A 53,576-nucleotide genomic window follows, 5' to 3' on the forward strand; every position below is an offset into this window, starting at 1 on the left:
TTCAAATTCTCCTTACTGGGGTTGTCCCAATAATTAAATACCTTCATGAGATCTACGTTCCCAGGGACCCTAGCAAACTCAACCGCGTAGGGGGTCAGCGGTATTACGTACCTTGAGTACTCCCTCGCCAACTCACCAATGGCTTTATTACAAATAGAGAGCAAACTTATACCTGAGTTAGTAATTAATTCCAGTAAACTTCTATGACCTATATCATCCTTTAAATGCTTATAACTATAGTAAATGTTAAGGTCTATATCGAGGCCCCTGCCCCTCAGTTCTTTAATAACATCCTCAAGAAGTAACGAGTAGCCTACCCTACCAAGTATTAACGTGGCCCTCATATGATCACCCTGGGCCCCTCATTAAACCACACCATACTCGCATTAACATCATAAACCTCCCTAATCACGAATGGACTCAATACCTCCGGTGATAATCCGTAAGCCACGGCACGCCCTCCTTTAAGCATCAGCAACTTATGTGAGTACTTAAGGGCGAGATTTACGTCATGCATCGCCATAACGACGGACACCCCATCCTCCTTAGCAACCCTCTTTATGGTCTCCATCACCACAACCTGGTGCTTTAGGTCGAGAGTGCTCACTGGTTCGTCGAGGAGCAAAACCCTTGGCCTTTGAAGTAGGGCCCTCGCAATGTGGACCAATTGGTACTGGCCACCACTTAGTTCATGGGCAAACCTATTGGCTAAGTAAGAAATCCCAAGCCTGTCCAATACCTCATATGCCGCCTCATAATCCTCCCTCCTCGGTCTAAAGCCCATGTACGGTAATCTACCGAGCACCACCATGTCAATGACCTTAACCATATACGGCCTCTCGAGCAATTGCGGTACATAGGCCACTAATTTAGCCCACTCCCCATGTGGTAGGGTCGTTGATGCCTTACCATCAATACATACACAACCGCGCATCCTCCTGGCAGTGCCCAATATGCACTTAATGAGTGTGGACTTGCCGGAACCTATCGGCCGAGTAACGATAGTATTTCACCATTATCCAGCGCGAAGTTAATCCCGGTGATTATGGGCCTACTCTCATAACCACACTCGAGGGACTTAACCTCAAGAACCATAACCACCACCCCTAAGTATTACCATGAGTAGTAGGTAAGGCGCGCCTATCAGGGATAGTATTATCCCAATGGGTATTATGTATGGTGGTACTAATGATCTCGAGATTATGTCAGAGACCAGCGTTAGGTCAGCGCCCATTAGTGCTGAGGTTATTGCGAGCTTTGCGGAGTCGTTCCCCACAATGAGCCTCGCTATGTTTGGGGTCACGAGATCCACAAAGCCGACGACCCCCACGAAGCTGACCACGGCAGCCGCCTGAAACGCCGTAAGAAGCGTTAGGGTTAGTCTTAACCTGCCCACATCAACGCCGAGGCTATGGGCAACCTCATCGCCCAAGCTCATAGCGTCCACACGCTTTGACACCAGGACGTAGTATATTATTGGTATAATCGATAAAGCCATATACGGTATATACCCTAGCCTCACGTTTGTGAGGTTGCCAAGCATCCACATGGCTATTGCATATGTGGCGTCTGGATTATTCGCGAAGTACTGGAGCATTGATGTGCCCATGGAGAATAGAAACATTATGGCCACGCCGGCCAGTATTATCACGTTGGGTGAGGCACCCCTTACGTAGGCCAACGCGTATACCAGGGATGCGGCAATTGATGAAAATATGAATGAACTGACTATGACTAGGTAAGGCGCAGTAACGACGGGTAGGTAGTACTTAATGACGTAGCCTCCAAAGCCCAGGACTATGGCTAAGGCCGCCCCAAAGCCCGCGGCCGCCGACACACCGAGGGTATATGTTGAGGCTAGGTAATTCCTCAGCACTAACTGCAGCATGGCACCCGCGCTGGCAAGCGATGCGCCCAGTATCGCCGCGGCCAGGGTCTCCGGAAGCCTTAGATGGAGTACCACTAGGGTGATATCACGGGGTAATGAAAAGATTGGGTAGACCCCGTCAATCAGGGCTTCATAGACCTGCAGTGGGGTTATCCTGTACGTACCGACGACTACGTCAACCCCAATCAATGATATTAACAGGGCTGAGAGGGCAAGGTTAATGAGTATTGCCTTAAGTGAACGGCCCATCCCCTCGGCAACCCTTGGTCTTTTAATCACTATCGTTATTGTCATTCAATCACCCACTACACCACCAAACTCCCCCTGGCTCTGCCGTAGTTAGGAATTCGCTGAAGTATTGATTTAAGACATTCGTAGCATTTACGTGTACTATGTTCGGCCATAAAACGCTATCTATGTACAGAATCACGGCATACCTTGGGGGACCCTCGGTTAGGTAACCTGGAATTACTATTACGTGGTCCTCCTTGACGGCCGCCGTTTGATTAAGCACTGGGTTACTCCTTATCGAATTAATTATTCCTTCACAGTACTGAGTAGCATTTGGTGCGTGCGGGTCTAGGTTCCAGGTCACGGCAATAATCACATTAGGATTGCACTTTAAGACCGCCTCGGGTTGAACCATCATTGACTCATTGAAGCATGGCTGTAGGCCCGCCATAAGGCTGTCGTGTAGGGATCACTGCCGTTGCCGGCGACGAACCATGGTGAGTATTCCCAGGCAAATATTATGTATGCCCTGGGATGCTCAACCACCTGCGCTTGGTAGCTACTAATTTCCTGCTTGAGCTCGTCCATCCAGTTAATTAGGCTAGGGCCTTACCTGTGTGGTTTGTTGCGACGCCTAATGCGATTATTAGTGATGTTAGGTTATCGTTTGAGCCCCAGGCAATTACTGGTATGTTGAATACGCCCAGCTTCTGCCTAACCTGGGGCAGTATGTAGGACCAGGTTATCACGAGGTCTGGGCTTAAACTTACAATCTCCTCGTAATTAACTGACCACATGCCCGAACTCACAGCAGGCAGTGCAGTGTAGTTTCCGAATAGCCACGGCAATTGTGAGGCGTAGCCCTCAATACCAACAACATCACCCCCAGCACCGATGTCTATCAGTATTTGTAAGGCCACGGTATTCATAGCCACCACCCTGGATACCGGTATCTTAAGCGTGACATTCTCGTCATAATTGCTAATAACTATGGCGTTACCATTTATGGCATGCATCACGAAGTTCGGCGATGAGTACCTGGTCAATAGGGCATTAAGCGATGTGGAAGTCGTTGTGGTGGAGAGCGAAGGCTTAGTGATTGATTCATGAGTATGGCTCATTAAGTACGCGAGCGCTGCCGCCACGATTATTATCACTACTATTGCCGTGGCTAACAACATGGCCTTTGCTAACCCACGATATATTCTCCTGGCCATCGTGGTAGGATGCAAATCCTATTTATAAACATTTCCCCTAGCACGAAGATACAAAGACGCCATGCCCTCAGTAAATTTTAAGTGTTATTTATTTAAGACATAATATGAGGTGGTGCCTTAAAAGCTTATTAATAGGATTTACATCCAGCTATGTGATGAGAACCGTGTGGTCCAGGGATGGCGCTTATGCGGTGATTTATGACCAGTCGTTTAGGGGCTACGGCGTAAAGACCCTGGTGATAAGGTTTCCCAGTGTTAGGAGGGCTTTAAGCACCATGGAGGGCTTTAAGGAGGTGTTGTATGTTTGTAATAATTATGCTCCTAGGGAGTTATGGGGCTATCTCCATGAATCCTCCAGTAATAGATTGGAGTACTTCAGCGAGTTAATGGGGCAGTTGGGGTTAAATATTAATGATGGGGCGTGCCTAGGGATCGGCGTGGATATGGATTACCTCGCCGTATCTAGCGCTGAGCATGGTCGTATCTGGGTCACGGTCTTTGCCACCGCTGGTGTTAGGAGTAATGCCATGAGGGTTGGGTTTGATGAGGCTCAGTGTGAGGAGGATGGGGGTAAATTCACGTGCCGATCCAATGGAGAGGGGACGATAAACATCATAGTCATTACCAATGCTAAGTTGACAGATGGGGCTATGGCTGGAGCTTGGTGACGATTACCGAGGCAAAGGTAGCGGCGCTGCAGGACTTAAACGTCAGGAGTAGTTACAATAGGGATTATCAAGCCACCGGAACAGGTACGGACAATGTAATAGTTGTGTCTGGGACCGAAAACCCAGTGATCACCTACTCAGGCGGTCATGCAAAGTTTGGAGAGGTCATGGCGAGGGCTACGTATTGGGCTGTGAGGAGTGCGTTGGTTAGGTATGGTTTTTAAGGTTTTTAAATAGGATATGAATCCTACTACGTGTATGAAGACCGCGGTTATAGTCCTGACGCACGGCTCACGCAGGCACTCCTTCGTGGATGACATGGAGGAGGTTAAGGACTACGTTCAGTCACGCATGGATGTCCCGGTTTACTTAGCTCATAATGAGTACGTGGAGCCAAATTGGAGATCACTCCTTAAGGAGTTGATAAGCAAGGGTTTTAGTAGGTTCATAATTGCGCTCGCCTTTTTAGGTAGGGGTAATCACGTGGTTAGGGATATAATGAGTTCGTTGGGCGTCTCCGAGTTTAATAAGTGGGTTCGCGCAACATTTGGTGACGGTGAGGTCGAGGTTTACGTAACGGAACCCCTATCAGGCTCGGTTCTCGTTAGAGCCGCCCTACTTTATAGAATAACTCGCGCACTAAATCCCGGGACAGGCCCCACCAACAACATAATGAGTCCCGAGGAAATATATGAGGAGAGTTTCAACAAGGCCCTGGAAGTAGTATCCAGTAGGTATGCGGGGTGGCCTGGGTGGATGAGGCTCATCGCCGCATCAATAATATATGCGTCGGGCAATCCAGGGCTCCTCAACCTAATATACATAAGTAATGACTTCCTCGACGCGTTCAGGGAGCGTTACATGGAGGTTTGCCAATAATCACGGATGTCAACATGGTGAGGGTGGGGATTAGGTGGGTTAGGGTTGAGAATTATCTTGATAGCGAGGATGCGCTGGTGCTGAGCCGTAGGCTAGGTATTACCAGGGCGGCGGCTGCCATGAGGGTCGGCCTAGATAAGCCTAAAATTGTCGTTATTGGGAATTCACCGACGGCATTGATAGAGGTGTTGAGGCTTGTTGAGGAGGGTGTTGAGGTCCCAGCCATAATAGCGACACCACCTGGCTTTACAAATGCTGTGGAGGCTAAGGAGGGATGCATTAGATTTAAAGTTCCCTGCATAACCGTGAGGGGTACGTATGGTGGTAGTAACATGGCGGTGGCCGCCGCGAATAAGGCTATCGAGATATCGGTGATGGGTAATGGGTAGGTTATTCATTGTGGGTTTCGGCCCTGGCGACCCATTGCTGAGGACCTACATGTCCGTGGACGCCATTAGGAGATCAAACGTGGTCATAGGCTATAATACATACGTTGATTTAATAAGCGATTTACTGAATGGTAAGGAGGTAATGAGGTTTAACATGCGTGAGGAGCTGAAGAGGGCCGAGGCAGCGCTTACTCACGCCTTCGATCTTGGTGAAAACGTCGCGTTGGTATCCGACGGTGATCCGCAGGTCTACGGTATGGCGAGCCCGACGCTTGAACTCGCGTGCATGAGGAACTATGATATGGATCAAATAGAGGTGGTGCCCGGCGTCACTGCTGCGTTAGCCGCAGCCTCAAGGCTCGGCGCACCCCTTAGTATGGACTTCGCAGTTATTAGCCTAAGTGATTTATTAATACCACGCAGTGAAATACTCTCGAGGGTTCGCCATGCGGCTGAGGGCGACTTCGTAATTGTATTTTATAATTTAATAAATAAGGAATTGTTGATTAACTCCATGGATATAATAACTAGGTATAGAAGTCCAAGTACTCCCGTCGGTATTGCTAAGTCGGTCTATAGGCAAGGAGAGAACGTTGTAATAACGAGCCTAGCCCAATGGAGAGATTACCTAGGGATTATTAACATGCAGAGCACGATTATTGTGGGGAACTCAAAGACCTACGTTTGTAGGGGAAGGATGATAACGCCGAGGGGGTATACCAATAAGTACGTGGTGGTTTGATGGCTGTAATTACGTTCTTTAGGAGGTTTGGAATAACCACAGGCGCCGCCGCAGCCGCTGCGGCGAAGGCGGCGGCGCTAGCCCTCGTCAATGGAACGGTGGTTAAGGCAGTGGTTATCCCAACGCCGGTGGGGCTTAGGATAGAGGTTCCCGTGGAATACGTGGAGCTCGGGCCTGACCATGCATGCGCCTCGGTTAAGAAATTCGCAGGAGATAACCCGGACGTCTTAAATGGCGTTGAGATCATGGCATGTGTATACCGCTGCCCCAGTTGTGATATCGACATTATTGGCGGTGAGGGAATCGGTATCGTTACGAGGCCTGGGCTAAAGGTTCCTCCAGGTGAGAAGTACATAAGCCCCACTGCCCGTCAAATGATCTTAGCGGCGGTATCCGAGGTGATCAAGGGCGGCGTTAGGGTGGTGGTGCACGTTCCTGAGGGCCGTAAGTTGGCGGAGCTCACCATGAATCGCGATGTCGGTATTGAGGGTGGCGTCTCGATATTAGGGACTACGGGTATTGAGATGCCGATGAGTGATGAGGAGTTTATAGAACACATACGCGCGGAGTTGATGGCCGTTAGGGAAAGCCGTGGTACTGAGAGGGTTGTCCTGGCCACGGGCAATACAGCCTTTAAGCACTCACAGGCCTTATATGGCGATGTGGTGGTTAAGATTGGTGATTGGGTTTCTAAAGCTATTGAGGAGGCGTTGGCGTTAGGCTTCAGGAATATAATAATCGCTGGTTTACCCGGCAAGATAACTAAGGTAGCTGCTGGACTTCTCAATACGCATAGTAGGTATGGGGATGCTAGGGTTGAGACCATAACGCACGCCTCAGTCCTTGCTGGCGTTGACATAGCCACCCTTAGGAAGGTGGCCGAGGCTAGATCTGTGGCTGAGGCCCTTACGTACCTAGGGCCTTACTCTAAACCCGTTCTTGAGATAATAGCCAAGAGGGCCTTGATAGGGTGTCTAGGTTAGGTAACGCGTTGTTCGGCATAGTCATCTTTAACGATGAAGGTGAGGTCTTGGCGAGGGTTGGTGAGGCATGATCAGGGTGCCCGGCATCCCCGATCACGAATTCGTAAGGAATGACGAGGTGCCAATGACTAAGGAGGAGGTTAGGGTGTTGGCATTATCCAAGGCAGGTCTATTTAGGGGTGCCAAGTTCCTAGACATTGGTTGCGGGACCGGGAGTGTTACGGTAGAGGCGGCGTTGTTTGTCGGTGATAATGGCATGGTTTACGCGGTAGATAGGGATGAAAAGGCCATAGAGCTTACGAGGAGGAATGTGGAGAGGTTTGGTTTGAAGAACGTGGTTATTATACACGGTGAAGCGCCCGGTGTCATTCACGAAATTAACGAGGTCTTTGACTCAGTATTTATCGGCGGTGGGTCGGAGAACATAGAAGGTATTATTGAAGCCGTTCATGATAGGTTGAGGAGTGGTGGTAGGATCGTTATTGACGCCATATTGATAGACACGGTTTATAAGGCCGTAAAGGCCCTTGAGAGGTTTGGCTTCAGCGATATAGACGTGACGGAGGTCATAATCGCTAAGGGGTTAAGGACTAGGGTGGGACTTGCGATGATTAGTCGTAATCCCATATTCATAGTGAGCGGTGTTAAGTATGCCTAGGCTCTACGTCATTGGCTTGGGGCCTGGAGATCCGGAGTTAATAACCGTTAAGGCCGCCAAGATCCTGCGCACGGCGCCCATAGTGTTTGTGCCGTACTCAACAGGCACGAACAGAAGTCTCGCGTACTCAGTAATTGCTAGGTATGTCAGCGGATCTGCGCGAATAGTGTTCCTGGGATTCCCCATGGTCACCGATCCCGGCGTGGACGTACTCCTCAGGAACTCGGAAGTCCTGTGCAATGAACTCAGTAACTATGAGTATGGGGTATATGCGGTATTAGGCGACCCAGCCTCTACAGCACATTCTATAAACTTCATAATTTACTATTGACCATATGCCGGGATATCAATATAGAGGTTATTCCTGGCGTTACCGCAATGACCGCCTGCGCCGCCAGGGCGTTGAAGCCCTTGACCCTGGGCGATGATGCTTTAGCATTGATCCCATCAACACGGGTGGACATTCTTAAGAGTGTTATTGGCCTATTTGAGACCGTAGTGTTGTATAAAGGTAATAAAATTACAAAGTCAGTGCTTGATTTACTGAGGAATAACGATTATGAACTCACATATGCAAGGAGGTGCTTTATGAATAATGAGATAATTAGTAATGATGTTGATGATGTTGGGAATGATTATTTCTCGACTATTATAGCAACGAGGAGGAAATATTTTTAAATAGGATATGAATCCTATAATGGTAATGGGATTAGGGAAGGTCGTGTTTATAGGGGCCGGCCTGGGGATCCCGAACTAATTACTGTTAAGGCAATGAATTATATTAAGGCCGCCGATACAATACTTTATGCCGGCTCGTTAGTTAACACGGAAGTAATAAGTAGATGGCTAGGCCCGATGCTGAGGTTATAAATACGGCTAACCTGGTTCTTGAGGATATTGCTAAGATAATGATTGATAGGGCTAGGTCTGGCAAGCTCGTCGTGAGGTTGAAGTCCGGCGATCCCTCAATATATGGGGCTCTACTTGAGGAAATGTGGGCGCTTGAGGATGCCGGCATTCCATTCGAAGTCGTTCCCGGCATTACCGCAGCCTCGCGGCAGCTGCCGTACTTAATATAGAGTTGACATTGCCCAAGCTCGTCCAGACCGTAATAATAACGAGGGAGTCGGCGAGGGTGCCCATGGAGGGCTCCATCAGGGATTACGCACCCTTCGTCATGAGGGGCGCGGTGTTGGTTATATACACGGCCGTGCATTTAATAGATAAGGTTGTTAAGGAGTTCCGTGAGGCTGGCGTACCCAGCGATACGCCGGTGGTCGTCGTTTATAGAACCACGTGGCCTGACCAAAAGGTGGTCAGGGGAACCCTGGCCGATATTGCCGAGAAGGTGAAACGTGAGAGGATTTTGAAGGACTCGGTGATAATCATCGGTAAGTCTGTGGAGCCATATAGGTATAAGGACTTAATTAGGTCGAGCGTGTATGACCCATCCCACACCCACTCCTTTAGGCCATATAAGGTGAGTTATGTTGAGTCTTGAGAGTCTTTGGCGAGGTGTCGCCGTTATTTATATCCTCAACGACGAATTAGCAAATAATATCGTAAATGCGCTTAAGAACCTTGGAATTACCGCCACAGCCCTAAAGTTCTCACCGGAGCACCTAAGGACTGCTTGGAAGTGCTATGATGCATTGATCATGGTGATGCCCGTGAGCGCGGCCGTTAGGTTATTATGCCCATTTATTAAGGATAAACTCAGCGATAAGCCCGTCGTGGTTATTCCTGAGGATGGTAAGTACGTAGTGCCCATACTTGGCGCCCACTGGGGCGCCAATGACTTGGCAAGGGCCTTAAGTGGTATTTGCGTGCTGAGGCCGTGATAACGACCACCAGCGATTCATTGGGTGTGACGAGCATTGAAGAGCTGGCGAGGAGATTGATAACCAAGATCATGAACCCGGGGTTATTGGCTAAGGCGAACGCCGAATTATTAAGGGGAGGCTGCATATCTATAATCGGTATTGACTCATTACCAAATTGGTTAAGAGGAAACTACAAGCTAGGCGATGGATGCAGATTTAGGGTTATCATAATTGATAAGGAGCCTCAGCGGGAGCTCGATGGTAATAACGACATTTATTTAAAGAGGTTGAGGCTATCAATTGGGGTTGGTTTGAGGCATGGTGTTGACCTGTCCCTAGTTAAGGATGCAATACTTGAGTCAATACGTAGGTTAGGCGTTGGTATTGATAGGGTGGATGTCATTGCGTCGGTTGAGGAATATGTTCGCAAGGTTGCGGAGGACTTAGGCGTAAAATTCCTATTAATACCACGTGAAGCGGTTAGGGAACTTAGGGTTGTTGATGATTGCCTAACGCCACCAAGCAACACCCTACTTAGGCTGGGCCTTACCGGCGTTGCCGAACCGCTGGCATTAATTGCCGGCGGCCCTACGGCTAAATTGATAATGCGGAAGATGGCGTATGCCAATTCCGTAACCATCGCCATAGCGGCCCATGAGTGATTGCAATGGCATTATACATAATCGGCACCGGCCCGGGAGATCCCGAATTAATAACCATTAAGGGCTTAAATACGTTAATGAGGTGTAACGTAGTGGCTGGTTGGAAGAGCGTGATCAGTAGGTTCGCCGAGTACGTAATTAATAAACTAGTTATTGAACTTAATTATAAGGATGAGGAGAGGTTATTGCGGAGGGTCGTGGAGATTGCCGTGAATAAGGAGGTCTGCTTCTTAATGCATGGCGACCCATCGGTATCTGAGCGTCAACTAATGAATAAGTTGAGGAGCTTAGCCGAGGAGTACGGCGTTGAGCTAGTGATAATACCCGGCGTGTCGTCAATACTCCACGCACTCTCACTGCTGGGTAGGGACCTGGCCGATGTCGTGTTCATCACACTTCATGAGCGAAATCCCAGGTTTGAGGAGATCGCGCTCTTTGCAGGTTTAGGAAGGGACTTACTCATATTACCACCGCCGTACAGTGACGGTATAGGCGAGTTGGCGAGGGAGTTGATCAAGCATTATGGGGATAATCACGAAGTATTCATCCTTGAGAACCTGACATTGAACAACGAGAGGGTTATTAAAGTAAGGTTACGTGAATTACTAATGTATAAGATAGAGACAAATTTAGTAATAATTTATGTACCAGGTAGGAAATAAATTTAATAATATTTTTTTATTTTAATTCTACTTATTTTTGGCGTTACTAACCCCAACCTGCACCCATCATCAAGTTTGTCATGGCATTCACGGATATGTTTAGGGATAATACCTCACCATTACTTAGGTATAACTCACCGCTCAGGCTCGTTGTTGCGTACGGTATTGTAAGATAGCCGGTGCAGGTTATCGAGGTTCCCTGACTAACCTCGGCGCCGCCGAATACGTTCAATCCCACAGCCCCATCACCTCGTTATTCGTCATCGTTAAACCCACATTAATGCCTCCCTGGGCGTTAGCTTTTAGTGCCACCGCGTTTGAGAAACTGCACATAAGTCCTCCAATGCTAAACCCAGTTATGTATATCGTCTCCTTGGTCGGGTTAATTATATAGATAGTGAGGCTTGCCGTGCCGTTGGCATATATCGTTAGTTCCCCCTGGGCCTTAGGCGTCATAACGGGCTTAATGTTGGGTGGTGTTACGTAGATCCCAAGACACCCAGTAATTATGGGCATGGATGTACTTAACATCGTATTGAGGTAATTATTTACCTCAATTTGGGCCTCGGCAGGCGTTATGGTGCCGTTAAACATGGCCTCCAGTATCGATGTTATATTACCCATCACATAACCACTCAGCCTGGCATAGCATAGGGATGGCTTTAAGCCAGTTATTCCGTATTGCTCCGCCGTACTGTATATCGTGGAGTTCTCGTAAGATAGGTAATTCTTTACCATGCCCATTATCTGCCTCGTGTACGATACCGCCTCAACGTAACTACTGAGCCTTGACCTGCACTGGGCCAGTATTTGGCTGGCCAGTGTTATGTTTCCGGTGTTTAGGGCGTTAATGAGGTTGAGCCTGCATTGTGAATAAGCGCCCATGACGTAGGGCGTCATGTTAATTAAGCCTCGCTAGCTAGTTCATTGTTTATGTTGACGAATCCACTTAGCACTGCGTGGGTTTTCTCGGTTATGTTAGCTAAGGCATTGGTCTGGGCTAGGCAGTACCCATAGATACTCATTAACTCATTGACCCTAACCTCGGCCTCGGGCGGCGTTAAGTTTGCGCTGGCTAGAGCATTCAATGCCTCGTTAATCTCGGCAGCGCACTGGCCCAGTAATGGTTGTGGGGTCAATGTTGTGTTTAGCTCTAGGGATAGTCGCTGGATGGTGATGGATGCGGTGGAATTTAGGGATGCGAGCTCCGGAGCCATTATTGAAGTCAATAACTTAACCCTTATCCTCGTGGGTACCAACAATGCTGCCGTTAGTATCTCCGCCTTGAGTACCGTCATACTCCTGGCGGTGATGTTCGAGGACACGCATGTGCTGGCTAGTTCATTACTTGCGTTGTTCAGAATCTCAATTGCTGTGTTCAATCCAGCGAGCGCCCCTGCCGATACGCCTGAACTTAATTCGTTCTTTTCATTACTTAGCATTAATAAGGCTGTGTTAATTATATATAAGGTATTATTACTCCTGAGGGATGCCGATAACACCTTGAGCGTGAAATTGGCTATTGTCTCGTTGTTAAGTAAGTTGCCGGTGATGGCCGTATTTAGGTTGGACACTGTAATCTCGTAATTGCTTAAGGCCGCATATGTTGAGTTCAGGTTGGCCTTAGCCATTAATTGAGCCGCTAGATTTATGGCGGCATTTAACGTAGCTATTGCGCTTAGGTAATTGCCCTCGGACGCTTGGGCCTCCGCACTACTTATTAATTGGGTCACGGAAGTCGTGTTTATACCACTCATATTTAGTGCGGTGACCCAACGTTCGGCTATTAGGAGGTGTACTTTGTACGAGACCTCGAGGCCATTAACGCCTACGGCGGCGCTTGAGGATGCATTAACACTACCGTTTAATGATACGCCCACTGACTGGGCGTAGAGATACGCGCCACTTGTTACTCCCAAAATCAGTATTACCGATATTATTAACCATGCTAGGCGTATCATCATGCAAGGATTTACTTAATATTATTTTAAGGAATTAGTGGTGGAAAGACCGTGAAATGCCTAGAAAAGCTCCGTAGAGACTTCCACGGTCATTTCACGGTCTTTCCCGCTCATGGAACTTCCTAAACTCAAGCGAGTGCTTGGACAACTCCTTAATTACGAAGTCCTTATTACCACGCATCAACTCATTAACGATGCTCAAATAACGGGCGACCCTTACGGCGTCGGCCTCAATCTCCACCAATTCCTCGCCATCAACCAATACGAAGTGTCTCTTATTAAGTCTCTCACCGAGTATGTACTCGGCTTCGTTTAATGAAGCTTGCAGTGCGACGCAGTGGGGGCTACCGTCTATTGTTACGGCCCAGACCTCCCTTATGTTTGAGCTTCTAACCATACTGGCTATCTTCCCATAATGCATTGCGGGCTCACGCTCAGGGCATGCTAGAATCACGACACCCTCATTGCTTAGCTTCTCAAATAATTCCCTGTTAATATACGGTAGGCATGCCGAGACGATTATTAACCTCTTATCCCTAAGTATTGGTGCCTTAACCCACGTGCTTAATAACCATGGGTGCGTTATTGAGTATGGGCAGGTCATTGGGAATCATCCCCGAGCCTCCTTACCTGCTGCATCACCATGAGCATTGGGCAATAACCACCACACATCGTACAACCCCTAACCCTGGGCTCACCATACTGCGTATATATGGCCCAAGCCCTCTCCGGGTCTATTAACTTTGAAATCATTTCCCTCCACATTAACCTACCCCTATAGTTGCTGACTTCATTATCCCAAGCCCTGGCCCTTTTACCGAGCTTTATTGTATCTGCTATGTGGGCGGCTATCCTAAACGCTATTACGCCCTCCTCGACCTGCCTCGGCGTTGGAAGACCAAGGTGCTCGGCCGGCGTTAAATAACACAGCAGGTCAGCACCGGCGGCGCCGGCCAACGCAGCGCCTACGGCACCTGCTATGTGGTCATATGGCGCAGCCACGTCGGTAGGTAATGGGCCGAGCACGTAGTATGGGACACCACCCGTGAGCCTCTTCATAAGTCTAACGTCCCAGACGATCTCATTTAACGGCACATGACCTGGACCCTCCACCATCACCTGAACTCCCGCCTTAAGGGCCCTCTTAACGAGTCTGGCGGCTCGATCAACTCGGCTACGTGGAACTCATCATGGCTATCCGCAGTCGCGCCCGGCTAAGTGCGTCGCCTATCGATATTACGGCATCGTACTCCTTAAATAGCTCAAGTACGTAGTCCCACCTGGCGTAGAACGGGTTCTCCGCATTATTATGCAGCATCCAACCGATCAGCATATCACCGCCCCTGGAGACGATTGGTATGACCCTATTGCTTCTAAGGGCCTTAATTGCCAATTCCCTGGTGACAGCTGCATGTATCGTCATGAAGGCAACCCCATCCCTTAAATGTCTCTCAACCACATCAAAGAGCTCATCCTCCGTAAAGTAGCTCCACCGCCCTTCTTCTTGAATGAGTCTATGAATGCTTGGTAGGTTGGCACGGTACCAACCGGCAGCTTCGATTCTCCAATGATTGTCCTGCGTATCTCGTCCAAATCCCCACCCGTTGATAGGTCCATTAATGTGTCGCCCCACTTATTAGCAATCCTAACCTTCTCAAGCTCGGCCTCAAGACTCACGACCTCGCTTGACGTGCCTATATTAACATTAACCTTAGTCGTTAACCCAAGACCAACCGCACTAACTTTATCGGGTAACTTAACGTTCCTAATAAGTATTGCCCTACCACTCGCTATCCTCCTAGCCAGCTTTCCCTCATTAACGCCTTCACGCCTAGCCACGGCCTTGACCTCATCGGGGACCCTACCCTCCCTAACCTCCTCGATTACCGTCTTAGCCATTAATAACTTACTTATTATCATATTATTAAGCTTTTATTGAACATACCCTACAAACCCTTTTAAGGCAATTACGCAATGATTAATCACGTGGAGGAACTGCCTAAGTTAATCAATGAGGAGATAGAAAGAGAGGCGGCCCAGAGGCTTAATCCTAGGGATAGGGTTGACGTATACCTGAAGATTCATGAGGAATTACTTAGTCATAGTGGTGATGAGTATGCCAAGGGCGACTTAGTTCAGGCAGGCGGAAAATATTGGAGCCACGACAACGTTACTCAATGCGATTAGTGAATTAAGGGGCTGGGGCGCCGCAGCAGGGACTACGACATAATCGTAGAGAACCTGTATAAAGAATTTCCATGCAAACTTATACTACAATTTCATGGGTAAATATACCTTTGACCTACTAGGAGGGCTGCATTAAGGTTAAGGGAAGTTGAAAGATTCGGCAATGAAACCTTAATTTCTAATACCTACAACCGTCTCATTAGGCATTTAGGGAACAAACCTCATATACCCTATTCAGTAACTGAATATCCTCACGTATATTAATCGTTGATGTTTAATGCATTTATGCGCAATTAATTTATAATTAGGGTATTCAGTTACTGAATAGGGTTATGTTATTTGGGTTATATCCTAAGGAGTCGAGGAAGGAGTTATTCGGTAGGGATGATGTTATTGATTATATTAAGAGACAGATCCATGCAGGTAATTGGGTAGTTATCGCGGGGCAGAGGATGATCGGCAAGACCAGCGTTGTTAAGGTTGTGCTAAATGAGTTAGCCTCAGAGGGGTTTAGGACCATGTACGTAAATCTCCAGGGCGTTGACTCCCTTAAAACATTGCTTAAAATCATGGTTAATGAGGCTAATAGAAGCTCATTATTCAGGGATATAGACGCTTCAGTGAACCTGAACATAGGGCCCCTTGGCATAACTATAAGGAAGGGGGCGAGGCCCATGCCGACACTGCTTGAATTCCTATTATCAATAAGGAGGGATACCGTCATAGCACTGGATGAGGTTCAGGACCTGGCATCCGCATCACCGCAATTACTTAAAATACTGGGTAACGCCTATTCGTCAAACCCTAGAATCCGCTTCATATTAACGGGATCCTACGTAGCCTAGTAAGGGCGCTACTGGAGCCTTCACCAACATCACCCCTATACGGCAGGCCCCCTGTGGAGGTTAGGTTAAGGCCGTTCACCCACGATCAATCCAAGGCATTCCTAATGAGGGGGTTTAATGAACTAGGGATGAGCTTCAACGAATACGACAAGGTAATAAACCTACTCAATGGCATAGTGGGCTGGCTAACACTATTCGGCAACCTACACGGTATAAGGGGGCTACCCCTAGATGACGCATTAAGTAAAGTGATTGAGGAGGGTTCCAAAATAATGCTTAACGAACTCGACAACTTCCTGAAAGGCAGGGCAAACAAGAGGCTATACCTAGCCATCCTAGAGGCCCTTAAACACGTCAATAGGTGGCGCGATATAAAGGCATACGCATCCTTCCTAATCGGGCATGAAATCGACGACAGAACCCTAGATAATGCATTAACAGCATTAATCAGATTCAACCTAATTGAGAAGCATAGCGAAGGCATATATAGGATAATAGACCCCATCCTAGGCAACATAAACTTCATGAACCTAACCAAATAGATAATGGTGAAAACCAAGATAACCACTAGATATTATATAGTATCAGGCATTAAAAATGAATAAACTCCATAACCATATAGATACTGCTGTAACACAGTTAAGTATATACGATAACCACCATATGTATATAATTCCACAATATAGTATATATCAATATGTTGAATCATCCCTTACACACTATAGTTTATACCACATTAGCGGGGTACCTAGTCCTTGCAGCAGGACGCCCCACCAAACAAGTAACTAACATCATGTTACTGGAATGGACTTAGGGACCTTTGATAGACGTAGTTAATCACTAAGTTTGTAAAGTCGGTAGGAATGATCGGCGACCGTGACCTAATGGCCAGGTTAAATACGAAGATTAAAGACACGGATTAGGTTGATTTAAGGAAATTTAAAACAGTACCCACATTAATACAATGCATTTAGGTTTTTAAACTAAGCATAGCCACTTGTAAGTGTCATTAACGCTCTCGCCCGCTATAATGGAGCTAATAAGGGAGTTGGCTAATGGTAGGGATGTTGAGGAGTTTATAGTTGATTTAATTGCGGAGAGGCTTGACCCTCCACGTAGGGTTGAGTTATATCTAAGGCTTCACGAAGATTACCTCAAGGCCGCTGAGGAGCTTTATAACAAGGGTGATCTTGTTCAGGCCGGTGAAAAATACTGGGGAGCCGTGGCGGCTTTGCTTAATATCGTCGGTGAGAGGTTGAACAAGCCCCATTACGGCCATAGAGACCTTAGGGAAATAGCATCTTACCTAACGGAAATAACTAATGACCCCGAATATACCAGGTTATTCTCAAGCGTTGAGGCGTTGCATGCTAATTTCTACCATAATTTCCTGGGCAGAACCTCCTTTAACGCCCATAGGGAGGATGCCATTAAGTTAATCATGAAGCTAAGGACTTACTTGAAAATAAATGCTTAAATCCATGAATTATTACTTATACATCATATGTAAACATAGGTGAGGCCTTGAGTGATGCCACTAAGGTACTTAAGGCGGCGCTTGCTGAATTGAATGAGTATGTTGAGTCTAGGGACTCTATTTTGTTAAGGGGTGTGGCTGAGGAGGGGTGATTGCCTATTAGGGCGCTACTGAGGGCTAAGGGTGTTGAAGCTATGCCTTAAGCAGGCTCAACCTAGACTACTGAAATACAGCCAGGGAGAAGTACATTAACCACCTCCATGGCAACCTATGCGATGAATACTTCATGAGAAAGAAACTCAACAAAGTCAAGGAAATTCTAGGTGAGGAGCTTGCTTTAGGGGAATGAAGATTATGCGGGGAAGTTAATTAAGCCGTAGTGCATTGTTACCTACGGCATTAATGCTCTTACCAGTAATTTACGACTTGATTAGGGAGTTGGCTAATGGCAAGGATGTTAACGCCTTCATAGCCGACTTATTAGCCGCTAGGCTTGATCCTTCTCGTAGGGTTGGGTTTTATTTTAAGCTTCATGAGGATTTTCTTAGGGAGGCTGAGGATCTTTACAGCAAGGGTGACTTGGTTCAGGCCGGTGAAAAATACTGGGGAGCCGTAACAGCATTACTCAATGCAATAGCCGAGTCAAGGGGCTGGGAGCATTATAGCCACAGGGACTATGACGTGATTATTGAGAGGTTGGCTAATGAGCTTCATGATGATGAATTAAGGACCTTGTTCGACTCGGCTGAGAAGCCGCATGCTAACTTCTACCATAACTTTCTAATACGTAGAGGTAGGGTACTCACCCTCATTAGAAGGTTAAATGAATACTTAACTAAAGTGAGGCAAGCCTAAGTAGGTATGCATTTAATACCTGAATAGTTACTAATTTATGGATATTAAGATGGATATTAAGTTAATCGATATCTGCAATACCCTCATTGAGTGCCTTAACAGGGCTAGGTCCATTAGTGGACTGCGGGCTTTCAACACCTTTAACGTGGCGACCGGCTTCATAGACCATGAAGGCTTAGCCTACATTCACGACTACCTGAGTGATGCGGCTGATGTTAAGATTCTTGTGGGCGACCTAGGCCCAGTGCCGAGGCAGGTGTATGATGATTGGCGTGAGGTGATTAGAGTCTATCCTAGCCTGCATGCTAAATTCTACCTATTGGGTAATGGGTTTGTGATTCTAGGTAGCTCCAACTTAACGTATAGGGGCCTTGAGGGTAACCTTGAACTCAACCTACTGGTGAATAGTAGGGACCTTTATGAGAGGTTAATGAATCATTATAATGAGCTTTGGCGCAAAGCTAAACCATTAACGGAGGAGTATGTTAGTGATGTTGAGGAGGTTGAGATCAGGGTAAGTAAGCATCGGCGTGATATAGTTGATGAAGTTAATGGTAAGTTGGCTGAAATTTTAAACATAGGTGATGACTGCCTTAAAGACTACAACCCATTGAAGTGTGCAGTACAGGTTACTGGCGCCATAAATGAGCGGTTCCGCGGCTGCGGGGACCTGCCTGAAAATTGCCTAGCCAACACGGTGGCCAATATGGTGGCTAATAGCCCTAGGGAATTGGCAAGGCTCCTAATGGGTAGCCCAGGTTCAGTAATTCTAGCTGGCCACCCGTTATGCTGGGTTAAGTCATTCATAAACGCGTTAAGGGCTGGGCGCATTAATGTTGATGAACTGGATAGCGGGATTAGAATATATGAATATATGGTTAAGTTAGCATCGGTTAAATGCCAGGGTAAAGCCAGAGAACTCGCGGAGGAGGAGCTTAAGAGGCTTAGTGATGAGAGTTATAGGGATAATTACGTGAGGTGGAAGATCCCGTATAGGCTCCTGCCACTGACCTAACCCTACCGATAATAGACTGCAGGCTGATTGGGGAGCGTAGGGCTGATGGGAGAATATTAAGGAGGCTAGCCTGTAACGGTAACCCTGCCTAGATTATCATTTAAACAGTATATTGAGAAATACATAGCTGGATCCCTTACAAACCCAAGCGCCTTTTAACCATCCATAGGCCTGTGATTAACCCCCTAGATATGTACTTAATTGCATTATCAGGGTTAAGTTCAATAAGCCTTATTATTGAAGCTGCATCAAATACGTAACTCACCTAGATTCATGATCCTCCCTAATACTTCTAATCGCGAAGCCTTCACCTAGGCTCTCGCTAATCTTCCTCAACTCCACGGATGCCCTCCTAAGTATTTCCCTAACCTCATCATACTCCTTAAGCCTCACCTCATCTTCAAGCGCATTGTAGAAGTGTTTAGATACGTTAATACCGTACCTCCTTGCCTTATCTGAATCAGTCACCTCACCCATGTAATCCATAATTAATGGTGATTATAAACGTTACTCCATGTAAATTAAATGCATGTATATGGTGGACCATGCGGATCATTACCTAATGTCAGGGTATTTAACCATCATGATCCTAAGCCTTAATTACTAAAGCTCGACTTAATATACGGCTTTCCCGTAAGGCGCATCTTCAACCCATGTATGTTAACTGGCTTACATGGGTAACTGCTTAGGTTGATTAATAAGGTAAGCGACAGCACCCCCTCTCTAATCATTGCCTTTTAACATAACTACACAAACCCTTTTAAGGGAAACGTAATAATTAGCTATGTGGAGGAGCTGCTTAGGTTGATTAATGAGGAGAGTAGGAAGAGGGGTATTGCCGCGGAGTTACTCCTAGCCGATTTACTAGCCAGAGGCTTGATCCTAGGGATAGGGTTGACGTATACCTGAAGATTCACGAGGAGCTACTTAGGCGTAGTGATGAAGAATATGTTAAGGGTGACCTTGCTCAGGCCGGCGAAAAACTCTGGGGTGCTGTGGCGGCGTTACTTAATGCAATAGCTGAGTCAAGGGGCTGGGAGCATTATAGCCACAGGGACTACGACGTAATAATTAATAGATTATTTAGGGAGACTAATGATAGGGAATTACCGCTTTACTTCGGAGCCGCCGAACGTTTGCACGCAAACTTCTACCACAACTTCATGACGAAGGATGAGTATGAGCTGCATAGGGAATATGTCCTTAAGTTAATTAGTAAATTAAGGGATTTGTTAAAACAACGTTGACGACGCATCCTACCGCATTATTAAACGTTTAATAAACCATAAATAACCCCGAATAAGCCCAGTTTCGATGTCGGTATCACCCTCCTTCGAGTACCTCGAGAAGCTCAGGGATTTCTTCTACGGTATGTTGGAATTGAGGGATAGGCTTAGGGAGAGGGGCTTTAACTGGCCTAGGCCTTATGAGGTGGATGGCGTCGTTACCGGCACGGTGAAGGTCAAGGTCGGCTTCCCATCAATGCTCAGGAACGGGGTCATAATGGACGTAACCAACGTGGAGCAGGCTCAGATTGCCGAACAGGCTGGCGCAGTCGGCGTGATGGTTCTCGATAAACTGCCTTACGATGTTCGTAGGGCGGGTGGTGTGGCTAGGATGGCCGATGTTAAGGTTATTGAGGACGTAATGAGGCATATAACGATCCCGGTATCTGCGAAGGTGAGGATTGGTCATTACTACGAGGCCTTCATACTTGAACAAATAGGCGTCGACCTAATAGATGAGTCCGAGGTATTAACACCAGTCGACGAACAACACCACATCAATAAGTGGTTGTTCGCGGTACCCTTCGTCAATGGATGCCGCGAGTTATGCGAGGCACTTAGAAGGATTAGCGAGGGCGCATCAATGATTAGGTCCAAGGGCGAGGCAGGCACAGGAAACGTCAGTGAGGCTGTTAAGCACTTCAAGGTTCTCTACAAGGCAATTAATGAGCTATACGCAGCCTATAGGGATGGTGATGAGGAGAAGTTGAGGGACTTCGCTAGACAATGCCAGGTGCCCATCGAGTTGGTGACGCTGACGGCTAAGCTAGGTAGGTTACCTGTGATAACGTTCGCCGCAGGTGGGATAGCAACGCCGGCGGATGCCGCATTGATGATGTGGCTTGGCGCGGACGGGTCTTTGTAGGCTCAGGGATATTCAAGAGCCAGGACCAAGGGAGAGGCTGAGGCCATAGTGATAGCCACTGCGCATTGGGACGACCCAGAAACCGTGGTTGAGACCCAGAGGATGGTTAGTGAGAAGCGTCGATGGTGGGTATTGACATAAAGTCACTGAAGCCGGAGGAGATGTTGCAGGTAAGGGGTGTTTAGGGTGAGGGTTGGGATACTCGCGTTGCAGGGTGATGTTGAGGAGCATGAGTACGCCATTAGGAGGGCGGCTGAGGAGTTAGGGATCAACGTAGATGTTATTAGGGTTAAGAGGGTCGAACATCTAAATGGCTTGGGCGCGCTTGTGATACCCGGCGGTGAATCCACGACAATAGGCTCATTGGCTAGGCGCAATGGGCTCCTCGATAGGTTAAGGGAATCAATAATCAATGGATTACCCACATTAGGCACGTGCGCCGGCGCCATATTCATGGCTAAGGAGGTCAGGGACTCCGTGGTTGGCGAGACGGGGCAGCCAATACTCGGCGTCATGAACATAGCCGTGGTTAGGAATGCCTTCGGTAGGCAGAGGGACTCCTTCGAGATGGACTTGAATATTGAGGGTCTCGGTACCGTAAGGGCGGTATTCATTAGGGCCCCAGCCATTATCAGGACTTGAGGTAATGCGAAGCCCCTGGCCAGTATTAAGCATGTTAAGCTAGGTAATATTATTACTGCGGCCCAGGAGAACCACATGATTGCCACGGCATTCCATCCAGAGTTAACAACGACTAAAGTGCATAAATATCTGCTTGAATTGGCATTGGGTAGGCGTTAAGTACATTGCTTAAACGCTGTATTGAAATCATAATCACCTTAAAATTATCAATATCGTCCTCCATATTCCTTACAATTAACAATGCGGTTCCTCATGGTGTGGAATTATTGTTTAAATAATTATTTAAATAATAATCAGCAATATTTAGGGGAAATCTTTATATATTTTTAATCATTTGATTAATCAATGAGCGAGATAATGAAAAGGTACTTGGTTCATACGGTTATCGTACTTAAGGGTATTCGTGACCCTGAGGGTGAGACCATACTCAGGGATTTAGTCCTCGCTGGCGGTTTTAATAATGTTGATCGGGTCATTAGCGGTAAGTACTTAGGCTTTGTTGTGAATGCCACCGGCGTTAAGGAGGCCATTAAATATGTTAGGGATCTTTGTGAAAGGATGAGGATCTATAATCCAACAGTTCATGAATTAATGGTATTGGGTGTTGAGGATGCCAAAGGTGGCCGTGATTAGGTTTCCAGGTACGAATGGTGATCTCGACGTAGTTCACATACTTAATAACGTGGTTAAGCTAAACGCCGAGTTGGTCTGGCATGAGGACTTTAAACATGGGATATACGACGCCATTGTAATACCTGGAGGCTTTAGCTACGGTGATTGGCTTAGGGCCGGTGCAATAGCTGCCAGGTCTAATGCCATGAGGGAGGTGGCCATGGACGCGGAGAATGGTGTGCCGGTGCTTGGTATTTGCAATGGCTTTCAAATACTGGTTGAGGCAGGCCTATTGCCTGGGGCATTACTGCCTAATGACCCGCCCAGGTTCATAACCAAGTGGGTCTGGGTTAAAATTAATGATACCAAGACACCATTTACCAGGCTCTATGAACCTGGCGAGGTTGTGTCAATGCCCATAGCCCATGGTGAGGGGAGGTATTTCATAGATAATGTGGATGAAGTTAGGGCAGTATTCACGTACTTCGGAGAGAACCCAAACGGTTCGATTGCCTCGATAGCTGGCGTGACTAACTATGAAGGTAATGTCCTCGGTCTCATGCCACACCCGGAGAGGTCCGCAGAAGCCGTGTTAACCCCAAGGGGCTTCGTACCAGGTGGGCTCAAGCTCTGGCTCAGTCTCAAGGAGAGTCTCGGGGGTGGTTGGTGATGGAATTCGGCTCACCACTGCTTGAGGGTTCTAGGAAGATAATGCTTCTGGGTAGTGGTGAGTTGGGTAAGGAGATAGCCATTGAAGCCCAGCGCATGGGTCTTGAGGTCATCGCAGTCGATAGGTATGACATGGCCCCGGCAATGCACGTGCCCATAGGAAATACGTAGTCAACATGCTTGATGGAGGCGCAATTAAGGCGTTGGTGAGGAGGGAGGGGCCGGACGCAATCATTGCTGAAATAGAGGCCATAAACACTGATGCCCTTACTGAGCTTGAGGAGGAGGGCTTTAGGATTGTGCCCAATGCAAGGGCCGTTAAGGTCTGTATGAATAGGATTGAACTGAGGAGGTTAGCCGCAGAGAAACTCCAATTACCAACTACTAGGTATTACTTTGCTGAGGACATTGAGGACGTGAGGAGAGCATGTAAGGACTTGGGCTTCCCATGCCTGCTCAAGCCTGAAATGAGTTCTAGCGGCCATGGCCATGTACTTATTAATAAGTATGAGGATATCGAGCGCGGTTTTAAGGATGCCCTAGCCCACGCTAGGGGCAGTAGTAGGAGGATCGTGGTTGAGGAATACGTGAGGATCGACAGGGAATTAACAATATTGACTTATAGGTACCCACTAGGTAATGGCGTTGTGACTACCACGGTACCACCCATAGAGCATCAAAGACCTGAGGGTGTTTACCACTACGTTGAGTCCTGGCACCCAGCCACGGTGGGCGAGGAAGTCATTGAGAGGGCTAGGTCGTACGCCATTAAACTCGTCAATGAGTTGGGAGGGTTCGGGATATACGGTGTGGAAATACTCATAACTAAGGATGGCAGGGTATTATTCAGCGAGGCGGCGCCTAGGCTCATGACACCGGTCTCGTCACGTTAGTCAGCACGGATATAAACGAGTTCCAAATACACGTGAGGAGTGCCCTTGGACTACCAACGCCCGAGGTCAAGTTGGTAACGCCGGCGGCGGCCCACGTGATTCTTGCGGAGACAGAGACCTGGGCGCCGAGGGTCGTGGGTCTCGAGGAGGCAATGAAAATACCCGGGGTCCAGGTTAGGTTATTCGGGAAGCCTTACACATATAGGCATAGGAGGATGGGCGTCGTATTAGCCACGGGAAATACCGTGCAGGAGGCCAGGGAGAAGGCCAGGCTAGCCGCGTCACTGATTAAGGTTAAGTAAGAGGTTGGCAAAAATTATGATTATAACCTTTTAATTAATTAAATCTATTATCTTTATTAAGTGCAGCAGTGTATGGCTTAATGGGATAACCACCTACGTATAGTCGTATACCGTCACATCACCGCCCGGTATCCAATCAATCCTGACCCTACCTAGTCCGTGAGCCCTCCTCCACTTGTAGATAGCCCTCACGTGCTCTGCATCCCTTACCCTCTTCTCAATTAATTCCTTACTTCCGATGTCACGCCTATGTATTAATTGCCAATCAGGTGATTTGATATGGGCTATACATCCCTCAACCTTTTCATAGGCCTCCTCATAAGTGTTACCCACGGCTAAAACCTCCATCGCTCTTGAACCCAGGGTTTTATAAAGCCCCCCATCCTCAATCACGGATCCAAAGTAGACCTCGCAATCCAACTTTCTTATTTTGTCCATGTCGATGGTTATTGATCTGCCACGGGCCAAGTCCCTATTGTGTGGGTATCCCAGGGGTGCTATGGCCTTTGAAATGGCCACGATATCCTCCTTAAATGAGTACTTAACGCTCGGTAGCCTACCCTCAACGGCCGCCTCTACGATTTCCAGTAGATCGCCAATGAGTAGAGCCAGCGCATTTAGGACCTCGGGATCGCCGAATCTACTATAGTACTCAATGAGTGTTGGTCCATAGATAGTGAGCATGAATTGGCCGCTCAACACACCCACGTACCTAAGCCCCGTCTCGCGCTGTAGTGCGTCTAAGGTTCTCCTTATTATCTCAACACTCTCCTCATACTCATCCCGAGTTATGAAGGGTAATGAGGGGCCTGGGCCTACTATGGCGCCCATCCCACCGCACTCAGGGCCTATGTCGTAGTCGAATACGTGTGGGTGGTCCTGGATCGGCGGTAACGCTATTACGGATTTGCCATCACTTATTACCTGCACCGTATATTCAACGCCTGTAACCGCTTCCTCAATAACTATTAAATCGTCGACATCCCCATAAGCCCTAACGTCATTTGATGCCGTTATTACTTGGGAGCCTTGGCCTTATCAACGCTATTCTTAAGGTACATCTGCCTATCCCAGAATACCCTAACGCCCTTACCACCGCTTTGTCTGGCAGGCTTTATCGCAACCGAGCCTGCGTTGGATATGTATTTCAATGCCTCATCAATATCCCTAAACGCCTTAAAGGCGATCCTACCTGGTATCCTGTACCTCCACATTAGGGCCCTTGCAAAGGCCTTGCTCTGCTCTATCATGGCTAGTGACCTGGGGACTCCGAAGGTGGGTATGCCAAGCTCGATGGCTCTGTCAGCAACGCCGGCGAACTGCGGCTCCTCAGGCCCGATCACCACAATGTCGGGGTTAACCCTATTAATAGCGTTAACTAAACCATCTGCGTCCAACCTAGACCTTACCAGCTCACCTCCGGTTTGTTCCACGACCTTTTTAATTCCTGGGTTCTCATGAGTTACCAATGCGCTTATCCTAGGTTCGTGAACGCTTAGACTAAGCTTTACGGCTAAGGCATGTTCCCTGGCCCCATCACCGATTATTAGGACCTTGCTCCTTATCATAATTAATTAAATAATTGCGACACCCCTTAATAATTGTTTTCCTTAAATTATTCAATTAAATAATTAAACATATTGTTAAAATAATTAATTAAATAATATGGGTATATAAACACGGTATTGACTACGGTATTTATTTAAACAATTAAGTAAACTTTAAATAATAGCGCTGGAGATCTAGATTAGGTATGGCTAGTAATTGGGTTGGGGAGTTGATTTACGAGGGTAAGGCCAAGAGGGTTTATAGGGTAAATAATGAGTTCTTAGTCATGGAATTTAAGGATGAGGTCACGGCATTTGATGGTGTTAGGAAGGAGTATGCACCAGGTAAGGGTAGGTTGGCGGCGGCGCAGACCGCCTTTTTCATGCGACTACTAGATAAGTACGGCATTAGGAATCACCTAGTTGATTGGGATGGCGATAGAAAAATATTAGTTAGAAGCCTTAAGATGATACCGATAGAGGTTATTGTTAGGAATTACGCCTATGGTTCATTCCTAAGGAGAATGCCCCTAGTAAGACCAATGACTAAGTTCAGTAGGCCCCTCGTCGAGTTCCACCTAAAGAGTGATGAACTTCACGACCCATTAATAACCATGGACGACATAGTGGAGGCAGGCCTTGCCAGTCGTGAACAAATAAATGAGATAGTAAACACCGCGTTAAGTGTCAACTCCATACTTAGTGAGTTAATGATAAGTAGGGGGCTCGTACTTGTGGACTTCAAGTTAGAGTTTGGCGTCGATAAGTCGAATAATGTGGTCCTCGCAGATGAATTAAGTGGCGATACAATGAGGGTCCTAATCAACGGGAGACACCTAGATAAGGAATTATTTAGGAAGGGCGCCTCGGCCATGGACTTGGTCAAGGCTTATGAAGAATTGAATAAATTGCTCGGGATACCTTAAAGCCTTATTCTAAGACCGCTTGGCATTAAAATATTAATGCGTCCTTAATCACCTTACCAAGAACCCAATACTTAAGGCCTGAGTCTCCAATGACCCTGATCACGTCATCCACGTACTCCTCACCGGCTATGAGCATGAGGCCAATGCCCATATTAAATACTCTGTACATTTCACCCCACTCTACGCTGCCTAAATCCCTAATAGTCTCAAAAATACATGGCGGCTCGGGGACCTCGACCTCAATACCGAGATTACCTAAGACACGCCTCACCTTGGTGAATCCTCCACCGGTTATGTGAACCGCCGCCTTAATTAGCCCATTATCGTAGAGCCTAATTAATAAATCTCCGTAATAAGTCGTCGGCCTTAACAACCAGTTAACTAGTTCATCCCCACAAACCTCATCATCTAGGCGGTACCTACTTAGTAGGACCTTACGGGCTAGGGTATAGCCATTCATGTGTAATCCATTAGATTCAACCCCTATGACCACATCGCCAACCCCCACATTACCTATCACCCCTGTTTTCCTAACTCCAAGCACTGAGCAGGAAACATCAATGCCATTAATTAGGTCGGGCATTATCGCGGTCTCACCGCCTAAGACGGCGGCCCCAACCGTGAGGGCCGCATCTTTAATACCATTGAGTACTTTACGTACTGCATCGACGTCGTTGTTGGATATGGCTATGTAATCCGTGATCGCTATCGGTATAAAGCCGTCACACGCAATATCATTGACGTTACCAATCACGCAATCCCAACCAATCACTTCCAACCTGCCCGTGGACCATGCAATTATCGACTTAGTGCCAACACCGTCAGTATGCAGTGTTATTTCGTGATTACCCAGCTTGATAGATCTCGTGAATCCGCCCTCCATTAATTCAACTCCTAATTTACCAGCTATGTCGTGTATTACGGCATTGGCTATCGAGTGCATTTCCCAATGCCTAGCTAGATTAACCCCAGCCCTCTCATAGGTCCAGGCCATCCCCATCACCCCCAAAGCAATATGTACAAAGGCCATCCCTATCGATGCCAACCTCGCTGGCAGCTACGTATAGGTCCTCGAGTGTTGACCACGTTAATGAGTCGACCTCGAGCACCCCCTGGGCACTCTTATCATTAAAGGTATTGGCGAGCAATTGATTGCTAGGCGGCATATCAACACCGTAGGGGCAGGGTCTAACTATCCTTGGGCTGGCCACCGCCACATGCACCTCGCTCGCACCTGCTATGTCTAAGGACCTGGGATGCCTCCTTAATGGAGAGACCCGTGAGTAACGAATCATCAACCAGGAGAATCCTCTTAGCTCTGATCGCACTTACAACTGGGCTAAGCTTTAGGTGGACTGAGGCTAACCTGTCAAGTATGTCCTTCCTCAATGCGGACCTGCGTCTTTCAATACTTATGAGGGCATACTCGAAGGGCCTCTTTAACGCCTCGGCGACCTTAAGCCCATAGATTATCCCCGTCTCGGGCATACCAACAACGGCATCAATATCGCCCACCCTATCCGCTAATCTCTTGGCGAGCAGTCTCGCTAATGCCCTTCTGAACTCATAAACCGAGTGGCCATCAATCTCGGAGTCGGGCCTTGATAAATATATAAACTCTAGGGCGCATAATCTACCTCTAGAGCTACCTAAGTAATTCCTTATTGTTAGGTTCAACCTATTAATTTTGACCGTCGACCCAGGCCTAATGAAGGTCCTCACTTCACCGCCGAGTGCGCCTATAGCTGAGCTTTCGTTGGATATCATGGCTAGGTCAAAGCCATAGGCGCCAAGGACTAGGTTCCTTAACCCGGCAATGGGCCTATGGGCTATTAATTCACCATTACTCGTTAAGGCTATTAATGACGTGTATTGAAGAGGCCCGGCCTCATTATTAATCAGCCTGCACACATCTAAAGGCCTTATCACGAGACCTTCAAGGCAGTATGCAACATGTACGTCGCCGCACCTCACCATACCCCTGGCTTCGGTATTTGTCGTCAAACATAGTAGGCCAGCCTCACCACCTGGAGCGTCATTATTCTCATTAGATTGACGTGTGATTAATCCATCAACCCTATTAAATACCGCGATCCATACGTCATCACCACCCTGTGCCTAAGCACCGGCAATGCGTATCCCAGTAATTCGCCCACATTCCAACCGTCATGAAAAGACACGACTCCGATCATTCCCGTAACTCCCATTACCTACCACCCGTAAATGCCTCCTCAGCCTCTTCAATGCTCAGGGTGAATGGGTAATTACCGGTAAAACACGCGGTGCAAAGCTCGGTGGTCCCTATGGAATCCATGAGCTCGTCAACCGTTAGGTAAACCAGGGAATCAGCGCCGAGGTACTTCCTAACCTCCTCTATTGACCTTCCATGGGCCACCAATTCACGCCTGGTTGGGAAGTCCATACCCATGAAGCACGGGTACCTAATTGGCGGTGAAGAAACCCTGACATGAACGGCCCTTACACCTGAGGCCCTGAGCTTTGGCAAGACCTTCCTAAGGGTGTCGCCCCTTATGATTGAGTCGTCGACCAATACCATGGATGCGCCTTTAACGGCGCTCCTAACCACGTTATACATGTCCATGGATCTCTCCCTGGGCGGTTTGATGAAGCCGCGACCAACGTATCTATCTTAATTATTACTTCACGTATTGGCTTGCCAACGCCGCTCGCGTAGGCCTCGGCAGCAATCCTCGCAGTCTCGGGTATTGGGGTTACAAAATCAATATCACGTACTACCTCCTTACGGCTAACGCCATGCCAAGTCTACTCCTGGCCTCATAAACGTTAATACCGTTGAAATAGGAGTCGGGCCTTAGGAAATATATGTACTCAAGTGCGCAGTAGGCTCTCCTCACCTTAGGACCCTCGAGCCAGTACTCTCGGCCTGACTCATGCAGTATTAAGGCCCTGCTAGCTCAACTTCACGCCAGGCCATACCTAATGCCTCAAGCGCCGCCGATTCCGAGGCTACGGCTATGCCACTACCATCACTGCCAATGGCGAGGGGTCTAAACCCCCAGGGATCCCTAATAATTATTAATGAGTCTCTCCAGACGGCTATTATGGAGTAACCACCACGAAGTGTGCGGAAGAGTTCGTTAATACCATCATCGATTCCTCGCCTAATCAACAGCTCCCTCATGTAGTGGGCCAGGACTAGGGCGTCGTAATTCGTATTAATGCTGATGCCGAAATCCCTCCTTAACCTATTAATTAGTTCCACGTAATTACTTATTGTTCCGTTAAATATGAGGGCGAAATCGTGGTCAAGTACGATAGGTTGGAGCTCAACTCCGTAGGGCCCACTCGTGCTGTACCTGGCGTGCCCAAGGCATAATGTCGAGCTGATACTCAAAACATTACTTAATTTAATGAGCGATTTACCCACACGGCACACGTATGACACTCCCTCTTGGCCCCTATGGATGAGCCATGGGGTTAGTCGAGCCACGTAATTGGCGGCATTAATGCCTAAAAATGCCCATATGCCGCACATCACAGGGCACCCCATAGCGAGTTATACGCCATCTTGAGCGTGTCTAACTTTAATGCCATTAATTCATGGTGGCCCCAACGAACCACCGCATTATCACCGCCGGTGCTGCCGATTATGGAAAACGGCACGCCCAAATTAATGAGCGTATTCACCGCCTTATCCAGTTGCCCGCTCTTAATCTCTACGACATACCTAGCGTTGGTCTCGGAGAACGCCACCACGTCCGGTCGATACGGCACTCATCAACCGGGACCCTAGATAAATCAATGTTAAAGCCAACCCCATTAATTAAGGCCATCTTACTTAGCGTTGTTAATAATCCACCAACGCCGACATCCATCGAGGCGCTCACTAAGCCATCTCTTATTAATTTAAGGACCGCGCTGGCGTTTTTAACCTCATCCCTAGGTCTTGGCCTTGGGGGTATACCCTTAACGATGCCGTGGACTGAGTATAGGTATTCGGATCCACCGAGTTCAGCCGATGTATTGCCTATGACTAATACATGTCCATTGCCGGCGAATCCGCCGTCTACGGCCTTACCAACATCGCTGATTACGCCTAGCACCGCCACCGCAACCACGGGCTTAATAACATTACCGCTAGAATCCTCATTATAGAAGCTAACCTTACCGCCGACTATCGGTATACTTAATTCACGGGCCATCCAGGCAAGTCCAAGAACTGAATTTACGAAGTACCAGTACCTATCGGGTTTTTCCGGATTACCCACATTTATGGAATCCACGGCAGCTAAAGGCTCCGCACCAACCGCAACCACATTTCTATAGGCCTTGGCTAGGGAATTGGCGGCCCCGATGAATGGGTCAAGGAATGAATACCTAGGGTTCGCCTCGGCCTTTACGGCAATCCCCAACTTACCGTCACCGCCATCGATAGGCAGAAGCCTTAGAACAGCGGCGCCTGCCCTACCTGGCTTAATCACCGTCCTAACACCCACCTCATAGTCATACAGGCTAAATATGGGTTCCTTAGATGCGATGTTCAGGCTTCCCAATATCTTTATTAAGGCCTCGTCGAGTGGCACCTTAGGTAATTCCGGGATTATCCTATATTCACCTAAGTGCTCCGGTTCCCTAATTTCGTAATTCGTCTCCGGCGCGTGCGTTACGAGCTTTACGGGCAGGTTCACGATTAGGTTGCCTGGTAATAAACGGTGAATCTCCCATCGCCTGTTAGGACGCCGATTACGTCATAGTGAACATGGTACTTCCTCAATACCTCCTCAACTTCATTAAGCTTATCTTTATCCACCACGATTACCATCCTCTCCTGGGACTCCGAGACCAGGATCTCCTCAGGCATCATATGCTCCTAGTTCTGACCTTGTCGAGGTGCGCCTCGATACCTAGGCCAAACTGGTCGGCTAGCTCGCTTAATGCCGTGGCCAGGCCCCCACCACCCACGTCCTTTATAGCCTTGATTAACCTCCTATCTCTTAATTCAATTATCGCATCAATCAGCAACTTCTCGAGCAGTGGGTTACCGACCTGTACAGCGCCTATTTCGTCCCTACTCCTATCTAATACCTTAGATGCGAAGGAACTTCCAAGCATTCCGTCTTTACCCACATCATTACCGATGACTAGGACTAAATCGCCAGGACTTGCCTCACCAATCACCACATCCTCCAGCTTACCAACACCAATGCATGTGACCAGGACTATCGGGTTTGTGGTGAACGACTCATCAAACCACACCTCACCTGAAACTACGGGTACGCCAATCCTATTTCCATAGTCTGAAATTCCCCTTACGACATTCCTCGCTATCCATTGGGAATGAGGATTGCTGGGTAAACCAAAATATAGATTATCCATCAATGCGATGGGTCTTAAGCCCGTGGTTAATATATCCCTCACAATGCCACCAACACCCGTTGCAGCGCCGTCATAGGGATCCACCGCTGATGGGTGATTATGGCTCTCTATCTTAAAGCTAACCATTAAATTGCCTACACGAATTAGTGGGGCGTCAAGCCCGGGCCCCTGAGTACGTGCGGTGCCTCGCTTGGTAGTAGTTTAAGGAACCTCCTGCTACTCTTATATGAGCAGTGCTCACTCCACTCGGCCTCAAAGACGAGCCACTCAGCATTTGTAGGTTCCCTTCCCAGGGATGTCTTAATGATCACCTTCTCATTATCACTGAGTGGCATGGTCCCACCCCAATATTTAATTTTTTATTTAAACAATACACGGGCATATCACGGTTAATAATGAGAAAATACTTTTAAAAGTTTTCTTTAAACAATAATTATAATGAGCAAGGGCCCACTCGTTGGTGTAATAATGGGTAGTAAAAATGACTGGGACATCATGAGGGAGGCCGTGGAATTACTTAACCAATTAGGCATACCCAACGAGACCAGGGTTGTCTCGGCTCATAGAACGCCGGAGCTGATGTTTGAATACGCCAGGACAGCCGTTGATAGAGGATTGGAAGTAATAATAGCCGGTGCTGGGGGCGCCGCCCATCTACCTGGCATGACTGCATCGTTAACGCCACTGCCGGTCATTGGTGTCCCAATACCCAGTAAACACCTGAATGGCCTTGACTCATTACTATCAATAGTGCAGATGCCTTATGGCACGCCGGTGGCCACGGTAGCCATAGGCAACGCCAAAAACGCGGCATTACTAGCAGCCAGGATCTTGGGCATTAAATATCCGGATATTAGGGCTAGGGTTATCGAACTAATGGAGTCGATGAAGAATGAGGTCCTCAATACGGTGCTCAGCCTATGAGCAGGGTATTGGGCATCCTAGGCGGTGGGCAGTTAGGCCTAATGATGATACTCGAAAGTAGGAAGTTAGGCATTAAGTTCCTGGTGTATGATGAGGATCCCGAGGCGCCGGCGTTGAGGGTAGGCGATGGCAGGTACGTTGGAGACTCATGGAAGGAATTAATTGTTAAGTCCGACATTGTCACATTCGAGTTCGAGCACGTCAACCCCAACGCAATAAGTGAGGCGGAGTCGCTCGGTAAGCTGAGACCTAATTCATTAACTATATGGCTAAAGCAGGACAAGATACGCGAGAAGGTATTCCTTAAGGACCATGGATTTCCCGTGCCGAGGTTCATGGTAATCAAAGCCCCGGAGGATATGTACGATGCATTTAATAAGTTCGGGAGGGTGGTTTTCAAGGAGCCCCAGGGCGCCTATGATGGGAGGGGTCAATACTACGTGATGGGTAAGAGCGACCTCGATAAGGTACCCATGAAGTTCCCACTGTTGGCCGAGGAGTTCGTAGATATTTATAAGGAGGTTTCAGTAATACTCGCCAGGTCAAAGAATGGTGAGGTGGTTACTTACCCCGTAACCGAGAATTACCATTACAACGGCATCCTACTCTATAGTATAGCACCTGCAGGGGTGAACGAGGAGGTGGCTAACGAGGTTAAGGAAATAGCCGTGAGTTTGGCTAAAACCTTAAATTACATTGGCGTCTTAACCATTGAGTTCTTCATAACGAGGGATGGCGAGGTACTAATTAATGAGTTTGCACCCCGTGTTCATAATTCAGGGCATTGGACATTAATGGGCGCGGCGGTGAGTCAATTCGAGAATCACGTGAGGGCGGTACTAGACCTACCGCTGGGTTCTACGGAGCTTCTAAAACCGGCGGGAATTGTGAACATGTTGGGTGTGCCATACGATGAGAATATAATTAATAAAATATTGGCAATACCAGGAACTAGCGTTTGGTGGTACGGTAAGGCTAGGGTTAGGCCGAGGCGTAAGATGGGCCATGTAAATGTGGTGGCTAATGACGTGAATGAGTTAAAGAGGCGGATCGGCGAGGTGTTGAGTGTTGTATATGGTAATGACTTAGATAGGTACATACCACCGTGGAGCCGCGCATGACTGTTTATCTACCTTAGAGGGCGATCCCGTAAAGGCCATGGCATAAATCACCTAACTTCCGAGGGCCTTAGCTTGTCCGACGGGTCGTCTCTAAACCTCCATAGACCTTTACCAAAGGACTCAACGGTTATCCTCAACTCATCAGCGAGTAAATCGCTGATTAATGGTTCATCGGCTAACGGTGAAACCAGAACATCCATTATTACTTCCCTGGACTCCGCATCTCTTGCCACAACCTCAACGGTTGTGGCCCTTGGGTAGAACCAGACGTTTAATGGCCCACCAGCCGTATCAATCCCTCCCTGGCATCCTCGGAGGGTGGCCAAAGGCCAAGGGCCCTAGCGGTACTTATTGGAATTAGCAATTGCGGTGTGGGTGCCTTAAAACTGCTATTGAGCAGTGCCGCCTCCTCCACTACCCTGTTCCCTGCTCTTATCCTCAACCTCAGCCTCACCACCATTCAGTTTTACCTTTATCCTGCCGATATAAGCAAAGCTCCTGTACCTAATCCTACCAACCCTAATGTCCATCAATTTAAAACCTTGTAGCCGAGTTTTTAAACTAGGCGCAACGTACTACTCGCCTGGCCTCTTAGGGATTTCGTACGGTCTCGTGCCCCTCCAAAACTCCTCCTCAACCTCACTTGGTAGTTCGTACTCCACCGGTCCCTGACCCCATTTATCCTGAACGCCCACCTCCTCATGTAGCAGGGCCCACACCTACCACAGTGCCTCTCGCGATTATCATAGCAACTCCAGGTCAGGTGGAGCGGTGCGCCAACCTCTAGGCCTAGCCTCACAATTTCATGCTTGACCAAGTGCCCCACGGGCATTATCAACTCCACGTGCTTGTTAGGCCCGACGGCGTAGGGCATGGCCTTATTGAGGAGCCTAATGAACTCCATCTCATTATCCGGGTATGCGCCGGCCTCCTCCATATTGATTCCTGTGGCTATGTAGTCATAGCCGTAGGCCTCAGCTATGGCCGTGGCCAGTGCTATGAAGACAAAGTTCCTGGCCGGAACCCACTCATGCGCGAATTCGGCACCCTCCCTACCCTCATCAACCCTATTAATCTCCCCATCACCGAGGAGTGGCGAGTGCCTAACCACCTTGAAAAAGTCCATATCCACCTCAAGCAGCGGTACGCCTAGGAACTCCGCAACCCTCCTAATGGCCTTATCCTCCTGGGTCTCGGCCCTGTGCCCATAGTTGAAGTGCAGTAATGTCACGTCAAACCCCTGCTTAAGCAGATATGTCGCGGCCGTGGTCGAGTCGAGGCCCCCGCTGGCTATGACCAAGACCCTCTTCCTCCTACCTGCTCCTCCCTCCTCAGTGATACCGAAGACCAGGTACCGTCGATCCCAACCTCCATTGCCGTGTAAGGCTCAACACGCCTTATGACTGGGACGTCCCAAATGGGCTTATTTTGACTATCAATTAGGTAGTCGTCTAGGCTTGCGAAGAATAGGGCCTTTAAGTCGTTGTACCAGGCCATGTATAGTGGTTTGAAGTTCGTGGCGAGCCAAACCCTGCCAGGTCTACGGGTATCCATTATCGCCAACGCGTAGCTACCAATAACGTAATTAACCAGCACGTCCCTAAGCCCATTTAGCGAGCCGTCCCAAAGCTTCTCGAGTAATGGCGGGAGTATTGCGGTGTCGATTTTAGACCTACGGGTGAGGTTGAACCTAGCCTCTAGGTCCTTGTCATTGGCTATTGTGCCGTTGTGCGCCACTACTATGTGATCGCCAATCATTGGTTGTATGTCATCCTCAGTCTTGACCCTCACGTACTCGGTCGTAGGCTCAGCCCTATTGTTAAATATCGCGGCCACGGTATCCTCATTGATAATGCTGGGCATCCTGCCTACGGCAATGCTAGGCCTCTCCCTGCTCTTAAACACGCTCAATTCACCATCCCTGCCCAGGATAACAATACCGAAACTATCACGGCCCCTCTCCTCACCCTTAACAATCATCATCCTCAAAACCTCCTCAATCCTCCTAGCCCTATCTCTATCCAACCTATCGCCGAATATCAATACACCGCCAATAGTGCACATCCTGACCTGGGATGCGAGTGGTTATTTAAGTCTCACCTGAACCCCATTAAGATGTGGAGTCTCGATGTGTAATTGACGCCGAGCTTCATGGCCATGGGTTTTGTGATGTCCTCATCCTTGGCGATGCATTCCTCGCGGGTTGTGCATTGGCTCATTAGGTAAACCCTATTGCGTGGTATGCCGAATTTATTAATAAACCAAAGAACCTCCTCGACATCCTCCGGCCCATCAATAACGAACTTAAAGATAGCCTTACCACTCACCACGAAATCCCTAATGGCCACTTCATTAATCCTAAACCTCGATGGGACGCCTGAGTTGGAGAGTTTAGGGGATACGTTGAACTCATCGACGTACCTAACGAGATCACCAGGTCTCAATGTGCCGTTGGTCTCAACCTCCACGAAGAAGCCCTGGGCCTTGACAAGGCTTAGCAGTGGGGTTAACTCACGAAGCCATAGGAGTGGCTCACCGCCGGTCACGACCAAGTGCCTCACGTTGCCTGCTACCCTCATTATTGCGTTGTAAACCTCGTTAATGCTCATTTCAGTTCCACCGAACCATGAGTACTTCGTATCACACCACGAACACCTTAAATTACAGAATGCAGTCCTTAGGAAGACCGCCTCCTTACCCGCATTGGGTCCTTCGCCCTGCCAAGACCTAAATATTTCAATGATATTCACGATTGATAATGTCATGTAATGCTTATTTTAAGGGTTAACTCCGGCTAAGTGATGTTTGGCATAATTGGCTTGGCGCCGTTGGGTTATTGCTCGCTCACTTCCTTAACAATGCTGGCTATGTACCGTATGTGGTGACGAGGACTCGTTATGAGGATTACGTGATTAGGTTTAATGGTGATTATAGGGTTGAGGTAAAGCTTGTAGATTACTTACCTAGCGATGTTAAGTATTCCTTAATTGCCGTTAAGCTACGACACGGAGATGATAATCAATAAAATAGTTGGCGTGCCAGTAGTCTTCCAGAACGGTATTGGCGGTCTCGAACTAATCAGGGAGAGGCTCGGTGTTGGTTATGGCACTGTCGTTACGTACGGCATCACGAGGAGCGGCAATGTGGCTGAGGTCAGGGGCGTTGGCGAGATAATGCTGCCCAGCCTCATTGGTGAGGTCGCTGATACTCTAAGGCTGGTGGTGCCAACGTCAGGGTGGTCGATGATATCGAGCCCTACAGGTGGTTGAAGGTCATTGTTAACGCGGCCATTAATCCAATAACTGCGATCTTAAGGGCCAGGAATGGCGTGATTCTCGAGGATCCTAATGCCAGGGCGTTGGCGGAGATGGTAGTTAAGGAGGGCGTCGACGTAGTTAATAGGCTGGGCATTAGGTTACCCAGTGATCCATTAACCGAGACCTTAAGGGTTGCCGAGGCCACTAAAAATAATTACTCGTCAATGCTGCAGGACGTGTTGAATCGCCGGAGGACTGAGGTTGATTACATAAACGGAGCCATAGTGACTAGGGGTAGGGAAGTTAACGTTAGTACTCCCGTTAATTATGTGCTTTGGTTGTTGGTTAGGTCGCTGGAGGGAAGTACTTATAAATGGGATTCATATCCTAACTCGTTATGGATACCGTGACGGTTCATTTAGGCGATATTTCACAACACGTGCAGCAACTGGGCAAGGGCTTCCTCTTCACCCTGGTCATAGGGACTACGGACACGAGCCTAATACCCGGCATAACCATTGCCGGTGCCAAGCCCGAGTTAACCCACTACACGCCGGCCGCCGACGCCGAGTACCTACTGCTCGGTAAATGCCGTGTGATACCCACGGTGCCGATGACGCCTGATGGAAAGCCAACCCCAGCATTGATCACCAGAGCCGCGATCAAGCTAACCGGCGCAGGCGTTCTCGTCGTCAATGCTGGAGCTAGGGTTAGGCCGAACATACCCGTTATCGACCTGCAGGGCGAGCCTGGTAGGGACATTAGGACCGGGCTTGCCATTAATCGTGAGGTTGTCGACAGGGTCTTTGAGAATGGCGTGGTCCTTGGCGAAAATCTAGCTAGGGTTAGTAGGGCTATCGTTATTGGCGAGTCAATACCCGCGGGGACCACCACCGCCATGGCCTTCCTAGTGGCCATGGGCTACGACGCGTGGAATAAGATGTCCAGCGCATCGCCTGTTAACCCAAGGGAATTGAAGATAGCGGTGGTTAGGGAGGCGTTGAGAAACGCGGGTATTAACAAGCCGTTGGAGGACCCGATGGAGGCGGTTTCGAGGGTTGGCGACCCAGTAATAGTGGCCATGGCGTCAATAACCATTGGAGCCGCTGGGCAGGGCGCCAAGGTCCTCCTGGCCGGCGGTACCCAGATGGCCGCGGTCCTAGCCTTCATAAAGCATGTAGATAAGAAAGCGCTTAACAACGTGGCCATTGGGACTACGAGGTGGTTGATTAGTGATAAGTCAGCGGACTTGGTGGGTCTCGTTAGGGAGATCGCGGAGGTACCCGTGGCATCCATAAACCTGGACTTCAGCAATATGCCGTATGAGGGGTTGAGGGCCTTTGAGGGGGGCTTCGTGAAGGAGGGCGTTGGAGCTGGTGGTGCATCAATCGCAACAATTGCGAGGGGATTCCCAGTAGAGCAATTGCAGGATATGATCCTTAATGATTATAGGGAATTACTAATCAACGCGGACGGTGCCAGGTAATGGCGTGGTGTTGGTTATCAAGGTTAGTACAGGTAGTTAAGGTGTGTCGATGCGTATGCGCAATTTTCCAATAATATAGTGGGAAATAGAATGTAGCACTTTCATGATACCTCTACTTGATGTCTTTGAAGTATTCGGGGCTTGGGAATTCGCCACTCCTAACTTCATTCACGTACTTAGCCACGGCATCCCTTATTACGGATGCTAGGTCTACGTACCTCTTGGCGAAGCTTGGCGGTCTCTCCGTGAGACCAAGCACGTCATGAAGCACGAGTATTTGCCCATCACAGTGAGGACCAGCCCCAATGCAGATAGTCGGTATTTTCACGCTCTCAGTCACCGCCTTAGCCACGCTTGCCGGAACCATCTCGATCACTATCGCGAAGGCCCCAGCCTCCTGAAGTGCTTTGGCATCCTCAATCAACTTCTTGGCCTGTTCCTCGGTCTTACCAACCATCTTAAACCCACCCAATGATAGAACTCTTTGCGGATTAAGCCCAATGTGCCCCATCACGGGTATTCCGAACTTGACTAGGTTATTAACTATGTCGAATATTTCCTGACCGCCCTCGGGCTTCACGGCCTCGGCACCGGCCCTTACGAGCTTGAGGCGTTTCTCAGGGCGTCCCTGACGCCGGTTTCATACGTCATGAACGGCATGTCGGCTATTAGCAGGGCCTTGGGCTTCGCCCTGGCCACGGCAGCCACGTGTATGAGCATGTCCCTGAGGGTAACCCTTAGGGTGTTCTCGAAGCCCAGCACGACCATGCCCAGGGAATCGCCCACCAATATGCCATCAACGCCTGCCTGGTCGACAAGCCTCGCCGTTGGGTAGTCATAGGCCGTTATCATGGCAATCCTCTGCCTACCCTTCATCCCCATTATTGTCTGTACCGTGACCTTCCTCCTCTCCATACCGACCAGCCTAGTTATTCCTAGATTAAAGCTTTAAGAAATATCAATAATATCGAGTGCAAATGACCGGGGATCCTGAAACACACTGGATACCGCCTAACCACCAAGAAGGGAGTCATTATTAATTAGGGAGAGGTTGGTTGACGGGTTTAGGGAGGGTTATGTCGCGGCCCAGGCTTGATTGCCCATGGACGTGGTGAGTGCTTTGACTACCTCATCGGTGAGGAGTCAATACCACCGGCATTGACTGCGGAGAGGGTTGCCGTAGCCGCGTTACTAACTGCCGAGCGCCCGGTTATTTCGGTCAATGGGAATACGGCAGCCTTGTGCCCAGGCAAATTGTTGAGTTGGCGAGGCTCGTTAATGCGAAGCTCGAGGTTAACCTATTCTATAGGACTAGGGAGAGGGAGGAGTTGATAGCCAGGGTGCTTAGGGAGAATGGGGCTGAGGAGGTTCTAGGCGTCGGTGATGATGCGTCCTGCGTAATACCGGAGCTATTCAGCGAGAGGCGTAGGGTCTCCTGTAGGGGCATTTATATTGCTGATGTGGTCCTCGTACCGCTTGAGGATGGTGATAGGACAGAGGCCCTCAGGAGGATGGGTAAGACCGTGATTGCGATAGACCTAAACCCCCTCTCGAGAACCTCCAGGGCGGCTAACATCACGATTGTCGACAATGTAATTAGGGCAGTACCAACATGGTGAGGTTTGCTGAGGAGTTAAGGGATAGGCCTAGGGATGAGTTGATAGGCATAGTTAAGGGGTTTAATAATGAGGAGAACTTAAGAGCCGTGCTAACATTCATTAGGGATAGGCTCACAGAACTAGCCGGTAAAGGTATTACGTTAGAGTTCCCAAAGCATGGATCTGATGGTTAGGGACCATGAGGTTTAGATCGCCACCACCGTGTATGATCAATACCGTGATTCCCTAATCATCGTCAACCATTAATTAAGCCCTATTGAGCAATGGCGCGAACTTAAGACTGCCTGCTCACCCCTCCCTCCTTTTTACCGTATAGCTTATATGCCCTTAACATCCAGGTGTAGAGGAACATCTTATAGGCTATTTCGGAGCCATCCTCCCACCACCAGCGCTTGGCGATCTCCGCAACCCTCTCAAGCTCCTCAACACTTATTTTATCGATATCGCCCCTGGAGAAGACAGACTTTATGAACTCAAGCTCCTCCTTAGTAATCGGATTTAGCCTTATTGACTGTGACAACCTATTAACCTCATTCACCAGGAATGATGCCTCCCCAGGGCTTACTAATCCCTTAACCCCCAGGAACTCAATAACCATCGAGTTCATGGCCACGGTGGCCGACTTAACCGAGTCCGCGAAGCTGGCGAGCTTTCTTTCAATCTCCCTAAACCTCTCATCAATTTGTTTGAACCTCTCGTCAATCTGCTGGAACCTCGTGTCAATCTCCCTAAACTTACCACCAAGCCAATAAAGCGCGGTGCCGAGCATCCCTACTACTGTGATGACTAAGCCCAATACCGAAATCAGCAATTCATCAACCATTATAGGCTAATTAATTTCAATTTATGGCATTAATAAATACCTTTTGCTGAGGTGCCATTGCCGATTATTATTCTGACCCCCTCATTGGATGGTTCGAAGACCCTTGGCTCATACCCAACACTCCTTAAGCATCCCGTGAGCCCCTCGACCTCATCCCTATGCGTTAACAGCGTTAAGACCTTCTTCTTAACGTAGTAGGTATCTGTATAGCGCGTGCATGGCCTTACTCTATCTTCAATGTCCTTGGTTAGGAAGCCTATTTCCCTTGAAAATGCCATGCTTAACTCCATAAACCTCTCGTAGGTCGGCTCATTAATTAATTCGCCACGTACTTACCACCAAGAAGCGCCAGTTTATCCCTCAATTCGCGGAGCATGTCGTTGGTTGAGTACCTACCTAAATCGACGGTAACGACCATCAAGTCCTGCGGATACGGAATTCTATCAATGACTCCAATACCTGGGGCGCCGGCTTTCAACCTAAGCTCTAAGCCACCCCCGTAGTACTCAGCGATTACGTCGCCTAGCCCAGTACCTAGTTTTACCTCGATCATATGGGCGATCTGGGCCGCCTTGATTAGTTGCGTGCGTTTAATTACGGCGGCGCCCAGGGCTGTGCCGAGGGTGAGGGCGGCGCTTAATCCATAACCAATGCCCAACTGCACGGGTGCCGAGTAATTAACCTCCGCGTTGGCACCTAATTCATTAAGTACCAGGTCCACGTGTCGATGCCGTATTTAACCTGGTTTAATGTGGGTTTAACTACGAACCTCACGCCAGGCCTAATGATAATGCCGCAGCCCAGCGAGCCCGTGGTTAATGGGTCGTTGCTGTACACAGGGAGCCAAATGCTCGTTATGTGCAGTGGTACGTCAATCACGATCATGGCCTATTAGGTATGCTTAAATGCATGTATTTAAGCGTAATCGTGGGTGTGCCCTTGAGGGTTGGTAAGGACTCCCTTATCAGCATGGCTAGGAAAGTGAGGGATTTAGGTCAGTATGTTAATGCTGTTGAGCCTATCGTGAATGAGGTTAGGTCTAGGGGTGATGAGGCGGTCATTAAGTATACCGAGACCTTAGATGGCGTTAAGTTAGCAGGTATTGAGGTGGGCGCTGAGGAATTGAGAGAACTCGCATCGAGGGTCAATAATGAAATTGCCCAAGCCATAGACACTGCGTATAAGTCGGTGGAGGATTTCAACCGTAAATTAATGCCGAGGGACTTCGAGGAGGAGTGCTGTGGGTTAATTAGGGGCGTTAGATGGGTGCCTATTAATAGGGTTGGGATTTACGTACCTAGGAATTACTTCTCTACCTTAATAATGACGGGGGTCATAGCCAGGGTCGCGGGTGTTGGGGAGTTGATAGTGACGACACCCCCGAGTAAGGACGGCAGCATAAGCCCGGAGGTTGCCTACGTGGCGTTAAGGCTCAATGCCAGGGTGTTCAGGGTGGGGGGTCCGCAGGCCATTGCCGCCATGGCCTTTGGAACTGAGTCGATACCCAGGGTTGATAAGATCGTCGGTCCAGGCAATGCCTATGTGCAAGCCGCTAAGTACTTGGTCTCACGGTACGTGGGAATTGACGGCATTGAGGGCCCAACAGAACTCGTGGCCTGCGCCGACCCATCAATTGACCCAGAACTCGTTGCCCTAGACGTCATGGCACAGCTTGAACATAATTCGGCGATTGCCATAATAATCACCTGGGATGAGAGGTACCTAGGCGCCATTGAGTCCATGCTCACTAATTCGAATTATCTATCGACCTCGTTGATGGTCCTAGGGATTGCGTTAACCTAATTAATGAGTTGGCGCCAGAGCACGTGACGTTATGGGGCCTGGAAGACTTGGTTAGTGACATTAGGAACGCCGGCGCTGTGTCGGTCTCTCTACCCTCGGCAATGATTGATTACGTGGCCGGTCCAAGCCACGTACTGCCCACCGAGTCCTCGGCAAGGTGGAGGGGCGCTCTTTCAGTTTATGATTTTATGAAGCCCGTAGTGTACGTCAAGGCCGTTAATAAGGAGTCAGTGAGTGTTTTGGCGAGGCACGGCGCCTCATTGGCGTTGCAGGAGGGGTTTAGGAATCACGCCAAGTCAATAACTGCGTGGTTACTTACGGGTAACCTCGATAAATCGCCTTAGCACACTTAAGCCGTTCCTGGAGCTCTTTTCTGGGTGGAATTGAACGCCAAACGTCATCGCCCTCTCATCACATAGCACGCTGAGTATGTCGTCATTTCCATAATGAGTAATCCCTGAGTAGGGCAGGTCATTGCCTGGGTTGACCACGGCATAACTATGCATGAAGTAGAAATACCCATCACCACTGATTATCTCGCAGGGCCTTACTGACTTCACGAGGTCCCAGCCGATGTGCGGTACCCTAGGCCCCTTAAGCCTACTGACCCAGCCTGGGTACCAAGACAGGCCGCTCAGTGAGCCTCATCACTGCCCCTGAACATTACCTGGAGCCCTAGGCAAATACCGAGTATGGGCACCGAACCCCTAACCTTGGATAATGCATCCTTAAACTTATCAAGCCTAGACATGGCAGCATCGAAGGAGCCAACGCCTGGGAGTATGATGGCGTCTATGCTCGCGAACTCGCCAGGTTCATTAATGATGACAGGCTCGGAACCTATCTTTCTAAACGCATTAATTAAGCTGCCCAGGTTTCCCACGCCGTAATTTATGATGCCGACTTTAACCATGGGCACCAACCCTGGTTACGTGCCTATTGACTAACTCTTCGCATACATCATCAAATGTAATATTCATAAACCTAAGGAGTACCAGTAGGTGGTACATTAAATCTGCTGTTTCCATAATGACCCACCTTCTATCACCCCTCATGGCCGCCACTACGACCTCCACCGCCTCCTCACCAACCTTCTTACTGATTAAGTCCACACCACCATCGGCCAGTTTACGGGTATAACTACTCGAGTCTCCATGCTCAATCCTATCATCAATTATTCTCTGTAGTTCATCGAGGAATTGGCAGACCATTCACTGCCTAATCTATATATGCTTTATATTGATTACGCACCCTACCGAAAAACTAAATAGTAGGCGGCCTAGTGTAACTCGATGATTAATCCACCAAGTAATATCAAGGTACTTAGGCTTAGTGAGGAGGAGGCTAGGAAGATAGCTGATTCCCTGTGGTATAGGCATACGGACAATACCGTGATCGCGGTGGCCCAGGATCACGAGACGAAGGATGTCCTAATGGTGGCGAGCATGAATAGGGATGCCGTCATTAAGACATTAACCACAGGCTTGGTCCACTACTGGTCGTTAAGTAGGAGGAGGCTTTGGCTTAAGGGTGAGACCAGTGGGCATTATCAATACTTAATAAATTTCAGGGTTGATTGCGACAGGGATGCGGTACTCCTACTCGTATACCAGGTGGGTAATGCGTGCCACCTGGGCACGCGATCATGCTTCGACCTAGGCGATATAACTAAGATAAGGGTTTAACCTCATGGATCATCCCTAAACCCTCACCTTAATACCGGCCTCCGCCAGGTACGCCTTAAGCCTCTGGATGTTTATCAAACCCATGTGAAATACGCTCGCCGCCAAGGCCGCGTCTGCGTACTTAAGCACGTCTACGAAGTGCTCAACCCTACCAGCACCACCGCTGGCTATTATTGGTATGTCAACCACATTGGAAATAGCCCTGTAAAGCTCCACATCATAGCCCGCCCTAGTGCCGTCGGCGTCAATACTCGTCACCAGTAATTCACCGGCGCCAAGTTCCTCAGCCCTCTTCGCCCACTCGACACCGTCAAGCCCAGTCTCCCTCTTACCGCCCTCGACGTAGACCCTCCATGAATCACCGAATCTCCTAACATCGATTGCTACAACGACTGACTGGGCCCCGTACTCCCTAGACAGCGCCGTTATTAAACCAGGGTTTCTAACGGCCGCCGTATTAATGCTAACCTTATCAGCACCGGCCTTGAAGGCGGCATCCGCATCCTCGAGACTCCTGATCCCACCACCAACACCCAACGGTATATTTATCGCGCCAGCGACGTCCTTAACCGTCTTTAGGAATGTTTTCCTACCCTCAATAGTAGCCGTTATATCAAGCAGCACTATTTCATCGGCGCCCTCCTCCTCATACCTACTCGCCAACTCCACAGGATCGCCAACCACCCTAAGCCCCTCGAAATTTACTCCCTTAACCACAACGTCAGCATCCACATCGAGGCAGTATAATCCTCCTAACGATTCCCTGGGGCCTCATTGCATGGTCCCCTTAAGGCTCCTTACTTTATTATCCACGTATTCCACGGCCTGCGCAATTGATAGGCCAAGGGACTTAAACAACGCCTCGGCCATGTGATGATCATTCTCACCCCACCTAATCTCTGCGTGTATTGTTGACCTGGAATACGTGGCAAGCGTCCTAATTATATGCGGTATCATCTGGGTTGGCAGGTCACCAATTCTCTCGTTAATGAAGGAGCCCCTGAATACCCAATAAACCCTACCAACGAGATCTACGGCGGTCACCGCCAAGGCATCATCCATAGGCACCATGGACCAACCAAACCTCCTTATACCAACTCTATCGCCTAACGCCCTATCTATTGCTGTGCCCAGGGCTATAAACACGTCCTCAACCACGTGATGCTCATCAAAGCCCCTCAAATCCTCAGCCACAACCTCACCTGAAGCATTCATATAGAATATCAGCGTCTCAAGCATGTGGTTAAGGAACTTGACCGGTGTTGAGACCTTAATAATGCCAGGTTCCAATGTGAGTCTAACATAGACCTTCGTCTCGCTGGTCTCACGTTTGACCTCGGATTCCCTGACCTTACTCATGACAATTCACACCCCTTATATAGAGCATATAACCCACTATAACACCATCAAGCCCCAGGTCCCTCAGTTGTTTAATGTGCTCACAAGTCGAGACACCACCTGCATAAATCACCTCATCAGCCCTATCCCTTAGTAGGTCTACTATTTCCTTACTAATCAGGGGACCTACTCCCGTGCCTTCTACGTCAATTGCTGTGTAGATTAACGTATGCACCTTAGGCAGTGAGCGAACAACCGTTACCAACTCACCTATGGGTCTTGTCCAACCCCTACTCATTACTAACCCTCTCGATACGTCTATAGATATGGCAACGGCATCGTAACCAAGCCCTTTAATGAATATGTCAACGGTGCTCGGGTCCTCAAGGGCTGCCGTCCCTAAAACGACCCTACTGCAGAATTTAAGGGCTTCCTCACCCACCTCCAAAGTTCTAATACCACCACCCACCTCACACCTTCCCCTGAACTCCCTGCCTATTCTAGCTATGGAATCGATATTTACTAGCATGCCCTGCTCAGCGCCGTCAAGGTCTACGATGTGGACAAAGCCAAAATTTCTTGTTAATTTGATGGCATCATCAATGCTAAGTCTAATCAATTCAGTGCCCTTGACCCCCCTAATCCTCTTAACGGCATAACCATTACTGATATCTATTGATGGTATAATGAGCATTACGTAATCACCTTCTCAATACTCATAACCAGGATATCCTTAGCACCGGCGCTTTTCAATTTGACGAGCAGGCTGGGCAGCTCGTCATCGGGCACAACACTGATAACCTCCTTAAAGGGCTTGTTCGCGATATCGGCGACGGTAGGCCCCTCCATCGCCGGTAGTATGGACAATACCTTATCTAGAGCCTCCATTGGCACGTTCATTAAGACGAGCTTCCTATTAACCGAGGATTTAACCCCACGAAGCATCAGGAGGAGCCTTTCCATGACCTCATCACAATTACTAGGGACTACATTATTAGTTATTAATACGGCCTCCGTCTCCATGATTGTCCCAATGGGCCTAAGGCCGTGAATCCTCAGGGTGGTTCCCGTGGACATCACATCCACTATGGCGTCGGATACGCCGAGTAATGGCATTATCTCGGCGCTGCCTGATATCTTGATTATCTTGACGTCCCTACCCCTAGCCTGAAGTAATTCCTCGTTAAATTAACGTACTTAGTCGCGATCCTCATGCCATCCTTAATATCATCAACGTCGGTAATACTTGATGAGTTTGGCACGGCAATTACAATCCTCCCATTACCAAAACCCAACCTCTCAACTACCCTAACCTCCGACTGGCTCTCAATAACGTAATCAAGCCCTGTTATACCCATTATGGCTGCGCCTGACTCAACTATGTACGGTATATCCTCAGGCCTAACCCTAATTATGTTTAGGTCGGGCCAATTCGTCGGTATCATTAACGCCCTATCATCATACACCTGTAGTTTGACCCCAACCTCCTCCAACAACTTTATTGTTGGCTGCATTAAACGACCCTTTGACGGGATTGCCATTACGCATGTTCCAACGCCATCAAAGGCGCGTATATTTAGGGTATATAAGCATTACCATAATTTATAAAGTAACCGTACATACTCACCAAAGGTAAATAACCTACCTATCCCCACCCAGGGCCTTAAGCGCCTCCTCCAACGCCCTAATTAACCCAGTGGCAATGGGCATGGGCGGTATTGTAGCCCTAAGGCAATCCTCACAGAGAACCTTACCGCTTAAATTCCTAATTACAAACCCCCTCCTAAACAATTCATGGTATAAATCATCAGCCTCCTACGACCGCCTGCGCGGAAGGTCACGAAATTGGTTACCGAGGGTAAAGGCTCTAGGTCTAAATCCCTTAACGATTTGATTAAGTACTCCCTCACCTTAACCATCTCGTCAATACTCCTCTCCACGTAATCCCTCAGCTCTAATGCCCGTAAGACCAGGGCCATCGATGGATACGGTATGTTATGCGGCAATGATAGTCTATTAAGCCCATTAACCACCGTATCCGAGGCAACTATATAACCAACCCTAAGGCCCGCGAGTCCCCAGGCCTTAGAGAATGTCCTCACAACGGCCAGGTTATCGTAATCCCTAATTAAATTAATGAGGCTGTGCCTAGCGAACTCGGCGTAGGCTTCGTCAATGACTACGAGCGATTTAACATGAGATAGTATGCTCTCAATGGATTCTCTATCGAATAGGTTGCCCGTTGGATTATTTGGGTTGCATATGTAGATTACGTCGTAGGAATCACCAACCCTAATAATATAGTCAACGTCTAGGTCATAAGTAACGGGTTTAAGTAGGGCTTGGTCTACCCCCAGCATCATTGATTCGGCGAGTATTCTGGGCATTGAGTACGTTGGTTCAATGATAAGGACCTTCCTAAGCCCATGCAATGCAAACTGAATGAGTAATCTCAAGCCCTCATCACCACCAGCCACCGCGAAGACGTTGCTGGCATCCACATTGAGGTGCTTAGCCAATGCCTCATTGAATGTGGGGTTAAGGGGTTCTGTGTAGTACCTAATCATGTCGGGGTCTAGGGACGTAGCGAGTAACTTCTCATAGTACTCACGTGGGAGGAATAGGTTCTCATTAAAGTGAAGCCTATGGACGCTGTATCCCACGTTCGGTTCCTCATAAAAATTAAGGGACAACGCATTTCTCCACGACATTATTTATGACCTAAATTAATAGTTTATAAATATTACAACACAATACTATATAATTAATTCTCAATCAATTTTTACTTTATTCATCTATATTCTTCATTTAGGTCTTCATCTTCCTAATAATGGTCATGGCAGCCATAGAGCTTATAACCATTAATGCACTACTCCATATCGTGTTTATGACTATCGCTGACAGCCATGGCACTGGTTTTACGGAGGCGCCCGCCATTAGTGTCGTTATTATGGCGGCCCAGGCCGCCAGCCAGGTCCCGCCGTTATAACTTAAGCCGGCGCCCGTGGCCCTCACGCTTGGCGGCAGTAGGTCCCTAATGTAGACCTGCATAACCCCAACAGGTAGTACCGCTATGAAGTCCCAGAGCAGTACTAACCAGCCGTTTCCTAGCATGAGTATTGCGTACATTGTTGGGTATATAAGGACTATTATTATTAATGCCGTGGCCAGTAAGGCCCTTACTGAGCTCCTTAACCAATCAACCAAGACACCGCCAAAGACGCTGCCTATTGCGTCGCTTGCTGAAAGTACGGTCAATATGAAGCCTGCCAGTGCGGCTGGGTAGTTAAGTACGGTCTGTAGTATGAATGGTGATAATTCAAGCATTACGTAGTACTCATAGAGGAAGCCCATGGCGGCTAACAGGATAACTATTATGGGTAGCCAATACTTCGTGAATAGAACCTGTAGGGAGTACTTACTTTCTCCGCCCTCTCCCACTCAAAGGATTCCGTTAGGAACCTCCTCCTAAATAACCAACCAATTATTGTAGTGACAATACCGCTCCAAAACACAATCCTCCAACCAATAGTACTCAAGGCACTTTGCGGCAAGTAGGTGGCAACCAAGGTGTAGGTGAAGGTGACGCCAAATATGCCGATGTCAAAGCCCGCCTGCATAATACCACTGGCCAAGCCCCTTCCCTTAATAACACTCTCAACAGCCATGACACCGCTTGATGAGTATTCACCACCAAGGAAAAAGCCGACGGCGAACCTTAGGATTATTAATAATACTATCGCCAATATGCCGGCCTGGGCGTAGGTTGGTAGGAAGCCCATTAAAAAGCTTGAAAGACCTGCGCCGAGCATCGTTACGTAAAGCACGTGCCTCCTACCAACCCTATCAGCCAGATTACCAAAGAAGACACCACCAAGAGGTCTAACCGCCAGTGATACGCTGAAGGCAGCCAATGTGGCGAGCATCGAGCCTAGGTGCCCAAGTTGTCCAAAGAATAGAGGGGCGATTATCGGCGCAACGAAGGCATAGGCAACAAAGTCATAGGCATCCAATCCCCAACCCAACATTGAACCAACAACATTACGCCAACTACCCAACTGAGTCTTAACCCCGTGGCTCACTAATCCCTACCTTATATATTCTATTTAAATTTTACCTAAGGCATTAAGAATTTATATTTGCTCAATCGTTATTCTTGACATTCCCATTAGTTAATAGGGCTTTTAACTCGTTAATTGACGATATATTGATGGTATTATTATCACCACTTAGTAAAAGCACGTCTGGATCCTTAAGTGCGTGTCCTGTGGCTATCAGCACGACCTTATCCCTTACATCAATTAACCCATTACTTAGAGCTCTTAAATAACCTGCCAATGAGGCTGCACTGGCGGGTTCAACCCCAATGCCCTCCTTACCGAGCATTTTTTTGCGCAGTTAATATTTCATCATCACTAACCTCGAGGAATGAGCCGCCGCTATACTTAACGGCTCTGTAAGCCCTAAACCAATTAACGGGCTTACCAATCCTTATTGCCGAGGCCACGGTCTTCGGATTATCAACCCTCGCCTCACCTAAGCCCCTCCAGTACCTGACCATTGGTGCCGCCCCCGATGCCTGAACACCAATCATCCTTGGTACATGGTCAATGACTCCCAACTCCATTAGTTCCGTAAATCCCTTCCAAATGGCGTATATGTTTCCGCCATTACCCACGGGTACGAAGACGTAGTCGGGAACACCGACCTCCTCGACTATTTCATAGGCAATGGTCTTCTGTCCCTCTAACCTCCATGGATTTATTGAGTTAAGTGGGTAGTAACTAATGCTGTTGACGCGCCCATTACTCAATACAGTCTCTAGCACATACTCCAGTGCGTCGTCGAATGTGCCAGGCACCTCGGCAATCTTCGCACCATGTAGCATGGCCTGCCCTAACTTACCCCTGGCCACACCACCCTTTGGAAGGACGACCACGCACTCAAGGCCTGCCCTGGCTGCGTAGGCCGCCGCTGACGCCGCCGTATTACCCGTCGATGCCACAATAACGCCCTTAACACCTATTGATGATGCCAGTGATACCCCCACCGTCATTCCCCTATCCTTAAATGAACCCGTTGGTTCGCGCCTTCAAACTTGACATAGGCATTGTCATAACTCCTCAACTTAATTAGTGGTGTTGAGCCCTCGCCCATTGTGACAATATTGATAGGTTCAGGTAGTAATTCCCTATACCTCCATACACCCCTACCACGTAGATTACCCCATTCAAGTTTGACCTTGTCAGCAATTAATATTGCATCAAGTAGTTCACCACATCTTGGGCACCTCATTACGTGTGGGCTTGCCTCAACCTCAAAGCCGCACCTTGGGCACTTTAGGGTATACTTACTGAGAAGTCTTGAGTTCATGCCTGGGTTTCCATTTCAATCCCCAGGTGATTTCAATTATTTAGGTTATTTAAGCATTACCATTAAATTAATAGGGCATTGATTTATGGTAATGCTCTTAAATAAATTATAAATTATGTAATTACCAACGGCATGAGGGGGTTTAGGATATTAATAATTGGCTTCGGAAATGTTGGTCAAGCCTTCTTTAAATTACTAAACCTAAAGAGGGACGCGCTAGGCGTAAATGCCTCCGTTGTTGAGATAATCGATAGAAGCGTGGGCACATTGTTAACCCAGGGCCAGGCATTGTTGATGAAGCCCGTAGTGGTAAGTTGTTAGGTAGGAAGATAGACCTGGACGAAATTCCCAACCTAATTGAGGAGAGCGATGCGGACATAGTTTGTGAGTTCACGGACCTAAACATCAGGGAGAGGGGAGAGCCTGCGTTCACCTACTTATCGACGGCTATTAGGAGTGGTAAGCACGTGATCACGACTAATAAGGGGCCAATAGCGTTCCACTATGATGAATTAATGGAATTGGGTAGGAAGTATAATAGGCTTGTTAGGTTTAAGGGCACCGTCATGGCCGGCACGCCGTCCTTCAACATAATCGACCTACTACCTGGTGTAAGGGTTAATTACTTCATGGGGATCCTCAACGGCACCACAAACTACATACTAACGAGGATGTACGAGGGTATGGACTTCAACGAAGCCCTCAGGTTAGCTCAAGAGAGGGGCTTTGCGGAGGCTGATCCCTCACTCGACGTTGATGGTTGGGATGCGGCTTTGAAGACCATAATCATCTCTAGGGTGCTTGGTTGGAGGCATGACCTTGGTAATATGGAGGTTAGGGGAATACGTAATTTAGACATTAAGGCCTTTGGGGATAGGGTTGTTAAGCTCATAGCCTATGCCGATAAGGAGACGGCGTACGTAAAGCCAATCCCGCTGGATAGAAGTGACGTCCTGGCCCATGTAAATGAGAATTTGAATGCGTTAAGGATAAATACGGATATCCTGGGCGATATCACGGTCATAGGGCCTGGGGCTGGGCCTATTGAGACTGCTCAGGCCGTGTTGACGGACCTAGTTTACATAATTAATAATGCCGGGGATTAGCGCATTTAAAGTATGTTTAACGCCTTCATGGTCTCCAGGGTCAGTATGGTTATCCCCGCAGCACCGCGTACAAGGTTATCGCCCAAAGCCACAAGCCTCAACACCCTATTCTTAATCGATACCCTACCAACACTGACTGCCATTGGGTCCAAATCCCTGGCAGGTTGGGGTGCGTCAACCCTGTTAATTACCCTAATTGGTTCCCTAGGTGCCGTTGGTAATTCCCTCTCCTGGGGCAGTGATCTAAATCTACTTAACCTATTAATTATATATTCAGTGTCCACGTCCTTGGTCAACACGGCATGTATGACGGCCATATGCCCATACTTAACGGGCACCCTGGTCGTGGTTACGTAAATTGGTTTGCCCCAGGGGTCGAACTTATCGGGGTATTGCCTGCCAAGCATCTTATTCAATTCTGCATCTATCTTCTCCTCCTCACCCTTTATGAAGGGTATCACGTTACCATCAATGGCCAAGTAAGAAAGCCCTAGGTAACCCGCCCCGGATACCGACTGTAATGTAACGATGTGCAGCGAGTCTATTAAGTCCTGAATAGGTTTAAGGGGCATGGATATTATCGCCGCCGTGCAGTTTGGGTTCTTAACAATCCAATTACCCTTAACCTCCCTGAGAATTCCCAGGTGCTCCCAATTAACCTCGGGGTTTATCAATGGTATCCTCGGGTTCATCCTCTCGGGCGATGCATTTGAAATAACACTTAACCCAGCACTCAGTAATTTACTCTCGACGGGCCAAGCAATGTCATTCGGTAATGCTGAAAGCACGACATCGGCTG

73 protein-coding genes and 14 pseudogenes (2 of these 87 only partly in view) are annotated in these 53,576 nt (G+C 48.3%); 38 read left to right on the top strand and 49 right to left on the bottom strand.

The window, feature by feature from the left end; genetic code table 11:
• The 6 genes from JCM16161_RS04590 to JCM16161_RS04610 form a co-directional block, all read right to left on the bottom strand.
• A protein-coding gene (locus JCM16161_RS04590; protein WP_054855128.1) for a hypothetical protein crosses the window boundary here: on the bottom strand, positions 1–344 show its start. 466 nt of this gene lie to the left of the window's left edge; only the first 344 of its 810 coding nucleotides appear in the window; its start codon is at positions 342–344; its stop codon lies beyond the left edge, outside the window.
• Positions 341–952 carry an ABC transporter ATP-binding protein gene (locus JCM16161_RS04595; protein WP_054855129.1) on the bottom strand — a complete coding sequence of 204 codons (612 nt, stop codon included), beginning with the start codon at positions 950–952 and terminating at the stop codon, positions 341–343. Before JCM16161_RS04595 ends, JCM16161_RS04590 begins: the two co-directional genes overlap by 4 nt.
• Before the next feature lie 132 nt (positions 953–1,084).
• On the bottom strand, positions 1,085–2,182 hold the full coding sequence (locus tag JCM16161_RS04600) for an iron ABC transporter permease (RefSeq protein WP_243669336.1): 1,098 nt from the start codon (positions 2,180–2,182) through the stop codon (positions 1,085–1,087).
• 4 nt (positions 2,183–2,186) lie between these two features.
• Complete coding sequence (locus tag JCM16161_RS04605) at positions 2,187–2,537, bottom strand: hypothetical protein (protein WP_054855131.1); 351 nt, start codon at positions 2,535–2,537, stop codon at positions 2,187–2,189.
• Positions 2,534–2,707, bottom strand: coding sequence for a hypothetical protein (locus JCM16161_RS15350; RefSeq protein ID WP_243669338.1), 174 nt, complete (start codon positions 2,705–2,707; stop codon positions 2,534–2,536). The genes JCM16161_RS04605 and JCM16161_RS15350 overlap by 4 nt, the downstream gene beginning before the upstream one ends.
• 8 nt (positions 2,708–2,715) lie before the next feature.
• Positions 2,716–3,336, bottom strand: coding sequence for an ABC transporter substrate-binding protein (locus JCM16161_RS04610; protein ID WP_054855132.1), 621 nt, complete (start codon positions 3,334–3,336; stop codon positions 2,716–2,718).
• A 275-nt stretch (positions 3,337–3,611) separates the two neighbouring features.
• Between JCM16161_RS04610 and JCM16161_RS15355 the strand changes: the two are divergent.
• From JCM16161_RS15355 to cbiE, 11 genes and pseudogenes are all read left to right on the top strand, one after another.
• Positions 3,612–4,228, top strand: a pseudogene (locus JCM16161_RS15355) (adenosylcobinamide amidohydrolase).
• A gap of 34 nt (positions 4,229–4,262) precedes the next feature.
• Positions 4,263–4,883: a hypothetical protein gene (locus tag JCM16161_RS04625; RefSeq protein WP_054855135.1), complete on the top strand. Its 621-nt coding sequence runs from the start codon at positions 4,263–4,265 to the stop codon at positions 4,881–4,883.
• Between the two features lie 23 nt (positions 4,884–4,906).
• Complete coding sequence (locus tag JCM16161_RS04630; protein ID WP_243669340.1) at positions 4,907–5,272, top strand: precorrin-8X methylmutase; 366 nt, start codon at positions 4,907–4,909, stop codon at positions 5,270–5,272.
• Complete coding sequence (locus tag JCM16161_RS04635; protein ID WP_054855137.1) at positions 5,265–6,014, top strand: precorrin-3B C(17)-methyltransferase; 750 nt, start codon at positions 5,265–5,267, stop codon at positions 6,012–6,014. Before JCM16161_RS04630 ends, JCM16161_RS04635 begins: the two co-directional genes overlap by 8 nt.
• Entirely contained in the window at positions 6,014–6,997 is a 984-nt protein-coding gene (gene cbiD / locus JCM16161_RS04640; protein WP_243669342.1) for a cobalt-precorrin-5B (C(1))-methyltransferase CbiD, read from the top strand. The genes JCM16161_RS04635 and cbiD overlap by 1 nt, the downstream gene beginning before the upstream one ends.
• Before the next feature lie 76 nt (positions 6,998–7,073).
• Complete coding sequence (cbiT, locus tag JCM16161_RS04645; protein ID WP_243669344.1) at positions 7,074–7,655, top strand: precorrin-6Y C5,15-methyltransferase (decarboxylating) subunit CbiT; 582 nt, start codon at positions 7,074–7,076, stop codon at positions 7,653–7,655.
• A pseudogene (locus tag JCM16161_RS15360) lies at positions 7,648–8,333 on the top strand (cobalt-factor II C(20)-methyltransferase). The gene cbiT and the pseudogene JCM16161_RS15360 overlap by 8 nt, the downstream one beginning before the upstream one ends.
• 230 nt (positions 8,334–8,563) lie before the next feature.
• Positions 8,564–9,156, top strand: a pseudogene (locus JCM16161_RS04660) (SAM-dependent methyltransferase).
• On the top strand, positions 9,143–9,496 hold the full coding sequence (locus JCM16161_RS04665) for a hypothetical protein (RefSeq protein WP_054855141.1): 354 nt from the start codon (positions 9,143–9,145) through the stop codon (positions 9,494–9,496). Before JCM16161_RS04660 ends, JCM16161_RS04665 begins: the two are co-directional and overlap by 14 nt.
• Positions 9,493–10,140: a cobalamin biosynthesis protein gene (locus JCM16161_RS04670; RefSeq protein ID WP_054855142.1), complete on the top strand. Its 648-nt coding sequence runs from the start codon at positions 9,493–9,495 to the stop codon at positions 10,138–10,140. Before JCM16161_RS04665 ends, JCM16161_RS04670 begins: the two co-directional genes overlap by 4 nt.
• Before the next feature lie 5 nt (positions 10,141–10,145).
• On the top strand, positions 10,146–10,802 hold the full coding sequence (cbiE, locus tag JCM16161_RS04675; protein ID WP_243669346.1) for a precorrin-6y C5,15-methyltransferase (decarboxylating) subunit CbiE: 657 nt from the start codon (positions 10,146–10,148) through the stop codon (positions 10,800–10,802).
• 46 nt (positions 10,803–10,848) lie between these two features.
• Here cbiE and JCM16161_RS04680 read toward each other — a convergent pair whose 3' ends face one another.
• The 7 genes from JCM16161_RS04680 to JCM16161_RS15375 form a co-directional block, all read right to left on the bottom strand.
• Positions 10,849–11,034 carry a hypothetical protein gene (locus JCM16161_RS04680; RefSeq protein ID WP_243669348.1) on the bottom strand — a complete coding sequence of 62 codons (186 nt, stop codon included), beginning with the start codon at positions 11,032–11,034 and terminating at the stop codon, positions 10,849–10,851.
• Complete coding sequence (locus JCM16161_RS04685) at positions 11,031–11,702, bottom strand: hypothetical protein (RefSeq protein ID WP_054855145.1); 672 nt, start codon at positions 11,700–11,702, stop codon at positions 11,031–11,033. The genes JCM16161_RS04680 and JCM16161_RS04685 overlap by 4 nt, the downstream gene beginning before the upstream one ends.
• 5 nt (positions 11,703–11,707) lie before the next feature.
• Entirely contained in the window at positions 11,708–12,766 is a 1,059-nt protein-coding gene (locus JCM16161_RS04690; protein ID WP_054855146.1) for a hypothetical protein, read from the bottom strand.
• A 91-nt stretch (positions 12,767–12,857) separates the two neighbouring features.
• Positions 12,858–13,367, bottom strand: a complete 510-nt coding sequence (locus JCM16161_RS04695; protein ID WP_054855147.1) for a hypothetical protein — start codon at positions 13,365–13,367, stop codon at positions 12,858–12,860.
• On the bottom strand, positions 13,364–13,879 hold the full coding sequence (locus tag JCM16161_RS15365) for a phosphomethylpyrimidine synthase ThiC (protein WP_243669588.1): 516 nt from the start codon (positions 13,877–13,879) through the stop codon (positions 13,364–13,366). Before JCM16161_RS15365 ends, JCM16161_RS04695 begins: the two co-directional genes overlap by 4 nt.
• Before the next feature lie 58 nt (positions 13,880–13,937).
• Complete coding sequence (locus tag JCM16161_RS15370) at positions 13,938–14,285, bottom strand: phosphomethylpyrimidine synthase ThiC (RefSeq protein ID WP_243669590.1); 348 nt, start codon at positions 14,283–14,285, stop codon at positions 13,938–13,940.
• A complete protein-coding gene (locus JCM16161_RS15375; protein ID WP_243669350.1) occupies positions 14,204–14,662 on the bottom strand; it encodes a phosphomethylpyrimidine synthase ThiC in 459 nt (152 codons plus the stop codon). The genes JCM16161_RS15370 and JCM16161_RS15375 overlap by 82 nt, the downstream gene beginning before the upstream one ends.
• A gap of 75 nt (positions 14,663–14,737) precedes the next feature.
• On the opposite strand from JCM16161_RS15375, the gene JCM16161_RS04705 reads away from it, so the two are divergent.
• The 6 genes from JCM16161_RS04705 (at position 14,738) to JCM16161_RS04725 (ending at position 19,142) form a co-directional block, all read left to right on the top strand.
• A complete protein-coding gene (locus tag JCM16161_RS04705) occupies positions 14,738–14,950 on the top strand; it encodes a hypothetical protein (RefSeq protein ID WP_054855148.1) in 213 nt (70 codons plus the stop codon).
• Between the two features lie 332 nt (positions 14,951–15,282).
• Positions 15,283–15,795 carry an ATP-binding protein gene (locus JCM16161_RS15380; protein WP_243669352.1) on the top strand — a complete coding sequence of 171 codons (513 nt, stop codon included), beginning with the start codon at positions 15,283–15,285 and terminating at the stop codon, positions 15,793–15,795.
• 53 nt (positions 15,796–15,848) lie between these two features.
• Positions 15,849–16,337 (top strand): hypothetical protein, encoded by a 489-nt coding sequence (locus JCM16161_RS15385; RefSeq protein WP_243669354.1) that lies wholly within the window; start codon positions 15,849–15,851, stop codon positions 16,335–16,337.
• A 461-nt stretch (positions 16,338–16,798) separates the two neighbouring features.
• Positions 16,799–17,272, top strand: coding sequence for a PaREP1 family protein (locus tag JCM16161_RS04715; protein ID WP_054855149.1), 474 nt, complete (start codon positions 16,799–16,801; stop codon positions 17,270–17,272).
• 402 nt (positions 17,273–17,674) lie between these two features.
• Positions 17,675–18,127, top strand: a complete 453-nt coding sequence (locus tag JCM16161_RS04720; protein ID WP_054855150.1) for a PaREP1 family protein — start codon at positions 17,675–17,677, stop codon at positions 18,125–18,127.
• 49 nt (positions 18,128–18,176) lie between these two features.
• Positions 18,177–19,142, top strand: coding sequence for a phospholipase D-like domain-containing protein (locus JCM16161_RS04725; protein ID WP_243669356.1), 966 nt, complete (start codon positions 18,177–18,179; stop codon positions 19,140–19,142).
• 261 nt (positions 19,143–19,403) lie between these two features.
• Here JCM16161_RS04725 and JCM16161_RS04730 read toward each other — a convergent pair whose 3' ends face one another.
• The gene (locus JCM16161_RS04730; protein ID WP_243669358.1) at positions 19,404–19,619 is read right to left on the bottom strand and encodes a hypothetical protein; all 216 of its coding nucleotides are present in this window, start codon (positions 19,617–19,619) and stop codon (positions 19,404–19,406) included.
• Positions 19,620–19,928: 309 nt separating this feature from the next.
• Between JCM16161_RS04730 and JCM16161_RS04735 the strand changes: the two are divergent.
• The 8 genes and pseudogenes from JCM16161_RS04735 (at position 19,929) to JCM16161_RS15400 (ending at position 24,411) form a co-directional block, all read left to right on the top strand.
• Positions 19,929–20,389: pseudogene (locus JCM16161_RS04735) on the top strand (PaREP1 family protein).
• A gap of 235 nt (positions 20,390–20,624) precedes the next feature.
• A pseudogene (gene pdxS / locus JCM16161_RS04740) lies at positions 20,625–21,478 on the top strand (pyridoxal 5'-phosphate synthase lyase subunit PdxS).
• A 1-nt stretch (position 21,479) separates the two neighbouring features.
• Positions 21,480–22,094: pseudogene (gene pdxT / locus JCM16161_RS04745) on the top strand (pyridoxal 5'-phosphate synthase glutaminase subunit PdxT).
• Between the two features lie 186 nt (positions 22,095–22,280).
• The gene (locus JCM16161_RS04750; RefSeq protein WP_054855152.1) at positions 22,281–22,568 is read left to right on the top strand and encodes a phosphoribosylformylglycinamidine synthase subunit PurS; all 288 of its coding nucleotides are present in this window, start codon (positions 22,281–22,283) and stop codon (positions 22,566–22,568) included.
• The gene (purQ, locus tag JCM16161_RS04755) at positions 22,546–23,217 is read left to right on the top strand and encodes a phosphoribosylformylglycinamidine synthase subunit PurQ (protein WP_054855153.1); all 672 of its coding nucleotides are present in this window, start codon (positions 22,546–22,548) and stop codon (positions 23,215–23,217) included. Before JCM16161_RS04750 ends, purQ begins: the two co-directional genes overlap by 23 nt.
• Positions 23,214–23,387: a hypothetical protein gene (locus JCM16161_RS15390; protein WP_243669361.1), complete on the top strand. Its 174-nt coding sequence runs from the start codon at positions 23,214–23,216 to the stop codon at positions 23,385–23,387. The genes purQ and JCM16161_RS15390 overlap by 4 nt, the downstream gene beginning before the upstream one ends.
• 5 nt (positions 23,388–23,392) lie before the next feature.
• On the top strand, positions 23,393–24,109 hold the full coding sequence (locus JCM16161_RS15395; protein ID WP_243669363.1) for an ATP-grasp domain-containing protein: 717 nt from the start codon (positions 23,393–23,395) through the stop codon (positions 24,107–24,109).
• 32 nt (positions 24,110–24,141) lie between these two features.
• Entirely contained in the window at positions 24,142–24,411 is a 270-nt protein-coding gene (locus JCM16161_RS15400; RefSeq protein WP_243669364.1) for a hypothetical protein, read from the top strand.
• 93 nt (positions 24,412–24,504) lie between these two features.
• Here JCM16161_RS15400 and JCM16161_RS15405 read toward each other — a convergent pair whose 3' ends face one another.
• Together JCM16161_RS15405 and JCM16161_RS15410 are read right to left on the bottom strand one after the other, a co-directional pair.
• Positions 24,505–25,095 carry a hypothetical protein gene (locus tag JCM16161_RS15405; protein ID WP_243669592.1) on the bottom strand — a complete coding sequence of 197 codons (591 nt, stop codon included), beginning with the start codon at positions 25,093–25,095 and terminating at the stop codon, positions 24,505–24,507.
• Positions 25,096–25,979, bottom strand: a pseudogene (locus JCM16161_RS15410) (phosphoribosylamine--glycine ligase); the annotation flags it as partial.
• A gap of 185 nt (positions 25,980–26,164) precedes the next feature.
• On the opposite strand from JCM16161_RS15410, the gene JCM16161_RS04770 reads away from it, so the two are divergent.
• On the top strand, positions 26,165–26,884 hold the full coding sequence (locus JCM16161_RS04770) for a phosphoribosylaminoimidazolesuccinocarboxamide synthase (protein ID WP_054855154.1): 720 nt from the start codon (positions 26,165–26,167) through the stop codon (positions 26,882–26,884).
• Positions 26,885–26,909: 25 nt separating this feature from the next.
• Here JCM16161_RS04770 and purM read toward each other — a convergent pair whose 3' ends face one another.
• The 9 genes and pseudogenes from purM to JCM16161_RS15445 all read right to left on the bottom strand — a co-directional run bounded on the left by purM (position 26,910) and on the right by JCM16161_RS15445 (position 32,577).
• Positions 26,910–27,884 (bottom strand): phosphoribosylformylglycinamidine cyclo-ligase, encoded by a 975-nt coding sequence (gene purM, locus JCM16161_RS04775; RefSeq protein ID WP_243669366.1) that lies wholly within the window; start codon positions 27,882–27,884, stop codon positions 26,910–26,912.
• Positions 27,862–28,095, bottom strand: a complete 234-nt coding sequence (locus JCM16161_RS15415; protein ID WP_243669369.1) for a hypothetical protein — start codon at positions 28,093–28,095, stop codon at positions 27,862–27,864. The genes purM and JCM16161_RS15415 overlap by 23 nt, the downstream gene beginning before the upstream one ends.
• Positions 28,073–28,888 carry a hypothetical protein gene (locus JCM16161_RS04780; protein WP_243669371.1) on the bottom strand — a complete coding sequence of 272 codons (816 nt, stop codon included), beginning with the start codon at positions 28,886–28,888 and terminating at the stop codon, positions 28,073–28,075. Before JCM16161_RS04780 ends, JCM16161_RS15415 begins: the two co-directional genes overlap by 23 nt.
• A 202-nt stretch (positions 28,889–29,090) precedes the next feature.
• A complete protein-coding gene (locus JCM16161_RS15420) occupies positions 29,091–29,486 on the bottom strand; it encodes a hypothetical protein (protein WP_243669373.1) in 396 nt (131 codons plus the stop codon).
• Between the two features lie 318 nt (positions 29,487–29,804).
• The gene (locus JCM16161_RS15425) at positions 29,805–30,356 is read right to left on the bottom strand and encodes a hypothetical protein (protein WP_243669375.1); all 552 of its coding nucleotides are present in this window, start codon (positions 30,354–30,356) and stop codon (positions 29,805–29,807) included.
• 44 nt (positions 30,357–30,400) lie between these two features.
• Complete coding sequence (locus JCM16161_RS15430; RefSeq protein ID WP_243669377.1) at positions 30,401–30,619, bottom strand: hypothetical protein; 219 nt, start codon at positions 30,617–30,619, stop codon at positions 30,401–30,403.
• Entirely contained in the window at positions 30,583–31,554 is a 972-nt protein-coding gene (locus JCM16161_RS15435; protein WP_243669379.1) for an AIR synthase related protein, read from the bottom strand. The genes JCM16161_RS15430 and JCM16161_RS15435 overlap by 37 nt, the downstream gene beginning before the upstream one ends.
• 2 nt (positions 31,555–31,556) lie before the next feature.
• Positions 31,557–32,368 (bottom strand): annotated as a pseudogene (locus tag JCM16161_RS15440) (AIR synthase-related protein).
• 17 nt (positions 32,369–32,385) lie between these two features.
• The gene (locus tag JCM16161_RS15445) at positions 32,386–32,577 is read right to left on the bottom strand and encodes a hypothetical protein (RefSeq protein ID WP_243669381.1); all 192 of its coding nucleotides are present in this window, start codon (positions 32,575–32,577) and stop codon (positions 32,386–32,388) included.
• Between the two features lie 103 nt (positions 32,578–32,680).
• Here JCM16161_RS15445 and purE point away from each other — a divergent pair, with 103 nt between their 5' ends.
• The gene (gene purE / locus JCM16161_RS04795; protein ID WP_054855155.1) at positions 32,681–33,166 is read left to right on the top strand and encodes a 5-(carboxyamino)imidazole ribonucleotide mutase; all 486 of its coding nucleotides are present in this window, start codon (positions 32,681–32,683) and stop codon (positions 33,164–33,166) included.
• Positions 33,163–34,287 (top strand): 5-(carboxyamino)imidazole ribonucleotide synthase, encoded by a 1,125-nt coding sequence (locus JCM16161_RS04800; RefSeq protein ID WP_054855156.1) that lies wholly within the window; start codon positions 33,163–33,165, stop codon positions 34,285–34,287. Before purE ends, JCM16161_RS04800 begins: the two co-directional genes overlap by 4 nt.
• Positions 34,288–34,334: 47 nt before the next feature.
• Here JCM16161_RS04800 and JCM16161_RS04805 read toward each other — a convergent pair whose 3' ends face one another.
• The 5 genes from JCM16161_RS04805 to JCM16161_RS04815 form a co-directional block, all read right to left on the bottom strand.
• The gene (locus JCM16161_RS04805; RefSeq protein WP_054855157.1) at positions 34,335–34,613 is read right to left on the bottom strand and encodes a hypothetical protein; all 279 of its coding nucleotides are present in this window, start codon (positions 34,611–34,613) and stop codon (positions 34,335–34,337) included.
• A gap of 63 nt (positions 34,614–34,676) precedes the next feature.
• Positions 34,677–34,817 (bottom strand): hypothetical protein, encoded by a 141-nt coding sequence (locus tag JCM16161_RS15450; RefSeq protein ID WP_243669383.1) that lies wholly within the window; start codon positions 34,815–34,817, stop codon positions 34,677–34,679.
• A 26-nt stretch (positions 34,818–34,843) separates the two neighbouring features.
• A complete protein-coding gene (gene queC, locus JCM16161_RS15455; RefSeq protein WP_243669385.1) occupies positions 34,844–35,587 on the bottom strand; it encodes a 7-cyano-7-deazaguanine synthase QueC in 744 nt (247 codons plus the stop codon).
• Positions 35,578–36,351, bottom strand: a complete 774-nt coding sequence (locus JCM16161_RS15460; protein WP_243669387.1) for a hypothetical protein — start codon at positions 36,349–36,351, stop codon at positions 35,578–35,580. Before JCM16161_RS15460 ends, queC begins: the two co-directional genes overlap by 10 nt.
• 32 nt (positions 36,352–36,383) lie before the next feature.
• On the bottom strand, positions 36,384–37,037 hold the full coding sequence (locus JCM16161_RS04815) for a 7-carboxy-7-deazaguanine synthase QueE (protein ID WP_054855228.1): 654 nt from the start codon (positions 37,035–37,037) through the stop codon (positions 36,384–36,386).
• A gap of 86 nt (positions 37,038–37,123) precedes the next feature.
• Between JCM16161_RS04815 and JCM16161_RS15465 the strand changes: the two genes are divergently transcribed.
• The 4 genes from JCM16161_RS15465 to JCM16161_RS04825 are packed head-to-tail and all read left to right on the top strand — an operon-like array spanning position 37,124 to position 39,030.
• Positions 37,124–37,312: a hypothetical protein gene (locus JCM16161_RS15465; RefSeq protein ID WP_243669389.1), complete on the top strand. Its 189-nt coding sequence runs from the start codon at positions 37,124–37,126 to the stop codon at positions 37,310–37,312.
• Positions 37,275–37,556 carry a hypothetical protein gene (locus tag JCM16161_RS15470; RefSeq protein WP_243669391.1) on the top strand — a complete coding sequence of 94 codons (282 nt, stop codon included), beginning with the start codon at positions 37,275–37,277 and terminating at the stop codon, positions 37,554–37,556. Before JCM16161_RS15465 ends, JCM16161_RS15470 begins: the two co-directional genes overlap by 38 nt.
• Positions 37,523–37,954 (top strand): hypothetical protein, encoded by a 432-nt coding sequence (locus JCM16161_RS15475; RefSeq protein ID WP_243669393.1) that lies wholly within the window; start codon positions 37,523–37,525, stop codon positions 37,952–37,954. The genes JCM16161_RS15470 and JCM16161_RS15475 overlap by 34 nt, the downstream gene beginning before the upstream one ends.
• Positions 37,942–39,030, top strand: a complete 1,089-nt coding sequence (locus JCM16161_RS04825) for a TIGR00303 family protein (protein ID WP_054855158.1) — start codon at positions 37,942–37,944, stop codon at positions 39,028–39,030. The genes JCM16161_RS15475 and JCM16161_RS04825 overlap by 13 nt, the downstream gene beginning before the upstream one ends.
• A gap of 112 nt (positions 39,031–39,142) precedes the next feature.
• On the opposite strand, the pseudogene panB reads toward JCM16161_RS04825, so the two are convergent.
• Positions 39,143–39,912, bottom strand: a pseudogene (panB, locus tag JCM16161_RS04830) (3-methyl-2-oxobutanoate hydroxymethyltransferase).
• 359 nt (positions 39,913–40,271) lie between these two features.
• On the opposite strand from panB, the gene JCM16161_RS15480 reads away from it, so the two are divergent.
• Both JCM16161_RS15480 and JCM16161_RS15485 read left to right on the top strand, forming a co-directional pair.
• Complete coding sequence (locus JCM16161_RS15480; protein WP_243669395.1) at positions 40,272–40,649, top strand: phosphopantothenate/pantothenate synthetase family protein; 378 nt, start codon at positions 40,272–40,274, stop codon at positions 40,647–40,649.
• Positions 40,643–40,822: a hypothetical protein gene (locus JCM16161_RS15485; RefSeq protein ID WP_243669397.1), complete on the top strand. Its 180-nt coding sequence runs from the start codon at positions 40,643–40,645 to the stop codon at positions 40,820–40,822. Before JCM16161_RS15480 ends, JCM16161_RS15485 begins: the two co-directional genes overlap by 7 nt.
• Before the next feature lie 101 nt (positions 40,823–40,923).
• Here the strand turns inward: JCM16161_RS15485 and JCM16161_RS15490 are convergent, their stop codons facing one another.
• The 4 genes from JCM16161_RS15490 to JCM16161_RS15505 are packed head-to-tail and all read right to left on the bottom strand — an operon-like array spanning position 40,924 to position 42,357.
• The gene (locus tag JCM16161_RS15490) at positions 40,924–41,472 is read right to left on the bottom strand and encodes a hypothetical protein (RefSeq protein ID WP_243669399.1); all 549 of its coding nucleotides are present in this window, start codon (positions 41,470–41,472) and stop codon (positions 40,924–40,926) included.
• A 29-nt stretch (positions 41,473–41,501) separates the two neighbouring features.
• Positions 41,502–41,762 (bottom strand): hypothetical protein, encoded by a 261-nt coding sequence (locus JCM16161_RS15495; protein ID WP_243669401.1) that lies wholly within the window; start codon positions 41,760–41,762, stop codon positions 41,502–41,504.
• Positions 41,763–41,788: 26 nt separating this feature from the next.
• Positions 41,789–42,193: a hypothetical protein gene (locus JCM16161_RS15500; RefSeq protein WP_243669403.1), complete on the bottom strand. Its 405-nt coding sequence runs from the start codon at positions 42,191–42,193 to the stop codon at positions 41,789–41,791.
• Positions 42,169–42,357: a hypothetical protein gene (locus JCM16161_RS15505; RefSeq protein WP_243669405.1), complete on the bottom strand. Its 189-nt coding sequence runs from the start codon at positions 42,355–42,357 to the stop codon at positions 42,169–42,171. Before JCM16161_RS15505 ends, JCM16161_RS15500 begins: the two co-directional genes overlap by 25 nt.
• A gap of 84 nt (positions 42,358–42,441) precedes the next feature.
• Between JCM16161_RS15505 and hisD the strand changes: the two are divergent.
• Positions 42,442–43,619 (top strand): annotated as a pseudogene (hisD, locus tag JCM16161_RS04850) (histidinol dehydrogenase).
• Here hisD and hisH read toward each other — a convergent pair.
• Together hisH and hisE are read right to left on the bottom strand one after the other, a co-directional pair.
• A pseudogene (hisH, locus tag JCM16161_RS04855) lies at positions 43,587–44,188 on the bottom strand (imidazole glycerol phosphate synthase subunit HisH). The pseudogenes hisD and hisH overlap by 33 nt on opposite strands.
• A complete protein-coding gene (hisE, locus tag JCM16161_RS04860; protein WP_054855159.1) occupies positions 44,181–44,486 on the bottom strand; it encodes a phosphoribosyl-ATP diphosphatase in 306 nt (101 codons plus the stop codon). Before hisE ends, hisH begins: the two are co-directional and overlap by 8 nt.
• Positions 44,487–44,567: 81 nt before the next feature.
• Here hisE and hisI point away from each other — a divergent pair, with 81 nt between their 5' ends.
• Positions 44,568–44,960, top strand: coding sequence for a phosphoribosyl-AMP cyclohydrolase (gene hisI, locus JCM16161_RS04865; protein WP_054855160.1), 393 nt, complete (start codon positions 44,568–44,570; stop codon positions 44,958–44,960).
• Between the two features lie 15 nt (positions 44,961–44,975).
• Here hisI and hisF read toward each other — a convergent pair whose 3' ends face one another.
• The 11 genes and pseudogenes from hisF to thrC all read right to left on the bottom strand — a co-directional run bounded on the left by hisF (position 44,976) and on the right by thrC (position 51,671).
• Positions 44,976–45,677: an imidazole glycerol phosphate synthase subunit HisF gene (hisF, locus tag JCM16161_RS04870; protein WP_243669407.1), complete on the bottom strand. Its 702-nt coding sequence runs from the start codon at positions 45,675–45,677 to the stop codon at positions 44,976–44,978.
• Positions 45,678–45,731: 54 nt separating this feature from the next.
• Positions 45,732–46,319: an imidazoleglycerol-phosphate dehydratase gene (gene hisB, locus JCM16161_RS04875; RefSeq protein ID WP_054855162.1), complete on the bottom strand. Its 588-nt coding sequence runs from the start codon at positions 46,317–46,319 to the stop codon at positions 45,732–45,734.
• Complete coding sequence (locus JCM16161_RS04880) at positions 46,312–46,992, bottom strand: HisA/HisF-related TIM barrel protein (protein ID WP_054855163.1); 681 nt, start codon at positions 46,990–46,992, stop codon at positions 46,312–46,314. Before JCM16161_RS04880 ends, hisB begins: the two co-directional genes overlap by 8 nt.
• On the bottom strand, positions 46,992–47,243 hold the full coding sequence (locus JCM16161_RS15510) for a hypothetical protein (RefSeq protein ID WP_243669594.1): 252 nt from the start codon (positions 47,241–47,243) through the stop codon (positions 46,992–46,994). Before JCM16161_RS15510 ends, JCM16161_RS04880 begins: the two co-directional genes overlap by 1 nt.
• Positions 47,244–47,294: 51 nt before the next feature.
• Positions 47,295–47,506 (bottom strand): annotated as a pseudogene (gene hisG, locus JCM16161_RS15515) (ATP phosphoribosyltransferase); the annotation flags it as partial.
• Between the two features lie 18 nt (positions 47,507–47,524).
• A pseudogene (gene hisG, locus JCM16161_RS15520) lies at positions 47,525–47,812 on the bottom strand (ATP phosphoribosyltransferase); the annotation flags it as partial.
• Positions 47,813–47,939: 127 nt separating this feature from the next.
• Positions 47,940–48,089 carry a hypothetical protein gene (locus tag JCM16161_RS15525; protein ID WP_243669409.1) on the bottom strand — a complete coding sequence of 50 codons (150 nt, stop codon included), beginning with the start codon at positions 48,087–48,089 and terminating at the stop codon, positions 47,940–47,942.
• Entirely contained in the window at positions 48,068–49,009 is a 942-nt protein-coding gene (locus JCM16161_RS04890) for a histidinol-phosphate aminotransferase family protein (RefSeq protein WP_243669411.1), read from the bottom strand. Before JCM16161_RS04890 ends, JCM16161_RS15525 begins: the two co-directional genes overlap by 22 nt.
• A 97-nt stretch (positions 49,010–49,106) precedes the next feature.
• The gene (locus JCM16161_RS15530; protein ID WP_243669413.1) at positions 49,107–49,739 is read right to left on the bottom strand and encodes a hypothetical protein; all 633 of its coding nucleotides are present in this window, start codon (positions 49,737–49,739) and stop codon (positions 49,107–49,109) included.
• Positions 49,673–50,380, bottom strand: a complete 708-nt coding sequence (locus JCM16161_RS15535; RefSeq protein WP_243669415.1) for an MFS transporter — start codon at positions 50,378–50,380, stop codon at positions 49,673–49,675. Before JCM16161_RS15535 ends, JCM16161_RS15530 begins: the two co-directional genes overlap by 67 nt.
• Positions 50,381–50,441: 61 nt before the next feature.
• Positions 50,442–51,671 (bottom strand): annotated as a pseudogene (gene thrC, locus JCM16161_RS04900) (threonine synthase).
• A 132-nt stretch (positions 51,672–51,803) separates the two neighbouring features.
• Here thrC and JCM16161_RS15540 point away from each other — a divergent pair.
• Both JCM16161_RS15540 and JCM16161_RS04905 read left to right on the top strand, forming a co-directional pair.
• On the top strand, positions 51,804–51,992 hold the full coding sequence (locus tag JCM16161_RS15540) for a hypothetical protein (RefSeq protein ID WP_243669417.1): 189 nt from the start codon (positions 51,804–51,806) through the stop codon (positions 51,990–51,992).
• On the top strand, positions 51,986–52,777 hold the full coding sequence (locus JCM16161_RS04905; protein WP_243669419.1) for a homoserine dehydrogenase: 792 nt from the start codon (positions 51,986–51,988) through the stop codon (positions 52,775–52,777). Before JCM16161_RS15540 ends, JCM16161_RS04905 begins: the two co-directional genes overlap by 7 nt.
• 5 nt (positions 52,778–52,782) lie before the next feature.
• On the opposite strand, the gene asd is transcribed toward JCM16161_RS04905, so the two are convergent.
• Positions 52,783–53,576: the 3' portion of an aspartate-semialdehyde dehydrogenase gene (gene asd, locus JCM16161_RS04910; RefSeq protein WP_243669421.1), read on the bottom strand. Its footprint extends 226 nt past the window's final position; only the last 794 of its 1,020 coding nucleotides appear in the window; its start codon lies off the right edge, out of view; the stop codon is at positions 52,783–52,785.

This window comes from Vulcanisaeta sp. JCM 16161 (genome assembly GCF_001316285.1).

Excerpts from the sequence above, each read along its gene's own strand:
- JCM16161_RS04600 (WP_243669336.1), bottom strand. The coding sequence starts at position 2,182 with ATGACAATAACGATAGTGATTAAAAGACCAAGGGTTGCCGAGGGGATG.
- JCM16161_RS04605 (WP_054855131.1), bottom strand. The coding sequence starts at position 2,537 with ATGATGGTTCAACCCGAGGCGGTCTTAAAGTGCAATCCTAATGTGATT.
- JCM16161_RS15350 (WP_243669338.1), bottom strand. The coding sequence starts at position 2,707 with ATGGACGAGCTCAAGCAGGAAATTAGTAGCTACCAAGCGCAGGTGGTT.
- JCM16161_RS04610 (WP_054855132.1), bottom strand. The coding sequence starts at position 3,336 with ATGGCCAGGAGAATATATCGTGGGTTAGCAAAGGCCATGTTGTTAGCC.
- JCM16161_RS04625 (WP_054855135.1), top strand. The coding sequence starts at position 4,263 with ATGAAGACCGCGGTTATAGTCCTGACGCACGGCTCACGCAGGCACTCC.
- JCM16161_RS04635 (WP_054855137.1), top strand. The coding sequence starts at position 5,265 with ATGGGTAGGTTATTCATTGTGGGTTTCGGCCCTGGCGACCCATTGCTG.
- cbiD (WP_243669342.1), top strand. The coding sequence starts at position 6,014 with ATGGCTGTAATTACGTTCTTTAGGAGGTTTGGAATAACCACAGGCGCC.
- JCM16161_RS04665 (WP_054855141.1), top strand. The coding sequence starts at position 9,143 with ATGTTGAGTCTTGAGAGTCTTTGGCGAGGTGTCGCCGTTATTTATATC.
- cbiE (WP_243669346.1), top strand. The coding sequence starts at position 10,146 with ATGGCATTATACATAATCGGCACCGGCCCGGGAGATCCCGAATTAATA.
- JCM16161_RS04685 (WP_054855145.1), bottom strand. The coding sequence starts at position 11,702 with ATGACGCCCTACGTCATGGGCGCTTATTCACAATGCAGGCTCAACCTC.
- JCM16161_RS04690 (WP_054855146.1), bottom strand. The coding sequence starts at position 12,766 with ATGATGATACGCCTAGCATGGTTAATAATATCGGTAATACTGATTTTG.
- JCM16161_RS04695 (WP_054855147.1), bottom strand. The coding sequence starts at position 13,367 with ATGACCTGCCCATACTCAATAACGCACCCATGGTTATTAAGCACGTGG.
- JCM16161_RS15365 (WP_243669588.1), bottom strand. The coding sequence starts at position 13,879 with ATGGTGGAGGGTCCAGGTCATGTGCCGTTAAATGAGATCGTCTGGGAC.
- JCM16161_RS15375 (WP_243669350.1), bottom strand. The coding sequence starts at position 14,662 with ATGGCTAAGACGGTAATCGAGGAGGTTAGGGAGGGTAGGGTCCCCGAT.
- JCM16161_RS04705 (WP_054855148.1), top strand. The coding sequence starts at position 14,738 with ATGATTAATCACGTGGAGGAACTGCCTAAGTTAATCAATGAGGAGATA.
- JCM16161_RS15380 (WP_243669352.1), top strand. The coding sequence starts at position 15,283 with ATGTTATTTGGGTTATATCCTAAGGAGTCGAGGAAGGAGTTATTCGGT.
- JCM16161_RS04720 (WP_054855150.1), top strand. The coding sequence starts at position 17,675 with ATGCTCTTACCAGTAATTTACGACTTGATTAGGGAGTTGGCTAATGGC.
- JCM16161_RS04725 (WP_243669356.1), top strand. The coding sequence starts at position 18,177 with ATGGATATTAAGTTAATCGATATCTGCAATACCCTCATTGAGTGCCTT.
- JCM16161_RS04730 (WP_243669358.1), bottom strand. The coding sequence starts at position 19,619 with ATGGGTGAGGTGACTGATTCAGATAAGGCAAGGAGGTACGGTATTAAC.
- JCM16161_RS04750 (WP_054855152.1), top strand. The coding sequence starts at position 22,281 with ATGAGCGAGATAATGAAAAGGTACTTGGTTCATACGGTTATCGTACTT.
- purQ (WP_054855153.1), top strand. The coding sequence starts at position 22,546 with ATGCCAAAGGTGGCCGTGATTAGGTTTCCAGGTACGAATGGTGATCTC.
- JCM16161_RS15395 (WP_243669363.1), top strand. The coding sequence starts at position 23,393 with ATGCTTGATGGAGGCGCAATTAAGGCGTTGGTGAGGAGGGAGGGGCCG.
- JCM16161_RS15405 (WP_243669592.1), bottom strand. The coding sequence starts at position 25,095 with ATGCTCACTATCTATGGACCAACACTCATTGAGTACTATAGTAGATTC.
- JCM16161_RS04770 (WP_054855154.1), top strand. The coding sequence starts at position 26,165 with ATGGCTAGTAATTGGGTTGGGGAGTTGATTTACGAGGGTAAGGCCAAG.
- purM (WP_243669366.1), bottom strand. The coding sequence starts at position 27,884 with ATGGGGATGGCCTGGACCTATGAGAGGGCTGGGGTTAATCTAGCTAGG.
- JCM16161_RS15420 (WP_243669373.1), bottom strand. The coding sequence starts at position 29,486 with ATGGACATGTATAACGTGGTTAGGAGCGCCGTTAAAGGCGCATCCATG.
- JCM16161_RS15445 (WP_243669381.1), bottom strand. The coding sequence starts at position 32,577 with ATGCCACTCAGTGATAATGAGAAGGTGATCATTAAGACATCCCTGGGA.
- purE (WP_054855155.1), top strand. The coding sequence starts at position 32,681 with ATGAGCAAGGGCCCACTCGTTGGTGTAATAATGGGTAGTAAAAATGAC.
- JCM16161_RS04800 (WP_054855156.1), top strand. The coding sequence starts at position 33,163 with ATGAGCAGGGTATTGGGCATCCTAGGCGGTGGGCAGTTAGGCCTAATG.
- JCM16161_RS15450 (WP_243669383.1), bottom strand. The coding sequence starts at position 34,817 with ATGGACATTAGGGTTGGTAGGATTAGGTACAGGAGCTTTGCTTATATC.
- JCM16161_RS15460 (WP_243669387.1), bottom strand. The coding sequence starts at position 36,351 with ATGTGCACTATTGGCGGTGTATTGATATTCGGCGATAGGTTGGATAGA.
- JCM16161_RS04825 (WP_054855158.1), top strand. The coding sequence starts at position 37,942 with ATGGATACCGTGACGGTTCATTTAGGCGATATTTCACAACACGTGCAG.
- JCM16161_RS15485 (WP_243669397.1), top strand. The coding sequence starts at position 40,643 with ATGGTGAGGTTTGCTGAGGAGTTAAGGGATAGGCCTAGGGATGAGTTG.
- JCM16161_RS15490 (WP_243669399.1), bottom strand. The coding sequence starts at position 41,472 with ATGGTTGATGAATTGCTGATTTCGGTATTGGGCTTAGTCATCACAGTA.
- JCM16161_RS15495 (WP_243669401.1), bottom strand. The coding sequence starts at position 41,762 with ATGGAGTTAAGCATGGCATTTTCAAGGGAAATAGGCTTCCTAACCAAG.
- JCM16161_RS15505 (WP_243669405.1), bottom strand. The coding sequence starts at position 42,357 with ATGATCGTGATTGACGTACCACTGCACATAACGAGCATTTGGCTCCCT.
- hisE (WP_054855159.1), bottom strand. The coding sequence starts at position 44,486 with ATGGTCTGCCAATTCCTCGATGAACTACAGAGAATAATTGATGATAGG.
- hisI (WP_054855160.1), top strand. The coding sequence starts at position 44,568 with ATGATTAATCCACCAAGTAATATCAAGGTACTTAGGCTTAGTGAGGAG.
- hisB (WP_054855162.1), bottom strand. The coding sequence starts at position 46,319 with ATGAGTAAGGTCAGGGAATCCGAGGTCAAACGTGAGACCAGCGAGACG.
- JCM16161_RS04880 (WP_054855163.1), bottom strand. The coding sequence starts at position 46,992 with ATGCTCATTATACCATCAATAGATATCAGTAATGGTTATGCCGTTAAG.
- JCM16161_RS15510 (WP_243669594.1), bottom strand. The coding sequence starts at position 47,243 with ATGCTTCGTGGGGTTAAATCCTCGGTTAATAGGAAGCTCGTCTTAATG.
- JCM16161_RS04890 (WP_243669411.1), bottom strand. The coding sequence starts at position 49,009 with ATGTCGTGGAGAAATGCGTTGTCCCTTAATTTTTATGAGGAACCGAAC.
- JCM16161_RS15540 (WP_243669417.1), top strand. The coding sequence starts at position 51,804 with ATGAGGGGGTTTAGGATATTAATAATTGGCTTCGGAAATGTTGGTCAA.